Source organism: Methanococcoides burtonii DSM 6242, from assembly GCF_000013725.1.
Classification (GTDB): domain Archaea; phylum Halobacteriota; class Methanosarcinia; order Methanosarcinales; family Methanosarcinaceae; genus Methanococcoides; species Methanococcoides burtonii.
In genome coordinates this window covers 2301814-2359484 of sequence record NC_007955.1, presented here as the reverse complement: position 1 = coordinate 2359484, position 57671 = coordinate 2301814, and the positions used below count along the sequence as shown (strand labels likewise).

58 protein-coding genes, 1 tRNA gene and 2 pseudogenes (2 of these 61 only partly in view) are annotated in these 57671 nt (G+C 40.4%); 43 read left to right on the top strand and 18 right to left on the bottom strand.

Annotated elements, in window-relative coordinates; translation table 11 throughout:
- Both MBUR_RS13600 and mtxX read right to left on the bottom strand, forming a co-directional pair.
- A pseudogene (locus MBUR_RS13600) lies at positions 1-206 on the bottom strand (tetrahydromethanopterin S-methyltransferase subunit A) (its annotated part extends 259 nt beyond the left edge of the window); the annotation flags it as partial.
- Positions 207-262: 56 nt separating this feature from the next.
- The gene (gene mtxX / locus MBUR_RS11575) at positions 263-1090 is read right to left on the bottom strand and encodes a methanogenesis marker protein Mmp4/MtxX (RefSeq protein ID WP_048063675.1); all 828 of its coding nucleotides are present in this window, start codon (positions 1088-1090) and stop codon (positions 263-265) included.
- 118 nt (positions 1091-1208) lie between these two features.
- On the opposite strand from mtxX, the gene MBUR_RS11570 reads away from it, so the two are divergent.
- From MBUR_RS11570 to MBUR_RS11555, 4 genes are all read left to right on the top strand, one after another.
- Positions 1209-2702: a replication factor C large subunit gene (locus MBUR_RS11570; protein WP_011500241.1), complete on the top strand. Its 1494-nt coding sequence runs from the start codon at positions 1209-1211 to the stop codon at positions 2700-2702.
- Positions 2703-3121: 419 nt separating this feature from the next.
- Positions 3122-4159 carry a YbgA family protein gene (locus MBUR_RS11565; RefSeq protein WP_011500240.1) on the top strand — a complete coding sequence of 346 codons (1038 nt, stop codon included), beginning with the start codon at positions 3122-3124 and terminating at the stop codon, positions 4157-4159.
- 302 nt (positions 4160-4461) lie between these two features.
- Positions 4462-4728 (top strand): DUF3303 domain-containing protein, encoded by a 267-nt coding sequence (locus MBUR_RS11560; RefSeq protein ID WP_011500239.1) that lies wholly within the window; start codon positions 4462-4464, stop codon positions 4726-4728.
- Positions 4729-4890: 162 nt separating this feature from the next.
- Entirely contained in the window at positions 4891-5157 is a 267-nt protein-coding gene (locus MBUR_RS11555) for a DUF3303 domain-containing protein (RefSeq protein ID WP_011500238.1), read from the top strand.
- Positions 5158-5168: 11 nt separating this feature from the next.
- Here MBUR_RS11555 and MBUR_RS11550 read toward each other — a convergent pair whose 3' ends face one another.
- Positions 5169-5867, bottom strand: coding sequence for a hypothetical protein (locus MBUR_RS11550; protein WP_011500237.1), 699 nt, complete (start codon positions 5865-5867; stop codon positions 5169-5171).
- A 504-nt stretch (positions 5868-6371) separates the two neighbouring features.
- Between MBUR_RS11550 and MBUR_RS11545 the strand changes: the two genes are divergently transcribed.
- From MBUR_RS11545 to MBUR_RS13595, 17 genes are all read left to right on the top strand, one after another.
- On the top strand, positions 6372-7175 hold the full coding sequence (locus MBUR_RS11545; RefSeq protein WP_011500236.1) for a glycosyltransferase: 804 nt from the start codon (positions 6372-6374) through the stop codon (positions 7173-7175).
- The gene (locus MBUR_RS11540) at positions 7109-8230 is read left to right on the top strand and encodes a sugar phosphate nucleotidyltransferase (RefSeq protein ID WP_083754980.1); all 1122 of its coding nucleotides are present in this window, start codon (positions 7109-7111) and stop codon (positions 8228-8230) included. The genes MBUR_RS11545 and MBUR_RS11540 overlap by 67 nt, the downstream gene beginning before the upstream one ends.
- Positions 8231-8243: 13 nt before the next feature.
- Entirely contained in the window at positions 8244-8531 is a 288-nt protein-coding gene (locus MBUR_RS11535; protein ID WP_011500234.1) for a hypothetical protein, read from the top strand.
- 98 nt (positions 8532-8629) lie between these two features.
- Entirely contained in the window at positions 8630-9571 is a 942-nt protein-coding gene (locus tag MBUR_RS11530) for a UDP-glucuronic acid decarboxylase family protein (RefSeq protein ID WP_011500233.1), read from the top strand.
- Between the two features lie 248 nt (positions 9572-9819).
- A complete protein-coding gene (gene rfbC, locus MBUR_RS11525) occupies positions 9820-10371 on the top strand; it encodes a dTDP-4-dehydrorhamnose 3,5-epimerase (RefSeq protein WP_011500232.1) in 552 nt (183 codons plus the stop codon).
- Positions 10372-10410: 39 nt separating this feature from the next.
- Positions 10411-11367, top strand: coding sequence for a dTDP-glucose 4,6-dehydratase (gene rfbB / locus MBUR_RS11520; RefSeq protein WP_011500231.1), 957 nt, complete (start codon positions 10411-10413; stop codon positions 11365-11367).
- Entirely contained in the window at positions 11340-12149 is an 810-nt protein-coding gene (gene rfbD, locus MBUR_RS11515) for a dTDP-4-dehydrorhamnose reductase (RefSeq protein ID WP_048063401.1), read from the top strand. The genes rfbB and rfbD overlap by 28 nt, the downstream gene beginning before the upstream one ends.
- Entirely contained in the window at positions 12146-12853 is a 708-nt protein-coding gene (locus tag MBUR_RS11510) for a sugar phosphate nucleotidyltransferase (RefSeq protein WP_011500229.1), read from the top strand. Before rfbD ends, MBUR_RS11510 begins: the two co-directional genes overlap by 4 nt.
- A 6-nt stretch (positions 12854-12859) precedes the next feature.
- The gene (locus tag MBUR_RS11505; RefSeq protein ID WP_011500228.1) at positions 12860-13684 is read left to right on the top strand and encodes a glycosyltransferase family 2 protein; all 825 of its coding nucleotides are present in this window, start codon (positions 12860-12862) and stop codon (positions 13682-13684) included.
- 1 nt (position 13685) lies between these two features.
- Entirely contained in the window at positions 13686-14747 is a 1062-nt protein-coding gene (locus tag MBUR_RS11500; protein WP_011500227.1) for a CgeB family protein, read from the top strand.
- 272 nt (positions 14748-15019) lie between these two features.
- Positions 15020-17323 carry a hypothetical protein gene (locus tag MBUR_RS11495; protein WP_011500226.1) on the top strand — a complete coding sequence of 768 codons (2304 nt, stop codon included), beginning with the start codon at positions 15020-15022 and terminating at the stop codon, positions 17321-17323.
- Between the two features lie 364 nt (positions 17324-17687).
- Complete coding sequence (locus MBUR_RS11490) at positions 17688-19355, top strand: hypothetical protein (RefSeq protein ID WP_198003750.1); 1668 nt, start codon at positions 17688-17690, stop codon at positions 19353-19355.
- 50 nt (positions 19356-19405) lie between these two features.
- A complete protein-coding gene (locus tag MBUR_RS11485) occupies positions 19406-20893 on the top strand; it encodes a flippase (protein WP_011500224.1) in 1488 nt (495 codons plus the stop codon).
- An 86-nt stretch (positions 20894-20979) separates the two neighbouring features.
- A complete protein-coding gene (locus MBUR_RS11480; protein ID WP_011500223.1) occupies positions 20980-21546 on the top strand; it encodes a hypothetical protein in 567 nt (188 codons plus the stop codon).
- Positions 21547-21558: 12 nt separating this feature from the next.
- Entirely contained in the window at positions 21559-23685 is a 2127-nt protein-coding gene (locus tag MBUR_RS11475) for a hypothetical protein (RefSeq protein WP_011500222.1), read from the top strand.
- A 152-nt stretch (positions 23686-23837) separates the two neighbouring features.
- Positions 23838-24716, top strand: coding sequence for a PGF-CTERM sorting domain-containing protein (locus MBUR_RS11470; protein WP_011500221.1), 879 nt, complete (start codon positions 23838-23840; stop codon positions 24714-24716).
- A 362-nt stretch (positions 24717-25078) separates the two neighbouring features.
- Positions 25079-25258, top strand: a complete 180-nt coding sequence (locus tag MBUR_RS13595; RefSeq protein ID WP_083754978.1) for an ATP-binding protein — start codon at positions 25079-25081, stop codon at positions 25256-25258.
- A gap of 54 nt (positions 25259-25312) precedes the next feature.
- Here the strand turns inward: MBUR_RS13595 and MBUR_RS11465 are convergent, their stop codons facing one another.
- Positions 25313-25819 carry a methylated-DNA--[protein]-cysteine S-methyltransferase gene (locus MBUR_RS11465; protein WP_011500220.1) on the bottom strand — a complete coding sequence of 169 codons (507 nt, stop codon included), beginning with the start codon at positions 25817-25819 and terminating at the stop codon, positions 25313-25315.
- 72 nt (positions 25820-25891) lie between these two features.
- Complete coding sequence (locus MBUR_RS11460) at positions 25892-27046, bottom strand: MFS transporter (protein WP_011500219.1); 1155 nt, start codon at positions 27044-27046, stop codon at positions 25892-25894.
- 189 nt (positions 27047-27235) lie between these two features.
- Between MBUR_RS11460 and MBUR_RS11455 the strand changes: the two genes are divergently transcribed.
- Positions 27236-28105, top strand: coding sequence for a 4Fe-4S binding protein (locus MBUR_RS11455; RefSeq protein WP_011500218.1), 870 nt, complete (start codon positions 27236-27238; stop codon positions 28103-28105).
- On the opposite strand, the pseudogene MBUR_RS13590 reads toward MBUR_RS11455, so the two are convergent.
- A pseudogene (locus tag MBUR_RS13590) lies at positions 28079-28731 on the bottom strand (IS5 family transposase); the annotation flags it as partial. The gene MBUR_RS11455 and the pseudogene MBUR_RS13590 sit on opposite strands and share 27 nt — an antisense overlap.
- A gap of 19 nt (positions 28732-28750) precedes the next feature.
- Here MBUR_RS13590 and MBUR_RS13950 point away from each other — a divergent pair.
- The 3 genes from MBUR_RS13950 (at position 28751) to MBUR_RS11440 (ending at position 29509) form a co-directional block, all read left to right on the top strand.
- Positions 28751-28891, top strand: a complete 141-nt coding sequence (locus tag MBUR_RS13950; protein WP_157196725.1) for a hypothetical protein — start codon at positions 28751-28753, stop codon at positions 28889-28891.
- Positions 28879-29034: a DUF1328 domain-containing protein gene (locus MBUR_RS13585; RefSeq protein WP_011500216.1), complete on the top strand. Its 156-nt coding sequence runs from the start codon at positions 28879-28881 to the stop codon at positions 29032-29034. The genes MBUR_RS13950 and MBUR_RS13585 overlap by 13 nt, the downstream gene beginning before the upstream one ends.
- Before the next feature lie 295 nt (positions 29035-29329).
- Positions 29330-29509 carry a DUF3303 family protein gene (locus tag MBUR_RS11440; protein WP_011500215.1) on the top strand — a complete coding sequence of 60 codons (180 nt, stop codon included), beginning with the start codon at positions 29330-29332 and terminating at the stop codon, positions 29507-29509.
- A 12-nt stretch (positions 29510-29521) separates the two neighbouring features.
- On the opposite strand, the gene MBUR_RS11435 is transcribed toward MBUR_RS11440, so the two are convergent.
- Positions 29522-30799: a DUF2254 family protein gene (locus MBUR_RS11435; protein WP_011500214.1), complete on the bottom strand. Its 1278-nt coding sequence runs from the start codon at positions 30797-30799 to the stop codon at positions 29522-29524.
- 688 nt (positions 30800-31487) lie between these two features.
- Here MBUR_RS11435 and MBUR_RS11430 point away from each other — a divergent pair.
- Both MBUR_RS11430 and MBUR_RS11425 read left to right on the top strand, forming a co-directional pair.
- Positions 31488-31766, top strand: coding sequence for a hypothetical protein (locus MBUR_RS11430; RefSeq protein WP_157196724.1), 279 nt, complete (start codon positions 31488-31490; stop codon positions 31764-31766).
- Between the two features lie 297 nt (positions 31767-32063).
- Positions 32064-32618, top strand: a complete 555-nt coding sequence (locus MBUR_RS11425; protein ID WP_011500213.1) for a hypothetical protein — start codon at positions 32064-32066, stop codon at positions 32616-32618.
- A gap of 45 nt (positions 32619-32663) precedes the next feature.
- Here the strand turns inward: MBUR_RS11425 and MBUR_RS11420 are convergent, their stop codons facing one another.
- The 3 genes from MBUR_RS11420 to MBUR_RS11410 all read right to left on the bottom strand — a co-directional run bounded on the left by MBUR_RS11420 (position 32664) and on the right by MBUR_RS11410 (position 33985).
- Positions 32664-33260, bottom strand: a complete 597-nt coding sequence (locus MBUR_RS11420; protein ID WP_269479045.1) for a tyrosine-type recombinase/integrase — start codon at positions 33258-33260, stop codon at positions 32664-32666.
- Positions 33261-33606: 346 nt separating this feature from the next.
- On the bottom strand, positions 33607-33852 hold the full coding sequence (locus tag MBUR_RS11415) for a hypothetical protein (protein ID WP_011500212.1): 246 nt from the start codon (positions 33850-33852) through the stop codon (positions 33607-33609).
- A gap of 59 nt (positions 33853-33911) precedes the next feature.
- Positions 33912-33985: transfer RNA gene (locus MBUR_RS11410), tRNA-Thr, on the bottom strand.
- An 86-nt stretch (positions 33986-34071) separates the two neighbouring features.
- On the opposite strand from MBUR_RS11410, the gene MBUR_RS11405 reads away from it, so the two are divergent.
- The 8 genes from MBUR_RS11405 (at position 34072) to hisC (ending at position 41435) form a co-directional block, all read left to right on the top strand.
- Entirely contained in the window at positions 34072-34611 is a 540-nt protein-coding gene (locus tag MBUR_RS11405) for an aldolase (protein WP_232221906.1), read from the top strand.
- A gap of 92 nt (positions 34612-34703) precedes the next feature.
- Positions 34704-35312, top strand: a complete 609-nt coding sequence (gene pgsA, locus MBUR_RS11400; RefSeq protein ID WP_011500210.1) for an archaetidylinositol phosphate synthase — start codon at positions 34704-34706, stop codon at positions 35310-35312.
- 69 nt (positions 35313-35381) lie between these two features.
- On the top strand, positions 35382-35822 hold the full coding sequence (locus MBUR_RS11395) for an archease (RefSeq protein ID WP_011500209.1): 441 nt from the start codon (positions 35382-35384) through the stop codon (positions 35820-35822).
- Positions 35823-35879: 57 nt separating this feature from the next.
- Complete coding sequence (locus MBUR_RS11390; protein ID WP_011500208.1) at positions 35880-37340, top strand: RtcB family protein; 1461 nt, start codon at positions 35880-35882, stop codon at positions 37338-37340.
- Positions 37341-37702: 362 nt separating this feature from the next.
- The gene (locus MBUR_RS11385) at positions 37703-38173 is read left to right on the top strand and encodes a PUA domain-containing protein (RefSeq protein WP_011500207.1); all 471 of its coding nucleotides are present in this window, start codon (positions 37703-37705) and stop codon (positions 38171-38173) included.
- A 162-nt stretch (positions 38174-38335) separates the two neighbouring features.
- A complete protein-coding gene (locus MBUR_RS11380) occupies positions 38336-39166 on the top strand; it encodes a polymer-forming cytoskeletal protein (RefSeq protein WP_011500206.1) in 831 nt (276 codons plus the stop codon).
- Positions 39167-39193: 27 nt separating this feature from the next.
- The gene (locus MBUR_RS11375; protein WP_011500205.1) at positions 39194-40366 is read left to right on the top strand and encodes an acetylornithine transaminase; all 1173 of its coding nucleotides are present in this window, start codon (positions 39194-39196) and stop codon (positions 40364-40366) included.
- Positions 40353-41435: a histidinol-phosphate transaminase gene (hisC, locus tag MBUR_RS11370; protein ID WP_011500204.1), complete on the top strand. Its 1083-nt coding sequence runs from the start codon at positions 40353-40355 to the stop codon at positions 41433-41435. Before MBUR_RS11375 ends, hisC begins: the two co-directional genes overlap by 14 nt.
- Before the next feature lie 16 nt (positions 41436-41451).
- Here the strand turns inward: hisC and MBUR_RS11365 are convergent, their stop codons facing one another.
- The 3 genes from MBUR_RS11365 to MBUR_RS13150 all read right to left on the bottom strand — a co-directional run bounded on the left by MBUR_RS11365 (position 41452) and on the right by MBUR_RS13150 (position 44855).
- Complete coding sequence (locus MBUR_RS11365) at positions 41452-41820, bottom strand: dihydroneopterin aldolase family protein (protein WP_011500203.1); 369 nt, start codon at positions 41818-41820, stop codon at positions 41452-41454.
- Between the two features lie 61 nt (positions 41821-41881).
- Positions 41882-43783, bottom strand: a complete 1902-nt coding sequence (locus MBUR_RS13155; RefSeq protein WP_011500202.1) for a PAS domain S-box protein — start codon at positions 43781-43783, stop codon at positions 41882-41884.
- The gene (locus tag MBUR_RS13150) at positions 43776-44855 is read right to left on the bottom strand and encodes a PAS domain-containing protein (RefSeq protein WP_198003748.1); all 1080 of its coding nucleotides are present in this window, start codon (positions 44853-44855) and stop codon (positions 43776-43778) included. Before MBUR_RS13150 ends, MBUR_RS13155 begins: the two co-directional genes overlap by 8 nt.
- A gap of 522 nt (positions 44856-45377) precedes the next feature.
- On the opposite strand from MBUR_RS13150, the gene clpB reads away from it, so the two are divergent.
- Positions 45378-47987, top strand: coding sequence for an ATP-dependent chaperone ClpB (gene clpB / locus MBUR_RS11350; protein ID WP_011500200.1), 2610 nt, complete (start codon positions 45378-45380; stop codon positions 47985-47987).
- A 46-nt stretch (positions 47988-48033) separates the two neighbouring features.
- Here the strand turns inward: clpB and MBUR_RS11345 are convergent, their stop codons facing one another.
- From MBUR_RS11345 to artA, 3 genes are read right to left on the bottom strand one after another with little or no spacing between them, the layout of a single operon-like run.
- Complete coding sequence (locus MBUR_RS11345) at positions 48034-48717, bottom strand: archaetidylserine synthase (protein WP_011500199.1); 684 nt, start codon at positions 48715-48717, stop codon at positions 48034-48036.
- Positions 48714-49340, bottom strand: a complete 627-nt coding sequence (locus MBUR_RS11340; protein ID WP_011500198.1) for a phosphatidylserine decarboxylase — start codon at positions 49338-49340, stop codon at positions 48714-48716. The genes MBUR_RS11345 and MBUR_RS11340 overlap by 4 nt, the downstream gene beginning before the upstream one ends.
- A gap of 11 nt (positions 49341-49351) precedes the next feature.
- A complete protein-coding gene (gene artA / locus MBUR_RS11335; protein WP_011500197.1) occupies positions 49352-50164 on the bottom strand; it encodes an archaeosortase A in 813 nt (270 codons plus the stop codon).
- A 66-nt stretch (positions 50165-50230) separates the two neighbouring features.
- On the opposite strand from artA, the gene MBUR_RS11330 reads away from it, so the two are divergent.
- The 4 genes from MBUR_RS11330 to priL all read left to right on the top strand — a co-directional run bounded on the left by MBUR_RS11330 (position 50231) and on the right by priL (position 52865).
- Entirely contained in the window at positions 50231-50650 is a 420-nt protein-coding gene (locus tag MBUR_RS11330; RefSeq protein ID WP_011500196.1) for an NUDIX domain-containing protein, read from the top strand.
- The gene (locus MBUR_RS11325; RefSeq protein ID WP_011500195.1) at positions 50628-50939 is read left to right on the top strand and encodes a transcription factor S; all 312 of its coding nucleotides are present in this window, start codon (positions 50628-50630) and stop codon (positions 50937-50939) included. Before MBUR_RS11330 ends, MBUR_RS11325 begins: the two co-directional genes overlap by 23 nt.
- A 92-nt stretch (positions 50940-51031) precedes the next feature.
- Positions 51032-51769: a DNA polymerase sliding clamp gene (locus tag MBUR_RS11320; protein WP_011500194.1), complete on the top strand. Its 738-nt coding sequence runs from the start codon at positions 51032-51034 to the stop codon at positions 51767-51769.
- A gap of 1 nt (position 51770) precedes the next feature.
- On the top strand, positions 51771-52865 hold the full coding sequence (priL, locus tag MBUR_RS11315) for a DNA primase regulatory subunit PriL (RefSeq protein ID WP_011500193.1): 1095 nt from the start codon (positions 51771-51773) through the stop codon (positions 52863-52865).
- 4 nt (positions 52866-52869) lie between these two features.
- On the opposite strand, the gene MBUR_RS11310 is transcribed toward priL, so the two are convergent.
- Complete coding sequence (locus MBUR_RS11310; RefSeq protein WP_048063668.1) at positions 52870-54189, bottom strand: cobyrinate a,c-diamide synthase; 1320 nt, start codon at positions 54187-54189, stop codon at positions 52870-52872.
- Between the two features lie 77 nt (positions 54190-54266).
- On the opposite strand from MBUR_RS11310, the gene moaA reads away from it, so the two are divergent.
- The 3 genes from moaA (at position 54267) to MBUR_RS11300 (ending at position 57423) form a co-directional block, all read left to right on the top strand.
- A complete protein-coding gene (gene moaA, locus MBUR_RS11305) occupies positions 54267-55223 on the top strand; it encodes a GTP 3',8-cyclase MoaA (protein ID WP_011500191.1) in 957 nt (318 codons plus the stop codon).
- Positions 55207-55356, top strand: a complete 150-nt coding sequence (locus tag MBUR_RS14210; protein ID WP_198003747.1) for a hypothetical protein — start codon at positions 55207-55209, stop codon at positions 55354-55356. Before moaA ends, MBUR_RS14210 begins: the two co-directional genes overlap by 17 nt.
- A gap of 414 nt (positions 55357-55770) precedes the next feature.
- Positions 55771-57423, top strand: a complete 1653-nt coding sequence (locus MBUR_RS11300; protein WP_011500190.1) for a SulP family inorganic anion transporter — start codon at positions 55771-55773, stop codon at positions 57421-57423.
- A 92-nt stretch (positions 57424-57515) separates the two neighbouring features.
- Here MBUR_RS11300 and surE read toward each other — a convergent pair whose 3' ends face one another.
- Positions 57516-57671, bottom strand: partial view of a 5'/3'-nucleotidase SurE gene (gene surE / locus MBUR_RS11295; protein WP_011500189.1) — the final stretch only. It continues 630 nt past the right edge of the window; 156 of the gene's 786 nt are visible here — the last part of the coding sequence; the start codon falls outside the window, past its right edge — the gene reads right to left on this strand; the stop codon is at positions 57516-57518.

The following is a 57671-nucleotide window of genomic DNA, read 5'->3' as shown; positions in this document are numbered from 1 at the left end:
AGCGTTTGTCCGGCAAGGTGACCTTTTGATTCATTACCACATAACAGAACATACCTGATATTAGAATTTGAGATAGTGTTTATGATGATCTTTTCCGCACCAAGGTTCTCGGTCTTGCAACTACCCCACATAGCAGCTTTCTCATACGGTTCCAATGAACTCGCAAGCGTGATAACAGCAATACAGGAATCCTCTTTACCGGATATACAATCCCCTTTTACAACAGGCCAGTCACAGGCAACAGTTTCTATATAAACACCCCTTAATTCGATCCATTCCTTTCGTTTCTGATGTCCACAAGAGCACTGGCAAGCATTATAGCTTTCGTATAATGGCCACCAACTCGTGAAGTGTCCACGAATACATGATCATCCATCAATACCGGCGCACCAATGCCGTCCCCCCCTCCGAGGAAAACAAGTGTCCTGAAGATCAGGTTGCCGGTTATACCATCCGGAGCAAAGATAAAATTCGCTTCCTTGATAGCATCTTCAATAAGTATTGTATAATGCTTTGCACATATACCATTTTCCCGGAGCCGGGAAGCAAGAAAATCCCCATCTGCAAGAGTACGATCGATCTTTTCGTGTCTGCCAAGGTCCCCCATCCTACCACCGGAAAGTACACCCACCACCGGTTCGATACCGAACCTGCGTATATGTTCAACACCAAGCTTTGCAAGAGTTATCTTGTCCGAAATATCATTTCCCTCATCTATACCAACAGGAGCAAGGAAGAACGGGACACCATCCGCACTTATCAGAAAGGCCATGCGATACAACTTTTCAATACCGAGGACATCCTTAAGATGAGAAAGAGTACCGGAAGCATTAGCAGTACCTCTAACTACAGCATCTACAGAACCGGAAGCAAGTAGATCACCAAGCACCATCTCGGGTTCATGGGTATTAATTATCTCAAGAGAAGTTCCCACAGAATCTATCTCTTTTTTGTCCCCAACGAGAATAACATGAGCATAACCAGAATTATGGGCATTCTCAATACTAGATATCATCTTTGCAGAAGGGGTCCTAACACCTATAGCAACTTTTGCCATATTTAAAATAGCCCTTTTACTGACAACATCCATAAGACCTTCTGTGCTGCTTTGCCGAGCCACGATACACCTGCCGGAAATGATTAAGTAGAATCAACAAAGAAATGCAAACATTAATTACTTTTCCCTTTTATTTAAGGTATGATCACAGATGGCAGAATCTATCGAATGGGTTGAAAAATACCGACCACAGTCCCTTACGGACATTGTAGGCAACAAAAAGTCTGTTGTGGATATGCGTGAATGGGCACAGTCATGGCTATCAGGAACGCCTGAAAAAAGAGCGATCATACTGCATGGTCCTGCAGGAGTTGGAAAAACCTCCGCAGCACACGCACTTGCCAGGGACCTCGACTGGGAGACCATTGAACTTAACGCAAGTGACCAGAGAACAGCAGGTGTTATTGAAAGGGTCGCTGGATCTGCATCAAAGATGAGCTCCCTTACCGGAACCACTGCAAAGAGACTTATTATACTTGATGAAGCCGACAATATACACGGGAATGCCGACAGAGGAGGAGCCCGGGCCATCGGTGGTATCATAAAGAATACAGATCAACCAATCGTGCTTATTGCCAACGACCTATATGGACTTACACCTTCCGTGCGTTCACTCTGCATTGAGCTCAAGTTCAATTCGGTACAGGGACGTTCCATGATACCGGCAATGAAGAGGATCTGTGTCGAAGAGAAGATAATGTGCGGTGTAGGAGTTCTTGAAAAGCTGGCAGAGAGCGCCGGAGGGGACCTGCGAAGTGCCATTAAAGACCTTCAGGCTGTGGCAACAGGAAGAGATGAGATACATATAGAGGATATCGCTACTTCCGAAAGGGATACAAAAGAGTCTATCTTCAAAGTACTTGGAAAGATATTCAAGAGCACAGACCCAAAGAAAGCACTGGAAGCTACCTATGGTCTTGATGAGACCCCTGAGAACCTTATCCACTGGATAGATGAGAACCTGCCTTTACAATATGGAACTGAAGAAGGCACACAGGAAGACCTCATCACAGGGTATGAATATCTGGCCAAAGCGGACAGATACCTCGGACGCGTAAGAAAACGACAGAGCTACCGCCTCTGGAGATATGCAGGTGCGCTTATGACATGCGGAACCGTTGTTTCAAAGACCCACGTTGGTCGCGGGTTCACAAAGTACCAGCCACCATCGTTCTGGCGAAAGATGGGACAGCTAAGGGCAAAACGTGACATGAGAGATAATATCGCTTCAAAGATCGCGGACCATGCCAATAAATCCATGCGATATTCACGCACAGACCTTGCACACCTTTACGGCAGGATGCTGGAAGAAAACGAATATGCAGCAGATGTCACTTTCGATCTTGAACTGAGCATTGATGAGATGGTCTATCTCACGGGCAAAAAAAAGGTCACAAAGGACATACAGAGGATACATGACCTCGCACAGGCAAAGCGACGGAGCCTTGGACGCGATGAAGGCAAGGCATTCTTTGAGAAGAAGCCTAAAAAACAGACCCCTGACAAGAAACAGATGGATCTGACACAGATAATTAACAGTACACCTCAAGAGGACAAGGTCGAAAAGAAAGAGACCGAGAATGTACCTCCTGTTAAAAAGAGTGCATCAAAGGCTAAACCGCAAAAGACATTGTTCGATTTCTGAAAGATATGCCAGGATCATGAGATCGTCGGGTGAGAAATTTGACAAAGCCTTTTGTCAACTATTTCTAGCCTTTTTCTTTTCATTTCGTCCTTTTTAGATTGGATTTTACTCAGATAGGTCATTTAATAACGTGCCTTATATAATAACGAATTAAAAATATAAAAAAAGCAATATATAATTAGTATTTTACACCAATTATAAATATTATGTATTGCAAAAAGACTTCTGTAAATTATAATTTTGATGTTCGTCCATAGCATAATTACAAGAATGGAATACTTTCCAGTCATAATGTCGGTGGATCATATGACGTATTTCGAAATGAACAGCACGTAGTTATCGAGCCACTACCTTTTATGTTTGTATTACAAATATTAATTGGTGTTTTCATTTTATTTATAAGCTAATTGGAGGGAGAGATGGTGGATTATGAGATTCCTGAGTATCCTTACACAAAGCCTCGCATTGTGGTAAGTAAATGTCTGGAGTTTGAAAATGTGCGCTATGATGGAAGTGTCATACATTGCCAGACAGTTCGTGATATGATGCAATTTGCAGATTTTATTAAAGTGTGTCCAGAAGTGGAAATTGGACTTGGGGTTCCACGTGATTCTATGAGGATAGTACTTGTAGATGGGAAAAAAAGATTAATTCAACCAATAACACAGAATGACCTAACAGAAAAGATGGATAACTTCACCAACACATTCCTAAAAGAACTTCCCCCGGTTGATGGTTTCATATTTAAATCCGGATCCCCCACCATTGGGATGCGGGATATCAAGATCTACTCCGATAAAGTGAAAGGATTAGTGGTCGATCGTGGTAATGGTTTTTTTGCAGAGAAGATACTTCGTGACTACATTGACTACCCGATGGAAGAAGATGATCGGCTGAAGAACAATATTATAAGGCACCATTTCCTTACAAAACTTTTTGCTTTTGCAGATCTTAGGAAAGTAAAAGAATCAGGTTCAATTGAAAATTTGGAACAATTCCATCAGTATAATCACTATCTTTTCCGTCTCTACAATCATGATATCTCTTTAAAATTGGATGAGCTGGTTGAAAATAAGAATTCTTTAAAATTCGATGCGATCTTGAAAGAATACGAAAGAATAATGCCACATATTTTTTCCAGAGAACCGAAGTCAAATGAATTTATAGATGTTGCAAATGAAACATTCTTAAATATAGTCTCTTCCTTGAACATTGTTGAAGAGAAATATCTGGCTCAGATCATAAAAAAATATACTGATAATCGATTGACATACGATGCATTACTTGAGATCCTTAAGTTTTATGTTATGCGTTTTAGTGACTCGAAAAAAGAATATTCCAGATTGTTCTTCCCATATCCGGAAGAATTGAGAAGTGAATCAGAAACTGAAAGGGATCGGGATTTCTGGGCTAATTTCCCGATTGCATCCGAGCGATCCAAAGTACATTTAAACTAAAGGAATTGTCTTGGTCATATTAGCTCATGACCCTACATTAGAAGCTTCTTATTGAGTGAATTTTAAAGCTAAATATAGTTTTGTTAGAATAGATAGTAAGCTATATATGAGATAGAGATTGAACTTAACATGCATAATTTATTTGGTGGTCGGGGGATACAGATGAAAATGCTAAAAGGACGATTAGCTGTGCTTTTAGTAATTAGGAGATCTGTATAAACTGTCCATGGAAGATCAATTATTTTTGATACCAGAGATGGCTTAAAAGTAAATAATCGATAAATCAAATAGGGGAAATGAAAATGTTATACATGGAAATCAGTACTTGGGAACCAGAGAAACGTGATCTGATACTTGAACACTTTAAAGAGCTGAAGATGCCTGCAGGAGTAAAGGTCCACGATCAATGGATCGATCTCACAGGATCTCGATATTTTATCCTATATGAGTGCGATGATGCAGAGGCTATGGCAACATTCAACCTTCCATGGTCGGATGTGTGCTACATTGAAACTGTCCCTGTAATGAAATCAACCGAGTTCATATCACTAATGAGCAGAAAAAGCTGAGATCCGAGATGGTCAAAAGTAAATAATGCAAAATGTGATCCAGGAAGATATTGAAACCAGTAATGGATAAGAAACATCATTAGAACACTAGTGATACCATGAGATCCCCTTGGATCTAATTTTTTATGGTATAATTGTTAAATTAAAAGTGGGGTAATTAATATGTTATATATGGAAATCAGTACTTGGGAACCAGAAAGTCGCGATCTCATACTTGAACACTTTAAAGAAATAAAAATGCCTGCAGGAATAAAGGTCCACAACCAATGGGTCGATCTTACAGGAGGCAGATATTTTATCCTATATGAGTGCGATGATGCAGAGGCTTTGGCAACATTCAACCTCCCATGGTCAGATGTGTGCTACATTGAAACGGTCCCTGTAATGGGATCAACCGATTTCATGTCATTAATGAGCAAAAGGAACTGAATCCCCTATTTTCAGGGGATTATTTTTATTTCTTTTTCTTCCGTTCCTAAGAATAAGTTAATGGGTCCAACAGGGAATGCTTTTGTTGGATATCCGTAAGCAAAATTGCCTTCACTGTCTGAAACGATTGTTTGTGAAGCTTTGATCTTCAATAGAACATTTTCTGCACTTTCAGTTTCTCCATTTATGATTATATCATAGTTTCCTGAAGGAACATCTTTGTCAATGTATACTGCCCGTCCATTTTCAGCTTCTCTGCGCTGCTTGAAAGGTATCAGCATTCGGACCGTGAAGGTCATGTTCTTGACTTCATATGCCTCGACATGGAATTCATTTGGTATTGAATTTATTGCTACGTCATCGAACCTGTGCTCATACTTATTATCTTTAACAGGAATTGAAACCTCGAAATTAACATCCAATTTTATACTTTTATCAGGTTTAGTTTTACCTGAGATCATTAGCTCCTCCCCTTGCTTTAATTGAATAGCAGATACATCCCATTCAATTATATCCCCATGAGATATTTCAGGAACTTGCCTATAGAATAATGAATTTATTTTCTTGATGATCGTAAGGAATAGATTATAATCTTCTTTGATCGTAATGATCACCCCATATACTACAGATTCCCACAAGTACCTGAAATAATAATGTTCTGCATATATATCTAAATGAATTCGTGACTTTAGATGCTGATCTTCCTTCAATTTTCAGGAGAAGTAGCCGAAGGATATCAGAAAAGTTAAGACAAGGTTGTAATTACTTCTGGTTCCACCAAATTTCCCATTGGTCCATACAATTACATTAAAATGGATACTATTTAGATTTATTGAGAAGTTGTGATCTTGATATTCTTTGATTCGTTTAACAAAACATTGATACAATAATTCTTTTCTTGTATTTTGTTTTCTGCTTTGGAAAGTAGGTCAAATGTTCATCTTAGATTTTGAAGGGTCTACTAGAGCGAATGTCGACGCGATATTTGAGACAGCTGGACTGAATATAGAAATGGATAAACATCCAAACTAACATTGCAATATTCTTATATAATAATAGATAGTAGAGTCTAGAATAATATAAACACTCCATTATTACCATCATCCCCATCATCATTGTGGTGGGTTGAATACTTGCATTAAAATTTATAAATATAATATCAATTATTAATTCACACTCATGTAGAGTGACCAGAAAAGAGAGGGTGAAGCCACATGCTTTCAGTCATAATTCCAGCATACAACGAAGGGCATCATATACACGACAATTTATTAGAAATTAATGATGAACTGAGGACTTTTTGTGATAGCTTTGAAATAATATTTGTCAACGATGGCAGTACTGACCATACATTAGTAGAGGCAAAAAGGGCAGCTGAAAAGACAGATAATATAAAGATAATCTCCTACACCGAAAACCAAGGAAAGGGGAACGCTACCATAGAAGGTTACAAAGCTGCATCCAAAGGATTTATCAGCATTCTTGATGCTGATCTTGACATCCCACCAAAACAGATCGAACCATTGCTGAAAATGATTTCCGAAACGGGTGCCGATTTTGTGATCCAATCGAAACGACACCCCCATAGCTGTGTGAAAGGTTTTCCCATAAAAAGACGATTTTTAAGTCGGTCATACAATTTACTGATCAAACTGTTGTTCAATCTGCCTGTTTCTGATACACAGGTCGGGGTCAAACTATATCGTAAAGATGTTGTGAACACGATCATGCCAAAGTTGCTGGTTAAACGATATGCAGCAGATGTTGAACAGATCGTTCTCGCACACAAACACGGCTACAAGATCGAGGAATGTCCCGTACAAATTGATTTCGACCCAGCAGGGGACCGAATGAGATTGAAGGACATATTAAATATTGCAGTCGATACAGCTGCGATCTACTATAGGTTGAATATTTTGAGATATTACGATAGTGACGAAATTGCTGGACAATGCCATATAGAAGAGAAAGGTATTGCAGGACAAAACATAATTCCAGAGCAGGAGGGTATAATCTGAAAGTTATAATACCTGTTGCAGGGACCGGAAAACGCCTTTACCCTCATACTTTTACAAAACCCAAACCGATGGTATATATTGCAGGGAAACCTGTGATAGGGCATATTCTGGACCGGATGATCGACCTGAAACCTGAGGAGATCATTCTGGTGGTGGGCTACAGAAAAGAGCAGATCATCTCATATGTGGATAGGAATTATTCAGACATATTCAAGATCACTTATGTAGAGCAGAACCATCAGCTTGGGTTGGGACACTCTATTTATGTAGCAAAGGATGCGGTGGGCGATTCCCCCATCATGATAACCCTGGGAGATATGATATTTAAGGCAGGGTATCTTGATTTTTACCAGAAGCATTTTAACAACGGTAATTGCGCCGGTTCAATCGGTGTATGGGAAGTCGATGCACCTGAAAAATACGGAATCGTGGAACTGGATGGGGAATGCATATCCAAAATGGTGGAAAAACCCAAATACCCCATGTCGAACCTGGGGATTGCAGGCGTATATTTCCTAAAGGAACCTTCTGTATTATTTGACATACTTGAGAAGATGGTAGATGAACATACCGGAAATGAGATCCAGCTGACGGATGCATTGCAAGGTATGGTTAGTAGCGGCCATCGATTGAAACATTTCTATGTATCCAGCTGGTATGATTGCGGTCATTCGACATCCCTTTTAGAGACCAATAGGGTCTTACTGGATGAATCCCACGAGAAAAACCAATGTTTGGACCTATCAGAAGTACGAGCCATTGATCCATGTATGGTGAAAGAATTTAATGGTAACCTTAACACAAAGGAATCTGTCATCATTGAACCTGTTTCCATCGGTAATGGTGTCATCATTACAAATTCCGTAGTAGGACCGCATGTATCTATCGCTGAAAATTCCAATATAGATGGTTCGATCGTAGCGAACAGCATTATTGGCTCAGGTTCTGCCATAAAGGGTGTGAATTTGCGGTCATCTATCATAGGCGATGATGTAAATGTGAATAGCAAACATAATTCGTTGAATGTTGGGGATTCATCGTCCATCGAATTATAACGGTAGTGCAAAAATGGTGACCGTAAACCTTACAGATTTCTCCAACCATAAAAAACATGTGATCAATATGGAAATTGATAATTGTCACCATGAATGGGATCATACTCAAAACGAATACCTACCTGTAGTTGAATCGATCAAGAAACATCATGCTTGCAAAGATTGCGGTCTGATCAATCACAGTCCTCAAACTACACACCTTAAAACAGGGAAACTGATCGCCCTGATAAAAGAAATGTTCGAGAAGAATAATGCCCACGGGGGCAAATCCACGATCACATTGAGAACATCAAACAAATGAAACTAGATGGAACTGATGATCATGCTATCATTTATACAATTATGTCAAAAGTTTGTCATCGGCATAACCCCGATGCAAAATACAGTAGGTGGGATTGAATGAGAACGTTAGTCACTGGAGGAGCAGGGTTTATGCCTTCGCATATGTGCGACCTGCTACTCTCAAAAGGACACGAGGTCGTATGCGTGGACAACCTTGTCACCGGCAATATGGATAACATGGCACACCACATGGCGGACAAGGATAATTTCACATTCATCAACCATGACATATCAAAACCTCTCTTCCTTGACGAAGATATAGATTACATCTTCCACATGGCCAGCCCTGCAAGCCCCGTGGATTATCTCGAATTCCCCATACAGACCCTGAAAGTGGGTGCTCTTGGTACCTACAACATGCTTGGCCTTGCCAAGGAAAAAGGGGCACGCATTCTCCTCGCCTCCACATCAGAGGTCTACGGCGATCCACTTGTGAACCCACAGCCAGAAGAATACTGGGGCAACGTGAACACCATAGGCCCCAGGGGCGTGTACGATGAGGCTAAACGGTATGCAGAAGCGATTACCATGGCATACCACCGCTACCATAACATCGATACCCGCATTGTCCGTATCTTCAATACCTATGGTCCCAGGATGCGTGGAAATGATGGTCGGGTCGTCCCCAATTTTGTCAACCAGGCCCTTAAAGGAGAGGACATAACCGTGTATGGTGACGGATCCCAGACGAGATCGTTCTGCTACGTGTCAGATGAGGTCGAAGGAATATATCGACTTATGATGTCCGATTATTGCGACCCGGTGAACATTGGCAATCCAAATGAGATATCTGTACTGGAATTTGCAGAAACCGTGATAGAGTTGACCGGAAGCAGTTCAAATATCATATACTGTGACCTTCCCCAGGACGACCCAAAGGTAAGAAGGCCAGATATCACAAAAGCAAAGAAACTACTTGGCTGGGAGCCAAAGGTCGATCTGCAAGATGGACTTGAGAAGACGGTTGAGTATTTCAGAGCGGTGAACAGATCAGACTAATTCCAGGAGAAGCTTTGAGTTGTATATTTGATATGTCCTGTTATGGACTGTGATATACAACTTTGTATTTGCAAGCACCATGGAAAAAACATGGATTGCTTGTTGAAGCGGAAGCTATCTTTGAATGAATATATTTTCTGATAGAGAGGAGATTCCAGCATGATGCCCAAATGGCATATACTTGCATCTTCCATCCTTGCAGTATTAAGTTATATTTCCAATGAAATTCTGAAATATTGGGTTAAACTATGGAATTTATAGATACAAAGATAGAAGACCTATATATCCTTAAACCAAAGGTTTTCGGTGATGAAAGAGGATACTTTTTTGAAAGCTACAATGCGAGAGTACTCGATGAATTGGTTGGAAAAAAGTACAATTTCGTTCAGGATAATGAGTCCAGATCATCCTATGGAGTGATACGAGGTCTTCACTACCAGTTAGAACCCTACAGCCAGACCAAACTCGTCCGTGTGATTCAAGGAACCGTTTATGATGTGGTCGTAGACCTTCGAAAAGAGTCTTGTACGTTTGGTGAGTGGGTTGGTGTTGAACTCTCAGAGGATAATAAAAAACAATTTTTAATTCCAAAGGGGTTTGCACACGGTTTCTCTGTGTTGAGTGAAACTGCTATATTTGCTTACAAATGTGACGATTATTATAATCCAGAATCAGAAGGCGGCATTATGTATGATGATCCCACACTCAACATCGACTGGAAGGTCAAAAAGGAAGATGCCATAGTAGCTGACAAAGACAAAGAATTGCCCACATTTGAAAATACTAAAATTTCGTTTTGAATAAATACACGTTAACAGAAAATCAAGGAGTTAGATATATTGAAATTACTTGTCACAGGAGGTTGCGGATTCATAGGTAGTAATTTTGTCCGCATGATGCTACAAAGATATCCAGATTGCGATATCACAAATCTTGACAAATTGACCTACGCAGGAAACCCTGAGAATCTGAAGGACATACGGGACAATCCAAATTATTCATTCATAAAAGGGGATATCTGTGACCCACATGTTGTGGAAAAGGCAATGGAAAATGTAGATATAGTGATCCATTTTGCTGCCGAGAGTCACGTAGATCGTTCAATCGAGGATGGAGATGTTTTTGTCAGGACGAACGTTCTTGGAACAAATACATTGCTAAATTGTGCATTACGATCCGACATCAAGAAATTCATCCATGTTTCAACCGATGAGGTATATGGGAGCACAGAAACTGGTTCGTTCAAAGAAGAGGACAATCTTGAACCATCCAGTCCATACTCATCAAGCAAAGCAGGATCAGACCTTCTTGCAATGTCATATCACACAACATACGGCTTACCAGTGAGTATCACAAGATGTACTAACAACTTCGGCCCATACCAGTACCCCGAAAAACTCATTCCTCTTTTCATAACTAATCTTATGGAAAGTGAGAAAGTGCCTGTTTACGGAACCGGCCTGAACATAAGGGACTGGATCCATGTCGATGACCATTGCTCAGGCATTGATTTTGTACTCCAAAACGGAAACTCCGGCGAGGTTTACAATATAGGCGGGGGAAACGAACTGACAAATCTTGACATTACTCACCGAGTCCTAAAAGATCTCGGAAAGGATGAATCCATGATCAGGTATGTGGAAGATAGGAAAGGTCACGATTTCCGCTATTCCCTTGACTGCACCAAACTAAAGAAGATGGGCTGGAAGCCGGAATATGACTTTGAGTCAGCCCTTTCCAGCACCGTAAAATGGTACGTTGAAAACAGATGGTGGTGGGAACCATTAAAACAGTGATAATCGGTGCAAGTGGAATGCTGGGTTCAGACCTGTCCAGAGCATTCCCCGATGCTGTAAAATTCACACACCACGACCTGGACATCACCAACAAGCAACAGGTCCTCAAGAAAATTGAGGAAATAAAACCCTATGTTGTGATCAACGCTGCCGCTTACACAAACGTAGACGGATGCGAAGACGAGCAGGATATTGCTTTCAAGGTCAACGGACACGCACCCGGCTATATCGCACAGGCATGTTCCGATATCGGTGCAATTCTGGTCCATTTTAGTACCGATTATGTCTTTGATGGCTCAAAAAAAGAATACGTGGAATCTAATATCACCAAACCCATCAATGTCTACGGCCAGTCCAAACTGATGGGTGAGCAGGAGATCATCAAAAACACGGACAACTACAGGATCATACGCACCTCCTGGCTTTTTGGGAAAAACGGAAAGAACTTCGTAGATACGATGTTAAGGCTCTCAAAAGAGATGGAAAACGTAAAAGTCGTCAACGACCAGTTCGGCAAACCCACCCACACAGCGGATATAGCCCGCAAGACCGCCGAGATCATCAACCTTAATCCTGGCATCTACCACATAACTAATGAAGGCCCATGCACCTGGTACGAATTCGCATCCGAGATCATCAATAACACAGTTCCATGCTCCAGTGAAGAGTTTCCCACAAAAGCAAAACGTCCGACCTACTCCGTCCTCACGAACACAAAAACAACTCCCATGAGACACTGGAAGAATGCACTTAACGAATACCTGAAGGAGAATCAATCATGAAAGGAATAATCCTCGCAGGCGGTACAGGCAGCAGGCTGTACCCTCTGACCAAAGTCACGAACAAGCACCTGCTTCCAGTCTACGACAAACCCATGATCTACTATCCTCTGCAAACCCTTTTGGATGCAGGAATAAATGACATCATGATAGTCTCTGGCCGTGGCCACGCAGGCCATTTCCTGGAACTTCTTGGTTCCGGCTCCGATTTCGGGGCGAGATTCACCTACGAGATACAGGACGAAGCAGGTGGAATCGCCCAGGCCCTGAATCTGACAAGGGATTTTGCAGACGATGATGACATAACCGTAATCCTTGGAGACAACATATTCCAGGACATTATCCGTGATGCAGTACAGTCTTTCAAGACAGGTGCACAAATATTTCTGAAACAAGTTCCTGATGCTGCAAGGTTTGGTGTTGCAGAGATAGATGAAAGCAGCAGACAGGTGCTTAGTATCGAAGAGAAGCCTGAAGTGCCAAAGTCTGATTATGCTGTGACAGGACTATATGTGTATGACAGCAGTGTGTTTGAGATCATACAAACGTTAAAACCATCGGGACGGGGTGAACTGGAGATCACGGATGTGAACAACGAATATATTCGACAAGGACTGATGAAATATTCAGAAATTGAGGGTCAATGGACTGATGCCGGTACATTCGATAGTCTGCTCCGGGCAGGATTGATGGTGCAGAAAGGATAAAAAATTATGTCAGAAAAAGAAAGCGTTAAAATATCGGTGGTGATGCCGGCCTACAATGCTGAAGCATATCTTAAAGACTCAATTGAAAGTATTTTAGATCAAACATATACCGATTTTGAATTTATTATTGTTGATGATGCTTCTACCGATAATAGCCATGAAATAATCGAAGAATATTCGAAGAAAGATAAAAGGATTGTTGTTCTGAGAAACGAAATCAATTTAGGAATTGCTGAAACAAGAACAAAAGGTACCAAATATTCAAAAGGAAAGTATATTGCAGTATCTGATGCAGACGATATTTCAATATTAACAAGGCTTGAGAAGCAATACAACTATTTAGAAGAACACAAGGATTGTGGAGTTGTAGGCGGTTTCATAGAATTGTTTGATAGTGATACAAGTAAGATTATTGGAGTGCGAAAATACTATGAAGATGATGCAAACTTACGCAAAAGACTTTTTTTGTATTGTCCTGTTGCACAACCTGTCTGCATGATGCGGAAAGAGGTTTTTGAGACTCTTGGATACTATGATCCAAAATACCCTCCGGCTGAGGACTTAGATCTATGGTTTAGGATTGGTACAAAATACAAATTTGCAAACATACAAGAGATTTTACTTAAATACAGGGTACACAAAAAGTCAGCGACTATTTCAACAACCAAGAAAATGGAAGCTATGACTTTAAAAATACGAAAAAAGTACTCACATGGCTATGGTTATTCAATGACTTTATTTGATAAAGTCTATAATTTATCGATTCGAACAACAAAATTTGTACCATACAACATAAAGATATGGGTATTTAATTTTATAAGGGATGAATAATATGAATATTGCTTATCATATGCCTTCAATGGATACTATTTATGCTCAAAGAACAATTTATTATGGATACAAGGCTGCTTTTGAAGATTTAGGGCATAATTTTGTTACCTTTTCCTATGGAGACAATCTAGACAATTTTTTAGATCGAAATCATATTGATATTTTCATCACCTCAAGCCATTTTTACTACCAAAAATATATAAATTTAAATGTTTTAAAGAAATATAGAAATAAAGGAATGGTATTGTTCACGAAAATTGACTTTTGGAATTCACCCTTATCAAGTTTAAGAATTAACGAATCAAAGAGTTTGAAAGACGATACTAAAACAGTTCAGTTAATAAAAGACGGATTACTTGGCGATGTTTTTTTCCATGTGGTCGAACAATTCGACGAACGAATGGAAGGGTTTGAAAGCGAAACCGGCTACAAATATTTCACAATACCACTTGCTGCAGATAAAATGACCTTAAAAAACGAATATAGTAAAGATTTTATTGCTGATATTTCTTACATAGGTACTTATTTGCCAAGCAAAAGAATGTTTTTTAAAGATTGTGTATTCCCATTAAAACACAAATATGATCTAAAATTATATGGTCAAGATTGGACATTACGGGATAGATTAATGGGTTGGGTTCAAAAATTTGGACAATATTATAATATCAAATACTTAAAAACAATTCAAAAGCCAAAATTACAACTTGGAGATGAAGCTAAGATATACTCATCTTCAAAAATATGTATTAATGTTCATGAGGAATATCAAAAGAAATATGGCGGAGATTGCAATGAACGAACATTTAAAATCCCTCTTTGTGGCGGTTTTGAGATTACGGATGATGTAGCTTGTATTCGTAAATATTTTGAAGATGGAAAAGAAATTATCATTGCCAAAAACCGAGAGGATTGGCTTGAAAAAATTGATTATTACATGAACAATCCGGATAAAAGGTTAGCAATTATAGAAGCTGGTAGAGACAAAGTTTTAAAAGAGCACACTTATCATAACAGGGTAGAACAGATGCTTGAAATTTATGATAGTGTGAAAAAACATGATTGATACAAAAATATTACATGCATGTTGTGGAATTCAAAAAAATTAACTCGATTATAGAACCGAATATTTTTAGAACTGCTTAAATATTCTATACCTGATTCGATTAGTGCAACAATAAATTATGCAATAAATTGATCCTGATAACTAATTGAATAGGTTATGTTGCATTGGATTTTTAGCTGTAACTCGATATGCTTTCGCAGGAACGTCCGATATAGAGAAAAGTGCATGAATTAAAAATTTGGTTTTCCAATAATTTGAATAGGATATGATCTATGTCAATAAATTACAGCAAGAAAATGGCACATGACTTAATGTTACATACAGGTATAGTTATACTGTTTTTATTATTATCTTTTGTAATCAATAAGATTCCAGATGGAACCTTCATCGCAAGCGGTGATTTTTACCAACTAATTGATATTAATGATAATCTTGATCGGTATTTATTTACATGGTTCAATCAACTAGGACAAGGGCAATATAATCCCCTAATTGTAGCATTCCCATTTTATGCACTTCAATCTATTTTATACAATTTAGGATTATCTTATGCAAATATTGCTAATACAATAATGTTTATCTTTTTCATTGGTTCATTTTATAGTTTTTATTTTGCTGCAAGAATAATTGATATAAATATTACAAATCACATTAGAATATTGAGTTCAGCTATTTATGCTATAAACATTTTCACCTTCACGATTTTCACTTATTCATGGGGGTTTACGCATCACTATATTATTTATATATTTATACCAATATTGATTGCTTTATTTGAACATTTAGTAAGCAATTATTCCAGAAAAAACATTGCTTATTTTACAATACTATTTTTAATTTCAACTATGGGTTTCAATAATATAGCTTATCTAGCAGCTTTATTATTTATTCAAGTGTTAGTTTCAATTGCGTTTTTTGCAACAAAAAAAATCCCATTCACATTAAAAACAATGAAGCGAATATTCTTTATTTTAATTTTACAATTGTTATTATCTATATATTTCATTTTGCCATTCTTTGCTTCACAATTTGAATATATTTCAATGATCACCAGCGGAAAAGTATTGGGGGATATGTCAACTATATTCGCTTGGACTTCAAATCATGTATACGGCATATTTTCATTCGCAATGTATAACGATAAATATCCATTGAATAATTTATATTCTAGCTCGGATATATTTCCCGCAATTTCACTTGGCTATATAATATTTCTAATTATTGCAATATTGTGTCAAGAAAGTAAGCAAGACAAAAATTGGCTACATTATTTGATAATTCTTGTAGTACTTTTGTTATTATTAATGCGTGGAACATCTCCTTTTGATATAATTAACATATTTATATATACATTGCCTGGATTTACATTATTTCGCTCTCCAGATAAATTATTTGTATTTTATCCATTTTTTTATTTAATTTTATTGAGTTTATTATTGTGCTATAGCAAGTTTTCTAAAAAAATGATAACGACTATTTTAATTCTCATTTTAATTATACCTATTCCGTTTTATATCGGGGGTATCCCTACATATTTATCTCACGAAAATCAAGATGGGTATAAAGATACCATTCAAATTCCATCAGAATATTATGGTATCAAAGGAATAATTAATGCTGACAATCGTCAGCTATCAATTATTTCTTTACCATATAGTGTAGTTACTTCATTAAATTGGGCTAATTATCCAAAATGGCATTTTGTTGGCCACGATGTTTTACATCTACTCTATAATAAATTATATATTTCGGCTAATACGTATGATCACCCCTCATTGGAAACAAAATTGACATTTTGGGAATACAACAAAGCAAATATAGTAAACAACGATGAGTTTATTAGCATATTGCAGAAATATAGTACGCAATATATTATATTGCATAAAGATATTAATCGACAATGGGTCGATAATTCTAAAGTTGTAGACGAAACAATAAAAGAATTGGAATCAAATCACATTCTAATAAAATTGGTTGAAAATGATTATTTCACATTATATGAATTAGATGAAAATTATTTGATACCATTGATTTTATCTGATAACAATGCTGTCGATTTTCAGAAAATTAATCCTATCAAATATAGAATTAATATACACAATATAACGGAAAAGACAAACATCGAATTTCATCAATCTCATAATTCCCAATGGAAGCTCTACCTTGAATCGAATCCAAATGATTCCTGGTGTAAACCACTAACATACTACGAAAATACTAAAACGATCGAATGTGAACCCACAAATAAAATATTCGAACTCAACGAATTGACATATTTATGGAAAAAACCTATTTTTGATGATACGCATGAAATAGTAAGCGAATATGCCAATGGTTGGACTATTGATCCAGAGTACATTAAAGAAAATTATCCAAAAGAATTCTACAAAGAAAATCAGGATGGAAGTATTGAAGTAGAAATGGTACTATATTTCAAGCCTCAGTCCTATTTCTATATCGGGCTTCTTATCTCAACACTTATCTTGACATTATGTATTAGTTATTTACTATGGGATTGGAAGACAATGATCAAAATAAAAAATACTTCCAACCGCAAAATAATTGAAAAAAGTTGAAAGATTATGCCAGAAATTGAAGTTATATATAAAGGGATATATTATGATACGTAAATACATGATTCTATCGATTTTATTCTTATGTATATTTGTTGGCTTAACATCAGCCCAAGAAGATATTCATTCAGATATTTTCAATCTCGATTTATCCAGTTGGACTGCAATTACTTTAGATTCTTGGCAGATTGAGAATGGTATAGCTACCAGTACAGGCGGAAACCCTGGTTTAATTTATAATGAATGGGATGATACACAATACATCAGTGAAATCGATGTTACTGCAAATGATACACTAATAAATAAATATTCACAGATTGGTTTTTATGTTTACTACGAAGATTCTGATAATTATGTAAGAATTTTTTTGAGGGACGATGATCGAGGCAAAGATAATTATGATGGACTTGATTATGAATCAAAAGGTCCTTCCTTTGCGAATGCTCGGACCTACAACATTAATACCTCTAGCAACACTTCGGTAGAGTTCGATTCCAACGTCATGCACCACCTAAAAGTGGTCCGCCTCAACAAAAACATATACGTCTACTTCGATGACGAACTTGCTCTGACATTTGAATTCAAAGACGAAAATCCGGCAGGGAAAGTCGGCTTTTATGTATACTCATGCACAGGCTATTTCGACAACTTCTATCTCCGCCCCATCCTCATGGAGAACGCCTCTGGCTACATCAACGAACTCAACCTCACCTCCACCAACCCAACCACCCGCATCGGCTCGATTTACACACTCCACCTAGATGACATCACAAATGAAAACGTCATGTTCAGTTTGAGCAAGTTCGGCAAAACCCTGGACTCAAATGTAGCATCGGAAGGTGATACAGTATCTCTCAACTTTGAGAATGGGGATGAGGCTGTGAACTTCAAAGTAACACAAGTATTCGATGCAGAGGATAACAGCGCAGTCTGGCTTGAGGATATCATCTCAGCCAGTACTGATGACCTTAACATTGGTGTGGATGAGATATCGATCGAGCCGAGCTATTACCAGGAAGAGGATATGGAGATCCAATTCTCGGTGAAAAACCTGGACGGGGGCAGGTATACTGCCAAGCCTGAGATCACAATATCCACAGACGGGGATAGCAAGACCATTTATCAGGAACTTGATCTTTTATCAGGGGATTCGGAAGAGATCAAGGTCGTGCTGAAGGCACCTCAAAAACAGGGCAGTCAGAAGGTCACTGTGACGATCAGGACCGAGTATTCTACCATTGAGAAGTCGGTGGACTATCAGGTGCGGGTAATCAACCCGACGGTTACGACACTCTCAGCAGACCTGCAGGAAGATAACGGGATACGTGGTACTGTCAGCATAGGTTCTCCATTCTCTGCTGAACTGGTGGATTGGGATACGACGGCAGCGATCAGGGTCTACAGAGTTGTTGATAACGGGAAGAAGGAGATATATTCCAAGGATGTGCCTGTCACTGGCTCTACATTTAACATCGCTTTGGGGTACAATGAGTTCTACCGTGGGGATGGCCAGTATGTTGTTAGTGTGGACACCGGGGGAATGCAGGACAGCGATCTATTCGAGATCGTGGGAGAGGATTTTACTTATGCTCCGACTGGAGATGAAATGCCGCCTACCATCCTTACCGGTGAACTGTATCCAAAGCTCATGATGCTTCTGATAGGTATGTTTGCGGCAGTGTCTGTGAGGAACCACATGCAAAGGATGACGCGGTCGCTTCCACTTGATATACTGGCGATCGCCTGCGGGCTTGCAGTGCTTGCAGCTGCGTTTATCAGAGGGGAATCTGACATGGCTGCTGCGGGGATCGTCCTGACTGGCACTGGCATCGGTATGGCTGTGGTCAGGAGGAGTGATTCGGCTGTGGGTAAAGTGTTTATGATGGATTCACATCTGCACGACTTTGCAGGGATGCTACTGGTGTTCCTTAGTGCGGGGTATATTGTCATGCAAGTGCCGGAGTGGAGTTTTTACATCGTTGTCGGGACACTGGTCGGGTATTATAGTGCACTGAACCTGTATAGGAGAAGATGAGATATATTCTGACCCGCATACGAAATTATAATGGATCTCCGAGGTAATAAATGACCAATCCTTCAAAGAACAGCTTTGTGATGTTTGCGGCATTCTTCATAGGTGCATTCCTTAACTATGCATTCAATGTTGTAATGGGCTGGATGCTGACACCTGCACAATTCGGCATGTTAGGGGTATCAGCATCATTTCTGCTCATACTTTCGCTATTTGTGACATCTGCGTTTCCGCTTACCACTACCAAATTCATCTCAGGAAAGCATGATAGATCTACAAAACACCGTGTATTTAAGAGCGCATTAATTGCAAACATCGGCATTGCTGTGCTCTTATCCGTGTTATTCTATATTAGTTATACAACTAATATTATCGATCTTGGAGCAAGTTACAACTTATTAGTCATAGGCATCCTGCTTGCAACAATACTCACTGCCATGGCAGTCATTTATTTTAGCATACTTCAGGGAACTTTCCGCTTCAAGTCCTTTGCATTCATCGGGATCATAACTATTTTTGCAAAGCTCATATCCGGAGTCATACTGGTTAAAATGGGTTTTGGGGCACTTGGTGCAGTCCTCAGCTTCCCCATATCAGTGTTCATTGGGCTTTCCCTTGCGATCCTACTTACCAGGGACTTCACCTTCTGGAAAACAAAAGGATGGGCTGATACCAATGTCTACTTCTTCGCCCTGCCGATGTTCTTTGGCACACTGGGTACCACACTGCTCATGAACATCGATATCATAGGCGTGAAGTTCCTCACAGACGTAGCGCTTTCAGATGCGCTCTCTGGGTACTACAGAGCAGCTTTGATCCTTGCACAGTTACCCATATTCATGGTAGGTGCATTGATGAGCGTACTATTCCCGTACATCTCAAAGCACACCGAAAATGACAGGTATGCATCAAAGAGTATCAAATACGGTGCATTGTTCATCCTCCCCCTTGCACTTGTGATCGCAGCGGTCCCAGACGCTTTTATTCTGTTAATGTTCCCACCGGAATATATCGCAAGTGCACCGGCACTTGCCATAGTGGCCATAGGCATGGGTTTTTTGGTCATGACAATGGTCTTTACAAACATATTCCAGGCACGCAATGTTCCAAGAATACCAGCGATTGTCCTGCCACTGGCCGTGATAATTGAGATCATCTTACTGATCTTGTTGGTTCCCTCATACGGGATAGTCGGTGCAGCAGCATCGACCACCATAGCATGCTCAATCGGATGTACCGTAATGGCAGGTCTTTATGTGCACACATATAAACTCAAACTGGACCATCTTGCAATGGTGAAAACACTGGTGAGCTTTTGCATACTGCTACTGGTACTATACACCCTCCCGCATACGGGTTTATTCCCACTGGTGGGAAGTCTGACCCTAAGTGGCATCGTATATCTTGTGGTATTGGCAAGCTTCAGGTTGTTGACAGAAGAAGATGCATCAATATTCCTTGCTGGTATGCCGAACCATAAAGCCGTAACCCCCATCGCAGAAATGATCTCCAGGGTCATCAAAAAACTGAACCGGGTGTGATGATACGCCTGTATCATATTGACCGAACGATTAAAATTATAAGATATGACTGATAGACGAAGAATCTCTCACAGGTAAAAATTAAAATGGAAACAAGTAACTGGCCACCATCCAATTATCCGATTTTTCTTGCATTAGTCTTGCTTGCAGCCACAGCAGTGACCCTTGCAATGGGTAATGAGAGTCGGGCTGAGAACCTTGCCATCTATGCATATTATCTGTTGGTCATTGGTGTGACCATAAGGTTCCTGGAGATTTCCCTTCCAGACAACACTCCGGAAAAGCTCAGATCTGCAATGGCCCGGGTATCAGGAACCTTACGTAAATTATACGCATTGTGTAGTCGATCTGCAGGAAATATACACATATTTCAAAAGCTCAGTGGATTGAAGCCGTCCATGGAACATAAGCCAATATCCCTGCCCCGCATGGAACAAGTGATCAAACGATCCCATTTGGTGCTTATGAAGAGTATATCAAAGGATGTATCGATCAATCTAGGGGTATTGTCTGTTATACTGTATGTATATGGGTCCATGTTCGGCTGGTGGATCGTCAGGGGATATCTGGAAATGATCCTTTTGGTAGTGATTGGATTTTCTTCACTGTATCTGCTGTCGAGCATACTTCTTAGGCAGTCAAGTGAAAATTAAACCGGGTGCATAATGAGTGGAACAAAGAATAGTGCGGCCCGGCATTCAATGGATAGATATGCCCTTATTTATTATACTCTACTGACACTTGCGATCTTCCTGCCGCTATTTCGACCTGGCTATATTCTGACTTTAGATACTATCTGGGCCCCTCACCGAAATTATCTTGCAGATCATATCCTGAGCAACGCCATTGGGGGACAGACACCATTCCTTGCGCTTCTCCAGTTTCTAGAACTGATCTTACCTTCATGGGCCACACAAAAAATCATCTTGTTCTCAGCTTTTTTAATGTCAGGCATATCTGCCCACATATCTGCCCCATCTAAGTCTGTTCACGGCAAATACTTTAGCGGAACCCTGTATGCAATAAATCCGTTCATTTACACCCGATTTTTGGCCGGACATCTCTATCTACTGTTAGCATACGCTTTCGTACCCCTTGCAATTAGAAGTTTCTCGGATTTTCTAGAGGATAGAACTAAATGGAAAAGAGCATTGCTATGGACCACTATTGTAGGGATATTAGATATGCACGTTCTTCTGACCGTCTTTTTCATTCAATTGTGCATATTTGTTTTTGCCGTATATGATAAAAAAGAAGAACGAAAGAACATTATTAAAAGTACTGTTCATTTAGGTTTAGTTTATTTAGCAGTCAATATGTTCTGGATCTTACCTGTATTTTCATCTGTTTTTCAAGGATCAAGCTTCCTGGGTCAGATATCAACACCGGACCTATCCGCTTTCACCGCCAGCGGTACGATCTCAGGGAATATACTGCTCTCAAATGCTATGATGTATGGTTTCTGGCGTGGGGGGTATGAGTATCCATTTCATTTTGCACCTAAGTGGATATTTGTGCTACTCTTTACTGCAATTTTGTTCCTCGCAGTTCACGGATTTTTATATAACACAAAGAAACCCCTGCACAAAGGCCTGGTACTATCTGCCATGATCTCTTTAGTACTTGCAGGTGGTATCTCATACCCATATTTTGCACCGATCTTTGAGTACTTGTTCGATCATTTATTCATATTCAAAGGCATGAGAGATTCTCAGAAATTTGTAGGTGTTTTGGTTTTAGCATATTCATTCCTGGGCAGTTTGGGTGTTGATGAGCTATTAAATGGTTTTAGAAATAGTAAAAGAATAGAACTGGCATCAAAAAATAAACAAAAGATATGTTCAATAGCTCTGGCTGTGCTCATAATTGCAGTTCCATTAGTTTATTCGTTTACTATTTTCAATGGATTTCACGGTCAGATCGAACCAAAGGACTATCCCCCAGAATGGTATGATGTCAACGATCTTCTAAACAACGATACCGAAGATTTTGATGTCCTGTTCTTCCCCTGGCACTTATACATGAGCTTCAGTTGGAGCGACAGGAGGATCGCAAATCCCGCAGGCATCTTCTTTGAAAAACCCACAATGATCGGGGAGAATGCAGAGGTTGGGAACATACAGACACAGAGTTCAAAACCAACACAACATTATGTGGGGTATTTACTGGAACACAAAAACGAGATCAATAATTTTGGAGAACTCATAGTGCCATTGAACGTCAGATATTTAGTTCTTGCAAAGGATGTTGATTATTATCAATATGATTTCCTCTATGATCAGAGTGATCTGGAATTAGTTATGGAAAATGAAGAACTTGTCGTATTCAAGAACCTTCATAATACTTCAAGGGTGAGGGAAGTAAATTCTTTGATCGAAATAAAGAATTGGGCTGAATTGGTAGAGCTGAGCAAAACAGTCGATATTAATGAACATGGTTATTTGATAACATCTGCTGATACAGAAGGTATTGAGATGGATGCAATCGATACATCGGAAAAAGAACTCAACTATACTAAAGTATCGCCATTTAAGTATCATTTGCATGACTCAGCAGAATATATACTCTTTACCTCACCTGACCATGATCAAAATGGCTGGGTAATTGATAGTGGTAAAAGTTTGGATTCAGCAGGATTAACGTCAATATTTACAACATCCGACAATATTGCAGGTAGCAGGGATATTTACTATGAACCCTTCAACACATATATAATAGGAGCATTTATCTCTATCTTGATGACAGCGATCATTTTGTTGCACCGCTATAGAAGATCCATACTTCAATCATAACTCTCATATAAGAGTATCAGACTTTGTAACAATGAACAAATATTTCGGTGCTTTTATATAGTTTATTGCTTATAACAAATCACTTGAAGATAACGGACCAATTGTTATCATTATCATATGGGATGTGGTCTTATAAATATTAGAGGTTAAATATGCAGTCAAAATCTAGAACCAAAATGCATAGAAGATATGCCAGTATTGGAATAACGATTGCCGTTGTAATAATGATGGTCTTGTCAGGTCCTGTAAGTGCTGTTACAGTAGGAATTACCGGCCTGGATGGAACCACTCCTACAAAGGGTGATTCTGTAACATTTGATGTTACTGCGACAATCGAGGACCCTGATAAATACGTACCAATTGATAATTTCTCATTGGATATCACAGGTGCTACTACCACAGAAGTTGTCTTTTCAACAGATGGAACTGTACTATCAGGATCAGGTATAACAGTTGTAGCCGTTACAAGCCCGTTATCAGCGGAATATGGCCACGGTTATGGGTATGGCTATGACTCCAATGTGGGCTATGGGTATGACTTTGGATACGGATATGGGTATGGATACGGATATGGTGCAGGCGGAGAAGATGTTGAATATAAATATACCATCACCCTGGACACATCCATCCTCAATACCGGTGCCCACGAAGCGGTATTATCCCTGAACACAGGCAATTCAGCAAAGCCTTCATTTGACTCACCATCTGCATCCTTCACAATTGAAGCAGCCAGCAGCCCTAGTAGCGGCGGCAGCAGTGGTGGCGGCAGCGGCAGCGGTGGAGTACGTATAGTTGCTGCTGATGACACCGAGGAACCAGAGGACGATACCGGATCAGGTGACGGCACAGATGGAACTACCGATTCTGATGACGGTACAGATGGAACTACCGATTCTGATGACGGTACAAATGAGACTACTCCGGAAACAACGGAGAAGCCATCCGGACTACTACCTGGATTTGAGGCAGTGTTTGCTATCGCAGGATTACTAGCAGTCGCATATATTGTAAGAAGAAAGGATATTGAGTAATACTGAAGGGTTAAATTGACCCTTCCATTTTTATTTTTTTAACTGATTTACTACTTAAAATACATTAATTTATTTTGATTTCAAATTCAGAGAACCATGTCTCATTTTCGGATAATTGATCTTCCGATGATGAGTCCCACATCAAGACCTATTTGTGTCAACTGTAAAGGCAATATGCGTATGGGACTAAGCTAAATCGTATCCTGTGATAGAAACGAGCTTGGACAAGTTTTAATGAACCTCATTGACAATTCACTTCAAATTTACGTATAAGGATACGAAAGAATCCGGTTATGCTCAGAGAACAGGAACATGCTTGAATTTTATGTAAAGGATACTGGCATAGGAATACCTGAAAATATCTGGCAACAATATTTGAGAGGTTCCGCCAGGTGGATGGAGAACACTCAAGAAAGTATAAAGGAACAGGATTAGGACTTGCAATTTCCAGATATCTTGTAGAACTTATGGGTGGAAATATAAGAGCCGAATCTGAAGAAGGAAAAAGAACTACGTTCTATTTCACGATCCCTGTAAAATAAGATACAGAGCTCAAAAATAAAACACATCGAAGAGTTATTTTTGTCATTGGGGTTTCAATCCACAATAGCATCTTTGCCATTGCCTTTTACTTTTAGACCTTCATGTTCCAGAAGTAATATCTTAAGATCGATACCACTTGAAAAACCAGTTAACTTTCCTGAAGAACTGACAACACGATGACAAGGAATTATTGTTGATATCGGGTTTGCCCCAATTGCACTACCGACTGCACGTACAGCTTTGGGATTGCCTATTGCTTTTGCGATATCAGAATAGGAGACCGTGGTTCCGAATTGGATATTCCTAAGAGCTGACCATACCTTTTTTTGAAAATCAGTTCCATCAGGCAATAATTCAAGATCGAAGTCTTTCAGATCACCATTAAAATATTGTTGCAACTGCTCCTTAGCATTCGAGAATAGAGAACCATCATGTGTCCACTCAGATGAGATAGATAATCTTTTTTTGCCTTGCTGAAGTGCGACCATTTTCAGCTCATCAGTATCACCTACGAGAAGGATCTCACCTACAAGGTCTGTTTGCATTGTGTCATAGTACATAACAATAACTTTGTTCTTTCAAATATAAAATAGTGTTTAGTTCTTGATCCCAGATCGATCGGCCTGTTATTATCACTCAAACCGGCTTCTGACCATGAATGTAGTTACTGCTACAAGCAATCCGAAAATACCTGAAAGAATGAAAACAGCTTGCAAACCAAAATATAGTAAAATTATACCCAATGTGATCGGAGCAGCACTTTGTCCTAAATATTTCATAGTATTGTAGATAGAGAGAACGCCTCCTTTTGACCTTAAGGGTGCAATTTGAATTATTTGTGTATCGGTACTTGTTTGTGTAAGACCAAAACCTGCTCCAAATACCAGTAAAAGAAGAAATAGTACTGGAAGCTGAACACTAAATGATATTAAAAATATGGATGTTGCCATCAGGAAAAGACCTGAACCTATCAGCACTGGCAATGAGAATTTCGAAGCGATCCTTTTGATAGTGGAAGCTACTAGAATAATAGCGATACCCTGAATTGATAGTACAAGGCCTGCTTCTTTTGCTGCGAACCCGAATATATCTTTGAGCATGAAAGGAATGTAAACGATAATAGAGAAGAGCAAAAAGAAAATAGCAAAGCTTAGAAAGACAGTGTAAGCAATTCTGATATCTTTTAATGCACGTAATGCTTCACCAAGTCCTCTTGCAGTTTCGTGGTGAGAATTATTCTTAGTTTCAGGAAGCAACATCCACATCAGAAGGGAAAATGGCAGGGAGAGGACGTAGAACAGGAACGGATAGTTCCACCCCACTGTCGCCAGCCCTCCACCTATAAGAGGTGCTGTAACAGACCCAATGGCGATAGCCATACTTATCCTGCCCATGGAGTGAACACGGTCAAGCCCTTCATAGACATCCCCTATGACCAGCATTACCAGTGACATCATACCGGCTATCCCCACACCCTGAACAAACCTCAGGACAAGCAACGTTTCAAGATCGGTAGCAAAGAAGCTGAGAAGCCCCATCAGACCATTGAGCACAAGACATGGAACAAGGATGGTCTTCCTATTGACCCTATCCACGAAATGACCAATTACCAGCGAAAAGATGGCTGTGGAAATAGTATATACGGTCATCAACTGTGCAACTTCGTGGGGCATCCTGCCAAGTGGACCCACCATCTGAGGAAGGACAGGAGCAAGTATAGCACCACCTGCCATTGCAAAGAAGGCAGTTGCTGCAAGGAATGAAAGGTGATAGGGTTTGAATTGCATTTTTAGAGGTCCTGGGAGAATTTGGTCTTAGAGATGAGATGATGTTTAATTAAGTTCACTGTACGACCAGAAAAAGAGAAAAGAGAATGAATTGAGTCAGTACTAAAACGAAACTAGCATATACTAAATGTGTCAAAGCTAGGCCAGATCGAACAGATACGATCAAAACATCATATAGAGATGTGACATATGAAAAATAATCTCAACATCGTACAACTCAAAAGGAATGGTTTTCTCCCCCAAAGACAGAAAGACTTGTTCTCAATGCGCATTGGCGTCACTGGAGGTCATGTGGATGCAGGTCAATTAAAAGCCCTTGCGGATGCTGCTGAAAAGTATGGCGAAGGATATGTGCACATCACGTCCCGACAGGGCATCGAAATACCTTTTATTGACCTTAACGATACGGATGCTGTCAGATGTAACATGGATGACGCAAACATAAGAGCAGGTGTTGCTGGCAAGAGGGTGCGTGCAGTCGTAGCATGTCAGGGAGACCAGGTGTGCAATCACGGATTGATAGACTGTCAGACAATTGCGGAACGCCTTGACAATTTATATTTCGGAGCAGATGTACCATACAAGTTCAAGATCGCTATAACAGGATGTCCCTCAGCATGTCTGAAACCGCAGGAAAATGACTTAGGCATCATGGGAACAGTACATCCTAAATGGAGCAAGGACACATGCACAGAATGTGGTGTGTGTATAAAGCACTGTAAAGCCAATGCCATAACCAGATCAGGCAGCACCATTCGTATTGACAAAGATAGATGCATACTCTGTGGAGACTGTATCCTCGCCTGTAAAAAGGATGCACTACAAGCGGAAAAGATAGGGCATACAATATTTGTGGGAGGAAAGGTGGGAAAGTTCCCCCGTGAAGGTACAAAGCTTGTGGAACTTTTTGAGCTGGAGAAGGTCTATGATATTGTTGACAGAACCCTTGACCTTTATTGTAAGCACGGCAGAGAGGGTGAGAGATTGGGAGATGTTATCGATAGGATTGGCATTGAGAAGTGCAAAAAAGGGCTTTGTAAAAATCCTCATCCAAACTAAAAACACAGTCTTGATAAATCTGTCAAGATTGTGCAATATCACTTTGAACTTCACTTATTTACTTGATTTCTATACTTTCTCGCACGCAAGTTTTCTCCATATTTTCTTTTCAAAACCGAAAACATCGTTTCACTCAAATTTCGCATAGAGTATATCTTGCTATCGAATTCCCGTAACATGTTATTACGATATCTTTCTTTGATTCACTTTCGTTCACGTTTTCTTAGTGGAACAATTGCTATTGATCCAAGTTTCCCCCTTGCTAATTCGTGGATGTTTTCAAAATCATAGGCTTTATCCATCACATAATATATAGATCTCCTATTGCGATGACATTGTGATAGCAATGTCTTTGCATGTTTTGCATCATGAACAGATTTACCAGATATCTTGTAACCAGTGATTACAAATTTACTAACAACAACTGAAATGCTAGTTTTAACGTAACTTCGCCTCCACTTTTTAATTCGCCAGGAATAATAATTGCTACAATAACCACTTGTGAACCCAGTGGAATCAATTGCAGTAATGTCTATAGAGTCTCTATTTTTATATAATCGGTCAAGTGTTTTCTTAAATATGGTATCCAAAACAACAGAATATGTACGAGTAACAAATTTTTGAAGTTTGATGGAGAACAATCACATGGGACTTCTTATTATAAAAATAAGTGGCTTAGTTGAAGTTAGAAAAGAGGATGTCTACAGAGCCCAAATTATAAATTATAATAAAACAATGTCTGAATATAGTCAAATTTATAGGGGGAGGAGTAAATGGCTGATTTAATTGGACTTGCTATAGTATTTCTGATATTCGCTCTGGTTGCTTATGTACTGGGCGCAAGAGGGGTTGCTGGACTATCCATGACAATTGCAAAATGGCTTGTGATAATCTTTATTGTACTGGCTATTATTACCATTTTGCTGTAAAAATCCCTTTGCTTAATAAATATCAGTAGAGAAGGCTATATCACTAATAGAAGAGGGGATATAAATATCTGAAATTAAGGCTCTGTAGAAATCCTCAATATTCGGACAATAATCAACTTTAAAAGAATTAGTGGATGTGTTACATGATATTGGAATAGAATTCCAATTCCAGCTCATATATATTGATTTTGATAGGTTTTCTACAGAGCCGTTATTCATACATATAATTAAATGGAACCCTAAAGACAATAATGGAATAACTCGAAGATAGCATGAATGAAAATAGCCCAATAGAGTGGAATCCATCAGTGAATGGATTGACCTTTCGACTTCCAGATATATTGTTGTAGTGGATATTAAGGATTCTGAAGCTTCTGTGGCTGCGGCATTTTCCTGGAAAGACATTTGTCAGATCGATACCTTCCCTATTATGGAAACTCACAAATTGATGACAATTGTTTCTGAATATATGTAAAAGGATAGACTATTAATATAAATTACTCTTGGTAATTGACCTTGAAAAATTCTCTGATTTTAGGCATAGTTGCTGATACTCAGGAGTTTCTATAAGTTCCATGGAACCTTTTAAAGCATTCATAGAATCAAGTGACTTGGATACAGATAATTCCTGATCACTTTCTGATGCTTTTATGCCAAGTTTGCCAATACTATTGATTATCTCTTCCACAATCAAGGGATCTATTCTTTTATTCACACAGGAAACACCAACGGAACCAAGAGAATCTATAACCCTTGAAGATTCTCCATCATAATTCATATCAATTGCTTTTTGTCCTATTTCATAAAGATGATTAATGACGGTAGACAACACACTTCTTTGATTTGTGTCTGCTGCAACTGTCCCTATCTGCTCAAGGGATGAAGAAGCCTGCAGTACTGATTCACCAAGATCATTCTTCTCTAATTCCTTCCATAAAATCTCAAGGTTCCTGATAACAATAAATGTGGAATCTTCGTCACTGTGTATCAAGGTGAACTTTCCAATTTTTGCCAAGCGGGAAAAGATATAGTTGGCAATTATTTTTTGTTTGGTCGGTTCAAGGTTATTGCGTATAAATATTTCTTTGGCACGCATTCCTATGATATTTAGGCCGTTCCTTGTTGTTTCAAAATCGTGATTTAAAAGGGAGCTGCTGATAATATCAATAATAGGTTGTATAGGATCATTTTCATGAGCAGTGTAGGCATCAGAGTGGACATCTGTTGTGATACTGCCTGCGGTCAGTTTCATGGCCTGTATATTCAGCAACGTTGAAGGTTTGAGCATATGAAGTGTTCTAAATAGGTATGGGAATAATGTTAGAAACGAATAAACTCCAGTGTAGAATGAAATGGCGATCTGTAGTTGCATATCATATTTGCCCTCATTTCCTGGAATCGACTTGAGAACGAACAAACTATAGGTCATGGAGCCAATATAAATAACCATCAATATCCAGAAATCTGGATTATATGCCCTGAGAAGGTCTATCATTCTCACAGAATAGGAACTTGAAGCAAGTTCCACAGCAACAAGGCTAAATGAAACAATTATGGCCATTATAGCTGCTTCACTCTGTATGAGAGCACTTATCATATATCGTGCACTTGTCATGTCATAAGTTGAAGGGCCAAATAGTACGTTAATGTAGTGCAATATTCCAATACTAAACAAAAAGAGAAGAATATAGTAGGCAATCCGTGATATCCACAGATGCAATACATCGGTTGAAAAGGCTTCCTTTATTATTTTAACAGATATCATTTTAAGGCTCTGTAGAAATCCTCAATATTCGGACAATAATTAAATTTAAAAATATTATTGGATGTGTTGCACGATATTGGAATATAATCTCGATTCAGCCTATTGAGATTGATTTTGATATGTTTTCTACAGAGCCCATTTAAAATCAAATGATTTTTATTAGACATGTTCATACTTTAAAATTACCTTACAATGATGAGGGGCTGTAAATTGGGATTTTGTCTAATGGACATATCTCAAATACATATGAAAATTACAAGGACTCTTTATGCACTTATTAGATGGTTTGTTCTATGTTTTATGAATTTATATATTTTATGGCTCTGTAGAAACAATGATTGTGCATTTATCCATAAGTCATCACTTCCTTCACTTATACCCCATTTGAGGCTAGAAGATATCAGAGTAAGTTTCCCCCATCCTTCCAATCTCCCCCTCACATGAACATTGAGAATAAATGGTTTATCGCCCTTGGCATTCTCAGGTTGTGTCGATTCAACTCAAGAGGCAGTTGAATCTGCAGAAAACATCATTAAAACCGTGGAAGTGCTTTCCACCAGCAAAGTAAATCTACAAATTGATTGAAGCCTTGTTGACAATATCATTACTTTTTTGCTCAAATCCATCTACAAAGATAGATTACTTGCACAATATAATTATATAATTCTAAAGGTTATGAGTTTCGAACTTGAGAAATAAAATGGACATTCCAGTTCAATCTTTTAAAGTGATCGTAATGACAAATTGCATGACTTTCCAAAAGAAGATATTGGCTGTTCCAATAATGTTAATTGTATTAAGCAATAGTGGATGCGTTGCTGAGTTGAATTCACAAGAGTTGAATTACGAAGCATCTTCTAATAATATCATAATAATTTCAAGCATGGAAGACTTGCAAAAAGTCATGGATTCTGATACAAGTAGTGGTTTTAGTCAAAATCTTGTTTATTATTTGGTACTTCATTGAAAACTATGATACGTCGGTGTGTCCTTTTGTTAACCTGAATTATGAGCATCCTATGTGTGACAAAACATACGCGTTAGGAACGCGTTATGCAGGTGTGTGATGTATTTGAGCTGAATGCGCACGATGATGTAACTATAAATTATTAGTTAAGCACGATGACATAACTATCAATTACTAGTTAAGCACGATAACGCAACCACTAAATACTAGTTACGCACTAGTTCATATTAGCAAACGTGTAATAAACGAGAGCATCCTTAACAATGTGTAACTAAACAATCATACGGAGGAAAATTAATGGAAATAAAACCATGGAATGTGGAAGCAGGGAATATCAAGATTATCAAAGCTGGTGATATGTTATTGACAGTTAAATCTGAAAGTCAAGCAGAGGATCCATCTAAAGTTGTACAGATTCTTTGTGATGCTACAAAGGCGTTTGTTGACACATTCGATGTCGATGTACGTGAAATAATCAGAATGCTGAGTGAGGATGATGCCCAGCTAGCATCAAATTCGGAGATCCAGATTCAAGAGCAACAAGGACAAATTGCTGACTCAAACGATAGTATTACTGATCTAGGCACAAGTGTAGCATCAATAAATTTTGTCAGAATATATAGCAATGTCCTAAACCGAATGAAAGAGGAATTCACCGATACGTTCACAACAGGAGATGTAGTCGAACTATTAAAGGAGTTTTGGCCAAATAATGGAGATGGCACCCTCCGTAATCGTGCTCGTTCACATATTAGATATTTAAATAAGGACAAAAAGATTGAGTTAACTGGAAAGCAAGGAAGAGCTCAGATATGGCGTTTTATAGAAATTCAAAATGTAGCGGAAGAGTAAAATAAAAAAGAAAATACTACATTTGACTCAAAATGATTTAAAAAATCATTCATCGTTGAATTGCGCCTTATCCACCAAGTCTTCAAGTAAAGACCTGAGCTCAGGATTATCCTTCATCTTTTCAATCAGTTTGTTTGTTGATTCCTCGGATTTGTCTCCCAGTTCGATAGCACCTTTAATATTAAATGCAAGTCCACACTTTTTGCAGATCTTATTGGTTGCCTTATTGGTTGCCTTATTGGTTGTACCACACCGTGGACATCGCTTGAATGATATTTGGGGCTTTGATTCTTCGATTTCCAATCCGTACAACTTTAATATTGCTCCATCAAGATATTTCCCTGAAAGATAGACACATACGCCCGACATGTCTGATCCTGATACCCAATCTGCATATTTATCCAGTTGAGCTTCAGTTAGGTTCTGGGCAAGGATTGTACATCTCGAATGCCTGAACAAATGGGGATAGATCCTTTTCTTAATTCCTGCTCTTTCAGCAGTCCTCTTTAAAAGGACATTATAACCATTGTAGTTCATGGGTTTTCCATAGCTACGTGTCCCGATGTTAATCCAAACATAACTTTTGGGGTTATCACGATTTGGGTGTATGGGAAGCCAGGATGCAAGGTAAGGTGCACAAATTATAGTGCGTATCCGTCTATCCCTGTTTTTCCAGTCGAAGTCAACTGTGCACCAAGTTCATCAAAAATGTACGTGCTTGATCATGAGGTTAGACATCTCACCAATTCTCGCCGCAGATTCGTAAAGTGTTGCAATTAAGCTTTGTCGCGCAGATGGTTGAATACCTCCATCATTTTAAAAAGATCTTATTCCGTAAGTAGATTATCAGGAACTTTTGAGTTACCGATCTTTTCTCAGATTATCAACCATTCCAGAATGGAAGAATACTCCTCTGGTTTGAACCACTGATAGAATTTCCGTATGCATATCTTATAATGTTTCTTTGTTGATGCGGCAAGTTCTCCATCTATTTGGATTTTCCAACGAAATTTTTGAGATCTCTTTCAGTCGCATCTTCAAAATTAACATTGATCATATTTCGGAGTCTATTTAATTGCCCCAAATACTTTGATATACGTGAAAGACTCAGATCTTCTGTAAAAAGTTCATCCTCATAGCTGAAGAGAACATTTTTGTCATTCTCAGAATAAGACGCATTCATGATGCGTTTTTCCGCAGCTTTAAGCCGCTCATCGTAGTCGTGCAGTGACATTAGCTTCCACCTTCCTTGAACCTTTCAAGGCAGGTGAGAGCTTTACACTGTTAGTAGAAAGCCTCGGGCGTGATTTGAACACGCGACCTAGTGATTACAAATCACTCGCTCTGCCGGGCTGAGCCACCGAGGCGCTATTGAAACGTACCCATACATTGCATAATAACAGATAAATGTAATGGTTGATTCTAAGGTACTGGATATACTATGTGGCAAGAAATGGCAAAATTCGGGAAAAAGCTTGTGGACCACGGGCTTGTAGAGTCAAATTTCGGGAATATTAGTGTGCGTGTTGGAAGAAGTATGATAATAACACGAACCGGTGCGGCACTGGATGAGATCGAAGAGAAGAGTGTGGTAGAAGTGCCCATCGAAAGTACATCAGAACTTGACGTACTGGCATCTTCAGAGGCATCGGTCCATCGTGCGATCTATCAGGGAACAGATGCAAAAGCGATTGTTCATGCGCATTGTCCCTATTCCGTCACACAGACACTCATAACGGATTCTGACAGGATAATCCCTATTGACAGCGAAGGAAAGCTTTTCCTGAAAGAAATACCCATTGTAAAAGGCGGTATCGGTTCTAAGGAAGTTGGAGAAGGAGCTGTAAAGGCGTTTGAAGAACATAGAGGAATGGTGGTCTACAGCCATGGTCCGTTCACAATCGGGAAGACACTCCCGGAAGCATATATAATAATGACACAGATCGAACATTCATGCAGAATAAAGTATCTTGTAGATCTTGCCAAAAAATAAACTCTATATATCGAACTAAGAATGAACCAAAAAAACTAATAGTCAATATCGATAATAGACCCCTAAGATCATTGAACATACAAGGAAAAGCCATGACCATTGATTCATTCAGACCGGCAGCTACAAGGATACTCGACCCGATAGCAAGACGCGTAGCGAACAAAGGCATATCACCAAACGCTCTTTCAGTGGCTTCACTGGTATGCGCTGCACTTGCGGGCATCTCATTCTATTTTTCTGTGGATAACCCCTTAGGTGCACTCATCGCAATATTCTTTGTTGCCCTTAACTCATTCCTTGATGCGCTTGATGGTGCAGTTGCAAGGTACCTTCGCACAGACAGTAAAAAAGGCGATTTCCTTGACCATGTCATCGACAGATATTCCGATGTTTTCATAATATGCGGGATGTTCTTCGGCGGGCATGTCCAGTGGCAGATAGGCACCATAGCTATCGTCTGTGTACTTCTTACCAGCTATCTTGGAACTCAGGCACAGGCACTGGGTATCGGCAGGTTCTATGGCGGCATCATGGGTAGAGCCGACAGGCTTGTACTGATATTGATAGCATCCCTTGCCTACTACATTTACAGTGAAGCGATCTTCGGATACACGATCATCGGATGGTCTCTCGTAGTGATAGCCATTGGCAGCCATATTACAGCCATACAGAGAATGGGTAGCATATGGAAACGCCTCTGAGACAGGATATATTGACCCACCAGATTATTTTGGAATAGTTTAAAGTAGAGCAAAGACCATCTGAAAATTATGCGGGCCTCTGAAATAAAATATGAATATCTTGAACATACTGCAGATGCAAAGTTCAGAGCCTATGGAAAAACAAAGGAAGAAGCTTTTGCAAATGCTGCAGAAGCTATGTTCAATGTGATGATAAATACATCAAAGGTGGACTGCAAACACAAAGAAGATATCATCGTCAATGCGCCTGAGATAGATGAACTGCTTGTTGAGTGGCTCTCAGAACTTCTATTCCTTTTTGAAGTGGATTTTCTTGCATTCGGAGAGTTCAAGGTTGAAAATATAACAGAAAAGGATGGAGAATTCGAATTATCAGGTCATGCATGCGGTGAAGAGATAGACCTTGAAAGGCATGAAATAGATACAGAGGTCAAGGCAGTGACATACAATGATCTGAGAGTGGAAGAGACCGAGAACGGATTCATGGTCCAGGTCACTGTCGATACATGAAATTAACGAATATTATCGATGATACATTAAGAACAATATCATCAAGGGGTGGGATACATGGAAAGCGGAAATAAAATAACGGATCTGCTCACGAGGGTAGATGATAATATCTGGGAGATACCTGAGGACTACTCCCCAGGAATGAACGTTCCGGGAAGGATATATCTTTCAGAGAAGCTTATCCGGGACCTCGAGCCGGAAACACTTGACCAGGTGGCAAATGTGGCAAAATTGCCAGGGATACAGAAGTTCTCCATGGCAATGCCTGATGCCCATCTGGGCTACGGGTTCCCAATCGGAGGCGTTGCAGCCTTTGATGAAGAGGAAGGAGTAATCAGTCCGGGAGGTGTGGGTTTTGATATTAACTGCGGTGTAAGACTTTTACGGTCCAACCTTACGGTCGATGATGTCCGTCCGAAGATGAAAGAACTTACAGAGAAGATGTTCGAGGCAGTTCCATCGGGCGTCGGGTCAAAAAGCCGTCTGAAAGTAACAGACAGCGAACTAGATGACATATTCCTGCATGGATCGAAGTGGGCAGTGGAGAACGGTTATGGGGAAAAGACCGACCTTGAGCACTGTGAAGGCGGCGGATGTATCGAGGGCGGAGATGTTGGTAACATAAGCATCAAGGCACGAAAGAGGGGGAGACCACAAGCGGGAACTCTTGGAAGCGGAAATCATTTCCTTGAAGTGCAATATGTTGATAAGATATATGACCAGGAGGCTGCTGATGCTTTTGGACTGGAAGAAGGGCAGGTCAGTTTTATGATACATTGCGGTTCACGCGGCACAGGTCATCAGATCTGTACGGACAATATAAAGACGATGTCACAGGCTTCGAAGAAATACGGCATACAACTTCCGGATAAGCAACTCGCATGTGCTCCAGCACAGTCAGAGGAAGCACAGAACTACTTTGGGTCAATGATATGTGCCGCCAACTATGCGTGGAACAATCGTCAGATGATCACGCACTGGACAAGGGATGTTATCGCAGACACTTTCAGGTCGGATATTGACGAGCTGGGATTAGAACTTGTCTATGATGTGGCACACAACGTGGCAAAGCTCGAAGAGCATGAGGTTGACGGCAAAAAGAAGAACGTCTACGTCCACCGTAAAGGTGCTACAAGGGCATTCCCAAAAGGGCATAAAGAAGTTCCTTTAAAATATCGTGATGTAGGGCAGCCTGTGCTGATCCCCGGAAGCATGGGTACGGCATCCTATGTGCTTCACGGAGGAGATCGATCAATGGATATCTCGTTCGGAAGTGCATGTCATGGTGCCGGCAGGGTGATGAGCCGTTCACATGCTAAAAAGGAGTTTCAGGGAGAAGATATCAAGATGCAACTTGAGAAAAGAGGCATTACGGTCAGGTCTGCACATCCGGCAGTCATTGCAGAAGAAGCTCCAGGTGTTTACAAATCCAGTAGTGACGTGGTCAATGTGGTCCACGAACTGGATATCGCAAGAAAGGTAGCAAAAATGATGCCAATGGGTGTTATTAAAGGGTAATATTCGAAATTTTGCAAAGTGTGCAAGGTAGAAATTAAAAGCTGCATGATATTTAGCCTTACACCGAACAGCTTCTGCCAATCAAAAATAAGGATAACTTATCACCCGACACCACAGAATAAGATAATAAGAGAGTGAGGAAACGGCTTGTTTGAGGGGATGAATGGTTTGCTTGATTACAGTCATTTACAACACAAAAGTTTGCAAGCAATCTTCCCGTTTCCTCAATTAACAAATAGAGATAATAATATTTAAAGATGTTCTATGTCATTTAAATATAAAAGGTGTTATCCCAAAAATTCGATGTCGAAACATATTTTCGACCAATACTATTTTTAAGTGCAATACATAATCTTGCGCATATGGATAAAAATGCGAAAATGCTGAAAAAAGTTCGTGTCATGGCTGACTACCAGTTTGGGAAAGGATGCGGAGATATTCTATTCCCTGATGATGTGACATTCCAGCTGTCAAGAACAAAACGAATCCGACAGATAATGGTTAGCGGCAAACGTATTGCAACCGTACGGGCAAAGGATGGAACATTCACATTGAGCATGGATGCTGCAACAGCTATCCACGACCACATACCTGCACCGGGTTCAAGAGTTACTGTCTGTGACGATGCTGTGCCTTTCGTGTCCAAAGGCAAGACCACGTTTGCAAAACATGTGACTGCTATCGACCCTGAACTCAGAAGCGGAGATGAGGTTATTGTTGTCGATGAGAATGATACAGTGATCGCAACAGGTCAGTTGATGCTATCCCCTGAAGAGATCGAAGCTCTTGATACTGGTGCAGCGGTCGATGTCAGATGCGGATGCGAACAATGAAAATTTCTTGCAAAACGGCTAGCGTACGTCAAAATTTACATATAGCAACAGATTAAATAAGCTGATAGAGCATTTATAATCTCAAATTCATCCTCACCGGAGAGTGAAAATATCGCAGAAGAGGGACTCCTGAAGACATTTGTCATTCCTGACAATACAAAAATGGAAGAACGGAACATCGTTCTTGATGGTGATATCGTAGTAGGTAACCATTCAGACATACGCTATGGAATTATTGCCAACGCTGCCATACTCGGTGAGAGAGTAGAGGTTTCCGGAGATATAGTTGCCAGCTCAGATATAAGGATAGATATCTGGTCACACATCGGCGGAAACGTCAAGACAAAAAAGAACGCCTACATCGGAGAGTTCGTCACTATTGATGGAAGACTCGTAGTAAAAGGCGACCTTGATATTGGCAATGATGTGAAGATCAGCAGCGGTTTTGAAGCAAAGGGCTGGATAGTTGTCAGGAACCCGATTCCTGTTATAGCATACCTTTTCCTTTATCTGACAGAACTTTTGCGCATGGGTAAGGATGAAGAAGTAGAAAAGGCACTTGATGAGCTTTTCGATGAAGAAATCGAGACTATTGGGAGTGCCGCTATGATCGTCCCTAATGGTTCTAAGATATCCATAGATTCCATCAGAGTACCATCCACGGCGACCATAGGCAACAATTGTCGCCTTGTCGGTAACATCCGTGCATCCATGCTCGAGATGGGGAAAAATACCACGCTTTATGGAAGTATCCGTACCCTTACCAACGTGGACCTCGGAGAAGATAATATCATACACGGGAACATTGTATCCAGAGGTGATGTATACATCAACAAAGGGACACATGTTCTTGGAGAGATAAATGCCAATTCCATAAAGATACACGAAAGTGCACGTGTTGACGGTGTCATGAGAGCATCCGGAGGAATTGTCTTTGTACGGGAAGAAGACAGGACCTTAAATGAAAATGAGCTTATGACGCTTGATATTTGACCATTATTAACTATTTAGAGGCTTTTTATGACCAAAGAGACTACTCTATCAAAAGATTACAATTCAATTGTTGAGAAAGATTCAAAGTATGTAATGCAGACATACACTCGCCAGCCATTAGCGCTTGAAAGCGGACAGGGTTCAATTGTCCGTGATATTGAGGGCAGGGAATTCATCGACTGTGTTGCCGGGATCGCTGTGAACAATGTTGGACACTGCCATCCAAAAATAGTCGAGGCCCTCAGCAAGCAGGCAGGCAAGCTCATACACACTTCCAATCTCTATTACACAGATGTCCAGGCAAACTTTGCCGAAGAACTTGTGAACATTTCAGGCATGGGACGTGCATTTTTCTGCAATTCCGGAACAGAAGCCGTGGAAGCTGCAATGAAACTGGCAAGGGTCGCCACCGGCAAGAAGGAATTCATAGCTACTGAGAACTCCTTCCATGGAAGGACCATGGGTTCACTGACAGTCACATACAAATCCACTTACAGGAAACCTTTCGAACCGCTCATACAGGGAGAGAGATTCGTACCATACAACAGCGCACAGGCCATAAGGGATACAGTTACTGAAGATACCGCTGCCGTCATCGTAGAGCCCATACAGGGAGAAGGTGGCATAAATGTGCCTTCAGACGAATACCTGAGAGAAGTGCGCGAGATATGTGATGAGAACGAGATGCTCCTGATATTCGATGAAGTGCAGACAGGCTTTGGAAGGACAGGTAAATGGTTCTGCAAGGATCATTCAAAGGTCAAACCGGACATCATGACCATGGCAAAGGCTATAGGTGGCGGATTCCCAATGGGTGCCATTGTGGCACGCGATGGAATTTCATTTGAAAAGAGCCAGCATGCTGCAACTTTCGGCGGAGGACCCCTTGCTTGTGCCGCAGCTTTAGCATCTATCAATGTGATAAGGGATGAGAAGCTGGTGGAACGCTCGGCAGAGATGGGACAGTACTTCATGAACGAGCTAAATTCCCTTGATAACGACAGCATTGTCGAAGTTCGTGGACGCGGTCTTATGATAGGTGTCGAAATTAACAGGGCTTGTGCAGACATCGTAGACCTTGCAAGGGACAATGGCATTCTTTTGAACTGCACTTCCGAGAAGGTCATACGCATCGCACCTCCACTAATAATAACAAAGGAACAGATAGACAAGGTGGTCGAGATCATTGGCCAGATATGAACTGATAAAGGATGAGATAGGATCCATTGCCAAATATGTCCCCGGTAGATCCATAGAGGATATAGTAAAGAACTATGGACTTGAACCATCCTCTGTTATCAAGCTCGGATCGAACGAGAATCCCCTTGGACCTTCACCAAAAGCTGTTGAAGCACTCATCGCAAATGCACAAGGAATCAGTATCTATCCTTCAGCAGATGCACGCGAGCTTGTGGATGCGATATCTGAGTATACAGATATACCTGCAGCCAATATTGTTGCATCCGGTCCCGGGATGGATGGATTGCTGGACGGACTGGCAAGGCTTGTCATAGCTAACGGTGACGAAGTAGTGATTACTACCCCGACCTTCTCCTACTATGAGATAGCTGCACGTGCCAACGGTGCAACTACGGTATATGTCCAGCGTGAAAAGGACTTTTCGATCAATGTGGATAAATTACTGGCAGCCCTCACCCCGAATACGAAGATGATATTCCTATGCTCCCCGAACAACCCCACAGGAAATGTCATTCCTGAAGAAGACATACTGAAGATCGCAACAGCTACCGATGCACTTGTTTTCGTGGATGAGGCATATGTGGAATTTGCCGAGAAGAATATTGCACATCTTGTACTCCAACATGACAACATCATTGTGGGCAGGACATTTTCAAAAGCATTTGGCCTTGCCGGCATGAGAATGGGATACGGCATAATGCCGGAGTGGCTCAGAGAAGAATACATGAAGATAGCGACCCCCTTCAATGTCAGTACGGCTGCAATGGCTGCAGGCATAGCTGCACTCTCAGACACAGAACACCTGAATAAAAGTATCGAACTTACAGTTAAAGGAAAGAAGTTCCTTCAGGAAGAATTGCCTTTTAAGGTCTACGACACGCAGGCTAACTTCGTACTTGTCGATGTAGCACCGCACAAAGCACGCGATGTCACTACAGAATTGCTCAAAAAAGGTATTATTGTGCGCGACTGCACATCCTTTGCACATGCCGGTCTATCACTTATACGTGTAACCATTGGAACAAAAGAACAGAATGAGAAGGTCGTAAAAGCCTTCTCCGACATCTGACCGCTATCATAAGTGGTCAGTCTATTTTATCAATTTTCATCAAAGGATAGTCAAGTTCCTTGTTGAACTCCATTGAAACATGCACTTTTGCTGATTCGTATCTTGCATCTATCTGAACATTGAGCATACGTCCTTCAAGCTCGCAGTAACCGAACTCATCGTTGAGCTTTGAGCCTAGAATATCCCGATCTATGCTCACAGTGATGTTCTCCACACAAGGCTGCACTGAAATGCTCTGTGCAATAGCTGTCTCAAGGCTTCCCACCGTACGAAGATTCACCGGAGAACCTGTGAACTGATGATATAAAGCTCCAAGCTTTATACCCGCTTCAAAAAGCACGTTGTCCCTATCAGTAATTGTATCTTCGACCATTATATCTACCATGTTCCTGATGCAATGACATTGCCTTGCAGATATATAGCCAATTTGGTAGGAAGAACGATGATCATCCTTTTTTCAGAGTGATCCAGAAAACACATCCTTTCCCATCGGGATTATCCTCAACTCCAAAGTGACCTCCATGAAGATCGACTATCTTCCGTACGATGGCAAGACCGATGCCAGTTCCTTTAATATTAGTCTTGTTAACCCGCTTGAACCTTTCAAAAACAAAATCTTTTTCCTCATCGGAAATGCCTTCACCAAAATCAGTGAACTGTACTTTCCATTCATCGCCTGCATCTAAAATATCAATATAGATAGTACTACCTTTCGGGCTGTATTTTATAGCATTTGAAAGTAGGTTTGCGAACACTTCCTCGACCATTATATTAGCTTTTGCCGGATAATTACCACTGAATCTGCATAAAGCCCTCATATCCTTATTCTTAAACATTGCCCCTAAGTTCGTTTTTGCAATGTTTATCATGAGACCAATATCTATAACGCTAAACTCAATTTCTTCAACTGAATCAAGTTTTGAAAGTTTAGAAACCATCTCGATCGTATCGATAACCTTCAGATTGCTCATTTCGGCCTTTCTGAGCATATCAAGCATCTTGGGATCATATTCCTTTTGTATAAGAACAGAAAGAAAACCTTTTACTATCCCAACCGGGTTTAACAGATCATGCCGCAAGATATCTGCGAGCAGATCCTTTAGTTCATTAGAATATTCCAGATCATCTGCATACTTCTTAAGTTCAGCTTCTGCTTTTTTATTAATAGTTACATCACGACAATTACAGACATGTCCCTGGGCTACTCCATCTTTAATAACCGGGAACAGATTATACTCAATTATACGTCCATCTTTAAAATAAAGCAATCCACTGTCTTTTTCGTATCGGCTTGAGAATTTACGTACCTTTGATAATACAGATTCTGCATTCTCAAGATGTTGAAAACCATAATTTGTGAAAATATCGATGTAGTTCATATCAGCAACTACATCTTTAGGAATTTCCCACATATTACGGAATTGGGAATTCATTAACTTTGTATTATTGTCCATATCAAAAAAAGCAATGCCATCACTTGATGATTCAAGAACGTTACTCAGGAGAAGCTCATTCTCACTCATCAAAACTTCAATTAAATTACGCTCAAATATTTCTTCTTCAAGCTGCTCATTAGCACGAGTCAATTTTTCAGTCCTTTCTTTCACTTTATCTTCCAATTTCAAGCGATAGCATCTTAGTTCTTGCTCAGCTTCTTTTTCAACAGTAATATCCCGAACAATGCTCTGAATAACACCCTTATTTCGATCAACGAAAGAAGAACTTATTGAAACATCAATAATACTGCCATCGGCTCTTATCATACACGATTTGGAGTGAGCAAATTTTTCGGAGAGTACCTTTCTTGCAAAAACAGGAAGTCCATCATACAGCTTTTCATCATACAAAGAGTAAGCATTAATGTTGCAGAGAGTACTCCTTTCATACCCTAACATCTCACAGGCTTTTTTGTTGATATTTAAGATCGTGCCATCCTGAATATGGATCAATACCGCATCATTGCTCTCTTCAAAAAGAGAACGGAAATACATTTCATTTTCACAAAGGACATTATTATAACGTTCGTGTTGTAATGCATTTCCAATGATCATACCCACAAAAGAGAACATGTCTACTTCAATATCTGACCATCGTACTTCCTTTTCATTGTTGTTAAAACCAATAAAACCAATCAACTTGTTCTTTACGATCATTGGCACAACAACAAATGATCTTACATGACAATTATCGACCTGACATATTTCTGCACCCATATCAGAAGGGAGTTCATCAAGAGACGAAACTACAACATTTATACCAGATATTAGATCGTTAAACAGCATTGGAACTTTTGAGATCGGAAGATCGCCCATACTTTCAAGAGGTTCTTTACCCTCTTTTTCATTCATAAATAATGGAAAAAAGAGAACTTCCATAAGAATAATCATAAATATAACACTGAGTTATATCAGAAATATTGCCAATCGATTCTATAGCATCATGCATTTTTCCATCAAGCTCATCTGATGAAAAATTAATGAAACTTGATGATATATCACTAATTATTCTTTCAAATTCTACACGTTTTTTTAACGCATCCTCCAGATCCTTTCGTTCAGTCACATCTCTAATAATACCGCTAATACTCGTAACCTCACCCGATGAATTCAGCAGAGGCATCCCCATTTCTTCCATCCAGTAAATATGCCCATCTGAATCGAATATTCTGAAAACAGTCGGTTCATTAAATTCATTTTTGACCGTAGCGCGATAACTATCAATGAGCCTTCCCCTGTCATCAGGATGAACTATATCCAGCCAGTTTCCAGAAGAGATCTGTTCAGGAGTATAACCATAAAAAATAACCTGCGGACTAATGTATAACAGGTTCATATCCACATCAATAGAGTAGACCATATCCTTGATGTTCTCTACAAGAAAACGATATGACTGCTCTTTTTCAAAGGAGGAAGTATGCATATTCCGATGCATTAACATCATTTCAATGTGATTGGCAACTCTTTTGAACATCTCTTCTTCTTTTTTAGAAAACAAACGGGAATCCATATCAGCCAATTCATCCAAAATGTATACAGAAATGACCCCAACAGACTCATCATCCAAAGAAACATTATAACTAAGAGAATTATTTGTCCTTTTGAAATTTGAGGATGTGTAAAAGGAATCTTGAATATCTATGCATGCACATACATTATCAGGATGAATGAAAATAAAGGGAATCTTTTCAACTATTCGCTGTGCAACCTGTTCAAAGGATATCTTGCCATCTATAAAATCAAAGCTCAGACATAAAAGCTCCAGTTCATTTCCTTCTAAAAGGCCATCTTTTTCAGATGTATGTGATGAGCCCGAAAGCCCTTCACCGGAAGATCCAGTGACAATGTACATTCCCATACCCCACATTACTAAACACGTTGTCCCCACAAACAGTGTTACACAATTAAGTATGCTTGATACCATATATAAGTGTATACATACAAATACAAATTTAGTACCATTGTAAATTATAATACAATGAGGACGGCATTTAAGTCCAATCTCATTATCAATAACTTCCGTTATTATTTCTAACTCATCGAATATCCTCTCAGAATCCGTTCTCATCTCACATACCGCTGTTTTGAGACTACCACCACGCAAATACAGAAATCTTTTTTTTATATAGACAAGACAGGCATCTATGAAGTTTTGAAGATGATGATTGCCACTTGAAATTTTAATGCCAAGATTTTTGCAAGAGTCTCCAACGTTACCCCACCCCTCGGAAATATTTGTAAGCATGTTGAGTACTATTTTTTTAGAAATGTTTAAATGTGATATACACTAAATGAACTTGTTTGACATTAGTTGATGATCAAACAATAACAAACCATTTGAATATCTGAGATTATACGTGGAACAGGGGGGAAATGTTTCAGTTACAGATGTTAAAAAGGACAGAATCTCGAATACCATTGCATCACCATATATACGGAGGTAAAAATGGACCTTAACCGTTTTACACAGAAAGCACAGGAAGCCATACAGAAGTCTTTCTCCATTGCTGCAAGATATTATAACCAACAAACAGAATGCGAACATCTGTTGCTTGCATTGGTGGAACAAACTGGTGGGCTTGTACCTACCATTCTTGACAGAATAGGGGCTGAAAATCAGTCGATAATAAAGGAACTTGAAGACCATTTGTCAGAACTGCCACAGGTATCCGGATCAGGAAGTGGACAGACTTACGTAAGTCAGGCATACAGCAGAGTATTGGACACGGCTGAAAATGAAGCAAGTTCAATGAATGATGAATACATAAGTGTAGAACATGTGCTCATCGCACTCCTGAAAGAAAAAGAGAGCACAAGTTACCGGATACTCGAAGAAGCAGGCATCACAATAGATGCCACACTAGAAGCAATTAAAAAACTAAGGGGGAATCGGCGCATTACCAGCGAAAATCCAGAAGACACAATGGAACCGCTCAAGAAATACGGAATTGACTTCACCGAACTTGCAGCACAGGGAAAACTTGACCCGGTAATAGGTAGGGATCAGGAGATAAGGCATACCATAGAGATCCTTTCACGCCGCAGAAAGAATAATCCCGTACTCATAGGAGAAGCAGGGGTTGGCAAGACAGCTATTGTAGAAGGACTTGCTCTGCGTATTGCCAAGCATGACATCCCCGAGGATATGAAAAATAAGAAGATCATAGCATTAGACATGGGTGCACTTATCGCAGGAGCAAAATTCAGAGGAGAGTTTGAAGAACGCCTTAAAGCGGTCTTAAAAGAAGTTGCTGATTCCGAAGGACAGATCATCCTTTTCATTGATGAGCTGCACACCATTGTGGGTGCAGGAGCCACCGAAGGCGCGATGGATGCAGGGAACTTGCTAAAACCAATGCTTGCCAGAGGTGAACTGCATTGCATAGGTGCTACTACACTTGACGAATACCGCAAGTACATAGAAAAGGATGCAGCCCTTGAAAGAAGATTCCTGCCGGTCCTTGTTGACCAGCCGGATGTCGAAAATACCATATCCATCCTCAGAGGACTGAAAGAAAAATACGAGGTTCACCACGGAGTAAGAATTAAGGATACTGCACTTGTGGCAGCTGCGGTCCTCAGTAACCGCTATATTTCGGACAGGTTCCTGCCAGACAAGGCAATAGACCTTGTTGATGAAGCAGCTGCGAAGGTAAGAACGGCCATTGACAGCAAACCATCCGAGCTGGATGAGGCAGATCGTAAGATATTGCAGCTCGAGATAGAAAGAGAAGCACTGAAAAAAGAGAAGGATGCGGTTTCAAAGGAAAGAGTGGCCGACCTTGAAAAGGAACTTGCGGACATTCGTGCTGAATCCGATGCTATGCGTGCTAAGTGGCAAAGCGAGAAGGACACCATTGCAAATCTTGGATCACTGAAACAGCAAATAGAGGATATTAAGATACAACTCGAACTTGCTGAGAACAGCGGAGATTTCGAGCTGGCCTCAAAGCTGAAATACGGTAGTTTAACCCCTCTTGAACATCAGTATAAAGAAGAGGAGACAAAGTTGCAGGAGCAACAGGATGACATGCTCCTCAAGGAAGAGGTTTGGGAAGAGGACATTGCACAGGTAGTAAGCCAATGGACCAACATCCCGGTAACGAGGTTGATGGAAGGAGAACGTGAAAAGCTCACACATCTGGAAGAGAAGCTTCATGAGAGAATTGTTGGGCAGAACGAAACTGTCAAAGCGGTTTCAGATGCGATCATACGTGCTTATGCAGGTATCAAGGACCCGAAACGACCTATTGGAAGTTTCATATTCCTTGGACCAACAGGTGTTGGCAAGACCGAACTTGCAAAGGCACTTGCTGCGGAAATGTTCAATGATGAGAACAATATGATACGCATCGACATGTCAGAGTACATGGAAAAACATACTGTATCCCGCCTTATCGGAGCGCCACCAGGATATATCGGTCACGATGAAGGAGGGCAACTTACAGAAGCAGTTCGCAGACGACCTTATGCAGTCGTTCTCTTTGATGAGATAGAAAAGGCCCATCATGATGTGTTCAATGTAATGCTCCAGATACTTGATGACGGACGACTTACAGATTCGCATGGTAGAACAGTGGATTTCAAGAATACACTGATCATAATGACATCTAACATATGTGTTGATCGCACACTCTCGAAACTGGAGGAAGGTGAGGATTATGCTAAGATGCAGGAGATGGCACAGAACGAACTTGCCAAACATTTCCGCCCGGAATTCATAAATCGTATCGATGAATTGGCCATATTCCGCCCCCTGACAAAGGAACAGCTTGTGACCATCGTAGATATTAAAGCAACTGACCTTATACAAAGGCTCAAGGAAAAGAGAATGGTGCTTGAAATATCAAAGAAGGCGAAACATTACCTTGCCGAAGCAGGTTACAGTGAAACTTATGGAGCACGACCGCTCAAGCGTGTCATTCAGAACGAGGTAGAAACCGCAGTTGCAAAATTAATAGTCGGAGGACAGGCACTTGAAGGTTCCACCATAGAAGTGGATGCCGATGACCGTGGAATCGTTGTCAATGTAAGAACAGAGCCAGCAAAGCAATGATCAATGAAGGGACACTACCCTTCACTTTTTCCATTAATTTAATTGTTCATTCATCATAATACTGCCGCGGAATCTTCATAAGTGGAGATTCGAGATAAAGAAGCATTAATAAAAAAATTAATGTAGCAAAGATGAAGAGATATTCCGGCAGGACAAAATAGGACAATACTGGAAGCATGAAGATAATTGCCATAATAACCATTGCTTTAGGATGACGAAGTTTGGGATAAGGATGCTCACTTATCATAAGATAGGATAATAGAAGCATCAAAATAACAATCCCGTAAAGTATTATATATTTGTCGTCCATTAACAAGTAAGAAGCAAGAACAACCCCTGCTGCTGTAATTGGAAGTCCCTCAAAATCCGGGATCTCTTTGTGTTTCGTGTTGAATCTAGCAAGTCTGAGAACACCACAGAGAACATAGATACAAGCAGCAGTACCCACAAGATATGGCTGGAGATGACCATATATCAAAAAGATGACAACTGCAGGTGCTGTACCGAAAGAAATTACATCTGCAAGTGAATCCAGATTTTCACCTATAGCACTTGAACCCATTCTACGAGCCAGAAATCCATCTGCACCATCAGCAATGGCTGCAAAGAGAATAAAAATGAAAGCCAGATCCGCTTTCCCAGAAAATGCACTGAAAATTGAAAGTATGCCGAACATGGCATTACCAAGTGTCACAACATCTGGTATCTTAAGGATTTTTATAAAAGTCATTTCCGTACCTTAAAGTTCTTTTTTTTTGCAATTACCGTTTCACCTGCATAAACCCGGTCGCCGACCTTACAGGCAATATCAAAATCGTCTGGAATGGTCACATCTACGCGGGAACCAAAGCGGATCATCCCTATCTTTTCACCATTGACAAGCTCATCCCCTACATTGATATAAGAAACGATCCTGCGAACCATTACACCGGCTATCTGAGTCACATTCACTTCACCGTGACTGCTCTTGATCACTGTGACAGTGCGTTCGTTCCGCTCAGAATCTTTATGAAAAGCAGGTAAATAACCACCTTTTTTATGAGTTATGCTCTTTACGACACCAGATATAGGTGTGCGGTTCACATGTACATTATGGACATTCATGAATACACAGACCCGTCGTCCACTTACATCCATAACTTTGCCATCGGCTGCTGAGAACATACAATGGTCACATATCCTGGTAGTCCGATCAGGATCCCTGAAGAACCAGATGACAAAAAAAGTCAAGAAGAGAGACATATAGAACAAATACCATACAAGATCAATTCCCGTCAAGACCGCTGCGGTCAGGAAAATACCCGTCAGAGTAACTACAGTAACTACCCATGAAAGAGAATCTTTAGCTAACATTTCCGGTTCCCTTAGATCTTACGTACGAATGACCTTAACTGTTCTGTGGTCATTTCCCACAGACCATCGATCAGGTCAAGCAGTTCAGGCAGTATTCGCATTACTACATAGGCAATGACAAAAAGTGCGATTCCTGATCCGAACTTGGCAATGATATGATGAGCAATTTCAAAACTTTCAGGACCGAACCACTGATCACCATATGCAACTATTACAAAGGTATTTCTGATGAGGTTCAATGAATATATCACGGGAACTGAGACCATGAAAGCCTGAAAGAGCTTCCTTTTAGGAGCGTTTATAGAGATTATAAGACCCGTGAACAAAGCAATGCTTTCAATTGCAGTACAGGCAAGTATGATACTAACAGCATATCCATTATAAACTATTTCATTACCACTTACGAGCACATCATGCCCCAACGTCTGGAGCATCCACACTGTATTATTAGTAACTGTGGAAATGATCCACTGATTTAGCGAAGGTATGTTCGCGAAAGGGAAATAGAAAAGAGAACCAAGCGCAGTTGCACTTGTGACCATTAGCACAGTATTGAGGTGACCCTTTTCTTCAGAAACTGAAAAGCCTTTGTAACCCTTGATCATATTCTGTGCCATGAACAAACAGAAAAAAGCAATGGCTATAGTGAGTATTACATTAAAATAATCGTTTATCGCGACATAATGTAATGGCTGGTAAGCCCAGTGTAGTGAAAAGAACACCCACCCTAAACCACCAACCAGAAACTTTATCCTTTTTGTTGGAGGTAGGATAGCAGATGCCATCATTAATGCGACGGCTATCCAAAGTACGTTTTCAATCATGATATAGTATCTTTATAACAGGTATCATATATAGTATCTTGCTAAATGGATAAGGTTCTGTAAAAAATGCCAGTCCCAACAACACCCCTATTGACTGTTGATGCCGTAATCATCTTAAATGGTAAGATTGTACTCATCAAACGGAACAATTACCCGTTCAAAAACGAATTTGCACTACCAGGTGGCTTTGTGGAGGTAGGTGAGACAACTGAAGCTGCGGCAATCAGAGAATCTTTTGAAGAAACCGGATTATCTATCGATCTTGTTAAATTGATCGGAGTGTATTCAGACCCTTCGCGCGATCCTCGTGGACACACTGTGTCCGTATGCTATCTAGCAACAGGTCATGGAAATCCGGAAGCGAACACAGATGCAGCAGATGTAGCTTTGTTCGATCCCGAAAAATTGCCTGAACTGGCTTTCGACCACCGAAAAATGATAGATGATGCAGGAGATGAGATTAATGGAATTCTGTCCAAAATGTAAAAGTATGATGCACCCAATCGAAGGGACGCTTAAATGTAGAAAATGTGGATATGAGAAAGTGAAGGATGCAGCTCCAGACCTTTTGAGCACATCATCAAGGGAAGAAAGAGAGGTCACTGTCCTTGAAGGTGATACTGATATCGGACTTCCTACAACAACTGCAAGATGCGAAGAATGTGGAAACAATACTGCATACTGGTGGCTAAGACAATTAAGGTCCGCCGATGAGTCGGAAACACGGTTTTTCAAATGTATCAAGTGCAGCTACACATGGCGTGAATACGACTAATATATATGATCTACTGAAAAACGCAGTGAAAACATATATACGGGAAATGATATAAACAAATTGAAATTGAGATTATTTGGCGGAGAAACAACATGTTCAAGGCGACAATTGATGCATATCTTCTAAAGGATTCGATCGAAACACTTTCTGTGCTCGTGGACGAAGCAAGGTTCAGGATTTCACCAGAAGGAGTTGTTGTAAGGGCGGTTGACCCTGCAAACGTTGCAATGGTAAGTTTTGACCTTACCCCAGAGGCATTCGATGACTTTGAAGCAAATGACTGTGAATTAGGATTGGACCTTTCAAGGATCAATGATATACTGGGAGTTGCAGACAGGGACGATAAGGTCCAGATGGAACTCGATGAGGAATCAAAGAAACTGAAGATCCAGATAGGCGGTTTTTCATATACAATTTCACTGCTTGACCCATCTACGATCCGTGCAGAACCTAGAATTCCACAGCTTGAACTGCCAGCAGAAATAGTCCTTAACGGAAAGGACCTACAAAAAGCTGTTAAAGCTGCTGAGAAAATAAGTGACCATATGTTACTTGGTGTTGAAGGAGAATCCTTCTTCATGGAAGCAGAGGGTGACACCGACCGTGTGAAGCTCACCATGACACGTGACCAGCTTATTGACATCAAGCCATCTCAAGTGCGTTCACTGTTCTCGCTTGACTACCTGTCAGACATTATAAAACCTGCTTCAAAATCCAACGAGATCTCACTTCACCTAGGCAACGATTTTCCTATAAAGATCAATTTCAGTATTGCCAACGGAAAAGGCACCATTGGATATCTGCTTGCACCAAGAATTGAATCAGACTAAAATGGATAACAGACATCTCGCCTTATACCCCTTTGTTACCGAGGCATCCGAATATGTCGGCAGCCTCGGATTTTCACCGGACAAGCTATTATCTTCGCGTGCACTGGAATCCGCACGTATAAGGGGAAGAGAGCGCGTAATACAAGCGCTTGAAGGCGAGATAGAAAAACCATCCCCATCCAGTTCAGAAGAAGGAAAGATACTTACTGAATTGCTGTCCTACCCTTTTTCCAGGATACTCGTATCCTGCATAGATGACCCTTTTTTAACCCGAAAATATGCACTCGCTGAAGCCAAGGCTGCATACCATTTATTGAAAACACAACAACCTGAGTTCCTACAGGACCTGGCCACTGATTTCAGGATCAATGCGGAGATCTACGAGAATCCGGAAACCCATGACATATTTTTCGACCTGCATTTTACGGATTATATCAAACTTGCAAGTCCTTTGAAGGACCTTAACTGGAAACTGGTAAACCGGAAGATGAAGAAGGGTTACGTAAAGATAAGCAAGGAAGAGCTTGCCCGTCTGCTCCAGGAGGCAATACGCCTGCGGATACAGAACTCACTCCCAGTAACCGTTCCGAAAGAGATATGTGAAGCCTGCATCCCGCATACGGATACAATCAGTGAAGAACTGGAAAAGAAGAAGACCGAATTCGGAGTAGGAGAGTTCCAGAGAGTCGAAAGTGACCTGTTCCCACCATGTATCACGCAAGCGATCGCAAATGTACGTGCAGGAGTTAACCTTGCACATTCGATGAGATTTGCAATGACCTCGTTCTTAATAAATATCGGGATGTCCGTTGATGAAGTGGTAGCAATGTTCAACATCTCCCCGGATTTTGACGAGGAAAAAACACGCTACCAGATAGAACACATCGCTGGAACTTCATCCGGCACAACATATAAACCGCCATCCTGCAACACGATGAGAACCTATGGCAACTGTTCAGCTCCGGATGAGTTATGCAAAGGAGTTAAGCATCCTTTAGGATATTATAGCAGAAGAGTGTGGGTCAAGAACAGGATGCAAAACGATAACGAAAAAGGGCATGAAGAGAAAAAGGAAGGAGAAACTCCCCCTCAGTAAGCATTTATCTCTTTTTGTACTGGCGACATTGTTCCACAAAACTGTCTACAGGGAACGAGCCAGGGTGCGCATGCATATAGCTTGCAAGGGAATTATGCTCCGTGATACCATCCTTTCCGTTCATGATGCCTTTACCACGGGACATTTCGTAAGCAAGCCTTGAATCACTATCACATTCCGTCAGAGAATAATGGAATTCATGGCCTCTGACAGGTCCTTTTATGAACTTGCCTTTTGCTACACCCTCAGTGTATCCAAGTGCTTGAAGCCTTTTTGTCTGCACTGTTTCTGCAGAGAAGAGATCTGCCATCTTGTACACGACATCCTCTATCTCATAGGAACTGCACAGATACTGCAACCCTCCACACTCACCATAGATGGGCATACCATCAGCAGAAAGGTCTTTGAGCTTCTTTGTCGTGCTTGACCGTTCAAGTTCTGCGATATGGAGTTCCGGATAACCTCCACCGAAATACAGGCCATCCACATCAGGAAGTTCACCGTCCAGAGGACTGAAGAACTCAATATTCGCACCACATTTCCTGAACATATCGAACATTTCCTCATAATAGAAACAGAATGCACTGTCCCTGGCAACACCTATGTTTACCTCGGACATATTTCCGACACACCTTTCATCTTCAACTTTAGGCTTAACAGGTTCGCGTGCAAGAGATAGGATTGTGTCGATATCGACATTTTCCTCAATGAAACTTGCAAGCATATCTACATCATAATCCTGCTCAGATGCCATATGCAGACCAAGATGCCTTGAAGGTACTTTCACATCATTGTTCCTCGGAACAGTACCAACGACCGGAATATCCTGAAGGACATCCTTGATCAGCTTTGCATGGCGTGGACTTCCCACCCTGTTAAGGATAACACCTGCAATTTCAACGTCCTTGTCGAATTCAGTAAAACCTTTAACAATAGCACCGGCACTTCTGGACATACCATGTACGTTCACTACCAGTATGACAGGTATACCAAGTGACTTTGCAACATGTGCCGAGCTGGCGATCTCCGTTGAATCCATACCATCATAAAGACCCATAACCCCTTCTATAACAGAGATATCAGCATCCTTGTAACTGTTATCCACAGTTCTGCGAACGCCATCCACACCCATCATGAAAGTGTCAAGGTTCCTTGAGGACACCCCGCAGATAGCTGTATGATGAGTGGGGTCAATATAATCCGGACCAACCTTATAAGGCTGTACTTTCATGTTCCTTTTGGTAAGAGCTGCCATAATTCCCATAGCAACAGTCGTTTTACCGACACCGCTATGCGTTCCTGCAATTAGGACTGATTGTTTCATGGCACTAATTGAGTTGGTTTTATATATATCGATTACCATCTGTTCCACAACTTAAGAATCATTTTGTGTGCACGACCATGAATCCATCCAGTAATAGTTTGACAGACAGGTTCGGACGTACGGTTACAAGCCTTCGGATCTCAATTACGAACCGCTGCAACCTTGATTGCATCTATTGCCACAGCGAAGGTGATGAAGGAAGCAGGAAAGAAATGTCCGCAAAGACAATCTCTGTCATCGTCAGCGCTGCGGCAAAGTTCGGTGTCAACAAAGTCAAGTTCTCAGGTGGAGAACCCCTTGTCAGGAAAGATTTTGAGGACATACTCCGAAAACTTCCAAAACTAAAGGATGTTTCAGTTACAACGAACGGCGTATTTCTCAAAGAGCGCGCATTCAGTCTGAAAGAGGCCGGACTGGACCGCGTCAATGTTAGTCTTGATACCCTCGATCCAGAAAAGTATGCATATATAACTCATGGAAGCCCGGAAACCCTGCATAAGGTCCTTGAAGGAATAGATGCTGCCATAAGTGCCGGACTGACCCCTGTCAAACTGAACATGGTACTTCTAAAAGGTATCAATGAAGATGAGATCGGGGATATGCTGGACCTTGTCCGAAGTAAAAAAGACGATCTGATCCTACAGATAATCCAGGTGATGGATTTCAAGGATGGAAAACAATACGATCTTGATGCGGACAAGATAGAGAAAAAACTTGAAGCACATGCAAACAATATTACCATACGTAACATGCACCACCGTAAGAAATACATCATCGATGGTGCTGAGGTCGAGTTCGTAAGACCGATTGAAAATACGGAGTTCTGCGCCAACTGCAACAGGCTCAGGATAACCGCAGATGGAAAGCTTAAACCTTGCCTGCTGGTCAACAACAACCTCATAGACATCTCAGAAGCAGAACCTGATGAACTGCCGGAACTACTACGCAGATCTGTTGATCGCAGAGTACCATTCTACAGGGACATGAAAGATAAAACAATAATAGGGGAAACGAAAAATGGAAGTAGAACTTAAAGTTGATGGAAATAACATAAAGATCAATCATTTCGTTACAGAGATACTCGCAGCCATGACCGGCTCTTCTGTGGAGACATTACATGGTGTCGAAGAGGGCTGGAAAGAAATGACGATCAAAATTCAAAAATAAGAGATCAAAGACAGGAGCCATAGAGCGAAATTGAACGGACAGCAGCTCTGCAATTCAACCCGTTTTTTCGACATCGTTACATTCATTAACTTATCCCTTCCAGGTTATCCACCCATTAACTCAAATTATAACTGTTTATGACACTTTTAGCGTGGTATTGAGTGAACAATTCTTTAATTCGAACATTGAACTAGTTTAGCCCAAACAACCACGGAATGTATCCGTTCTTCAATTCAGACAACGAAGGTGTTACCCAAAGTATAGTCATGTGTTTATTTTATTAGTCAATCGTTAGGAAATATCCAAAAACTATTTACTGGAGTACTCTATTTACGATATCGTTCAGACATATTATTTAAAATTGATATAATAATACATCCATTTTTCAGACTAAAATACCACAGACTTGATCTAATGAGAACAGAACAGAAAGTTAAGAACTATTTTGAAGAATCGTTTTTGAGCGACCTGAAAGCAGGTCTTATCACTGCAGTTGTGGCACTCCCACTTGCCATCGCTTTTGCAATCGCTTCCGGAGTTGAGCCGGTAATGGGGCTTTACACTGCCATTATTGCAGGAATGCTAGTATCCACTTTTGGCGGCTCCCGCTATTCAATATCCGGACCAACAGGTGCTATGACCGTTATTGTATTATCAACTGTCAATGGCTATGGTGTTGAAGGATTATTGTTAGCAGGGGTCTTAGCAGGTGTTTTCCAGATACTTTTCGGCATTTTTCGTTTGGGAAAAGTTGTAAAATATATCCCGCTGCCAGTCATATCAGGATTTACAAGCGGTATCGGAATAATAATATTGATCGGACAGCTATCCAATGTATTCGGATTGGTATTGCCTGCCCGTGAACATGTGTGGGAAACCGTTTATGATGTTTTCACAAGCATTGACGCGATGAATATTTTGGCATTAAGCATGTTTGCAGGTACAATAATACTCATGCTACTGTTGCCAAAAGTATTGTCTAACATAAAATATCTGAAAAATATCCCTGCCTCCATCATAACTTTAGTACTTTCAGTTATCCTCACATATCATTTCGATCTGAAGATACCTATAGTAGGAGAGATCCCAAGTATCATACCCCAGATCCACATGCTGGACATCAACATAGGACTCATGTATGCAGTCCTTCCAGCAGCATTTACCATAGCTCTTCTCGGAACCATAGAATCACTCCTTTGTGCTGTGGTCTGTGATGCAATGACGAACACCAAACACAACAGCAACAAGGAACTGATAGGCCAGGGAATTGCAAATGTTATCCTTCCGTTCTTTGCAGGCATTCCTGCAACAGCAGCGATCGCAAGAAGTGCGGTCAATATAAGAGAAGGTGCCAAGACCCGTATGTCAGGGGTCATTCATGCATTGGTACTACTGGGGATATTGATATTCTTCGGACCAATAGCACAGTACATTCCAAAAGCATATCTTGCAGGTATACTAGTACTTGTCTCGATCAAAATGGTCAATGTAGATGAGATCAGGACCACGATAAATATCAGCAAGATGGATACGTTCGTCCTATTGACGACATTTGCATTGACGGTGCTAACTGACCTTGTATTTGCCATTCAGGCAGGTATGTTCCTTTCAATCATACTACTGTTCATACGCCTGACCAACATAATCGATGTCCAGTCAATGGAGGGCTACGACCCTTCCGAAGGAATAAATGCTACGATACTTTCAGACCCTTACCTGAAAGATAATGTAGCGGTCTATACGATAAATGGTCCATTCTTCTTCGGTGCAATGGCCGTATTCGAGAACAAGGTCGATGAACACATACATATGAGCAAGCCCCATATAATAATAAGAATGCGTTATGTTCCTTTTATCGATACCACAGGTATAGAGAGGTTGAAAAGCTTCATCACTACCAGAAAAGGAACAGGTGAAAAAGTATATTTGACAACGGTACAGCCGGAGGTAATGAGATCGATCAACTCTGACACGGTCCTTAGCAAGTTAATGCAGGAAAAGGATGTCATAGTATTCAAAAGCACACAGGAAGCCCTTGGATATTTACAGGAAAGGGAGGGAAATTGATGAGAACATCCCTACCTGTTCAAAATAGATTAGAGAAGCTATACTGTTGAACTGAGATATCCAGGGAGATATATGAACATCTGACCGTAAGGTCACATCAGATGTTCAATTTCTGAAAAGTTGATGGGAGATGTTGCATCCAGTGATATAGGTGTCACTGAGATGTGACCTTTTTCTATGGCATTGACATCAGTGCCTTTTTCGGCTGTGTGGATAAGGTCACCTGCTATCCAGTAATATGGCCTTCC

Bases quoted from the DNA above. Each gene is read 5' to 3' on its own strand.
- mtxX (WP_048063675.1), bottom strand. From the start codon at position 1,090: ATGGATGTTGTCAGTAAAAGGGCTATTTTAAATATGGCAAAAGTTGCT.
- MBUR_RS11570 (WP_011500241.1), top strand. From the start codon at position 1,209: ATGGCAGAATCTATCGAATGGGTTGAAAAATACCGACCACAGTCCCTT.
- MBUR_RS11565 (WP_011500240.1), top strand. From the start codon at position 3,122: ATGGTGGATTATGAGATTCCTGAGTATCCTTACACAAAGCCTCGCATT.
- MBUR_RS11560 (WP_011500239.1), top strand. From the start codon at position 4,462: ATGTTATACATGGAAATCAGTACTTGGGAACCAGAGAAACGTGATCTG.
- MBUR_RS11555 (WP_011500238.1), top strand. From the start codon at position 4,891: ATGTTATATATGGAAATCAGTACTTGGGAACCAGAAAGTCGCGATCTC.
- MBUR_RS11545 (WP_011500236.1), top strand. From the start codon at position 6,372: ATGCTTTCAGTCATAATTCCAGCATACAACGAAGGGCATCATATACAC.
- MBUR_RS11540 (WP_083754980.1), top strand. From the start codon at position 7,109: ATGCCATATAGAAGAGAAAGGTATTGCAGGACAAAACATAATTCCAGA.
- MBUR_RS11535 (WP_011500234.1), top strand. From the start codon at position 8,244: ATGGTGACCGTAAACCTTACAGATTTCTCCAACCATAAAAAACATGTG.
- MBUR_RS11530 (WP_011500233.1), top strand. From the start codon at position 8,630: ATGAGAACGTTAGTCACTGGAGGAGCAGGGTTTATGCCTTCGCATATG.
- rfbC (WP_011500232.1), top strand. From the start codon at position 9,820: ATGGAATTTATAGATACAAAGATAGAAGACCTATATATCCTTAAACCA.
- rfbD (WP_048063401.1), top strand. From the start codon at position 11,340: ATGGTGGTGGGAACCATTAAAACAGTGATAATCGGTGCAAGTGGAATG.
- MBUR_RS11510 (WP_011500229.1), top strand. From the start codon at position 12,146: ATGAAAGGAATAATCCTCGCAGGCGGTACAGGCAGCAGGCTGTACCCT.
- MBUR_RS11505 (WP_011500228.1), top strand. From the start codon at position 12,860: ATGTCAGAAAAAGAAAGCGTTAAAATATCGGTGGTGATGCCGGCCTAC.
- MBUR_RS11500 (WP_011500227.1), top strand. From the start codon at position 13,686: ATGAATATTGCTTATCATATGCCTTCAATGGATACTATTTATGCTCAA.
- MBUR_RS11495 (WP_011500226.1), top strand. From the start codon at position 15,020: ATGTCAATAAATTACAGCAAGAAAATGGCACATGACTTAATGTTACAT.
- MBUR_RS11485 (WP_011500224.1), top strand. From the start codon at position 19,406: ATGACCAATCCTTCAAAGAACAGCTTTGTGATGTTTGCGGCATTCTTC.
- MBUR_RS11480 (WP_011500223.1), top strand. From the start codon at position 20,980: ATGGAAACAAGTAACTGGCCACCATCCAATTATCCGATTTTTCTTGCA.
- MBUR_RS11475 (WP_011500222.1), top strand. From the start codon at position 21,559: ATGAGTGGAACAAAGAATAGTGCGGCCCGGCATTCAATGGATAGATAT.
- MBUR_RS11470 (WP_011500221.1), top strand. From the start codon at position 23,838: ATGCAGTCAAAATCTAGAACCAAAATGCATAGAAGATATGCCAGTATT.
- MBUR_RS11465 (WP_011500220.1), bottom strand. From the start codon at position 25,819: ATGTACTATGACACAATGCAAACAGACCTTGTAGGTGAGATCCTTCTC.
- MBUR_RS11460 (WP_011500219.1), bottom strand. From the start codon at position 27,046: ATGCAATTCAAACCCTATCACCTTTCATTCCTTGCAGCAACTGCCTTC.
- MBUR_RS11455 (WP_011500218.1), top strand. From the start codon at position 27,236: ATGAAAAATAATCTCAACATCGTACAACTCAAAAGGAATGGTTTTCTC.
- MBUR_RS13950 (WP_157196725.1), top strand. From the start codon at position 28,751: ATGGGACTTCTTATTATAAAAATAAGTGGCTTAGTTGAAGTTAGAAAA.
- MBUR_RS13585 (WP_011500216.1), top strand. From the start codon at position 28,879: ATGGCTGATTTAATTGGACTTGCTATAGTATTTCTGATATTCGCTCTG.
- MBUR_RS11435 (WP_011500214.1), bottom strand. From the start codon at position 30,799: ATGATATCTGTTAAAATAATAAAGGAAGCCTTTTCAACCGATGTATTG.
- MBUR_RS11425 (WP_011500213.1), top strand. From the start codon at position 32,064: ATGGAAATAAAACCATGGAATGTGGAAGCAGGGAATATCAAGATTATC.
- MBUR_RS11415 (WP_011500212.1), bottom strand. From the start codon at position 33,852: ATGTCACTGCACGACTACGATGAGCGGCTTAAAGCTGCGGAAAAACGC.
- MBUR_RS11405 (WP_232221906.1), top strand. From the start codon at position 34,072: ATGGCAAAATTCGGGAAAAAGCTTGTGGACCACGGGCTTGTAGAGTCA.
- pgsA (WP_011500210.1), top strand. From the start codon at position 34,704: ATGACCATTGATTCATTCAGACCGGCAGCTACAAGGATACTCGACCCG.
- MBUR_RS11395 (WP_011500209.1), top strand. From the start codon at position 35,382: ATGCGGGCCTCTGAAATAAAATATGAATATCTTGAACATACTGCAGAT.
- MBUR_RS11390 (WP_011500208.1), top strand. From the start codon at position 35,880: ATGGAAAGCGGAAATAAAATAACGGATCTGCTCACGAGGGTAGATGAT.
- MBUR_RS11385 (WP_011500207.1), top strand. From the start codon at position 37,703: ATGGATAAAAATGCGAAAATGCTGAAAAAAGTTCGTGTCATGGCTGAC.
- MBUR_RS11380 (WP_011500206.1), top strand. From the start codon at position 38,336: ATGGAAGAACGGAACATCGTTCTTGATGGTGATATCGTAGTAGGTAAC.
- MBUR_RS11375 (WP_011500205.1), top strand. From the start codon at position 39,194: ATGACCAAAGAGACTACTCTATCAAAAGATTACAATTCAATTGTTGAG.
- MBUR_RS11365 (WP_011500203.1), bottom strand. From the start codon at position 41,820: ATGGTAGATATAATGGTCGAAGATACAATTACTGATAGGGACAACGTG.
- MBUR_RS13155 (WP_011500202.1), bottom strand. From the start codon at position 43,783: ATGAATGAAAAAGAGGGTAAAGAACCTCTTGAAAGTATGGGCGATCTT.
- MBUR_RS13150 (WP_198003748.1), bottom strand. From the start codon at position 44,855: ATGGTATCAAGCATACTTAATTGTGTAACACTGTTTGTGGGGACAACG.
- clpB (WP_011500200.1), top strand. From the start codon at position 45,378: ATGGACCTTAACCGTTTTACACAGAAAGCACAGGAAGCCATACAGAAG.
- MBUR_RS11345 (WP_011500199.1), bottom strand. From the start codon at position 48,717: ATGACTTTTATAAAAATCCTTAAGATACCAGATGTTGTGACACTTGGT.
- MBUR_RS11340 (WP_011500198.1), bottom strand. From the start codon at position 49,340: ATGTTAGCTAAAGATTCTCTTTCATGGGTAGTTACTGTAGTTACTCTG.
- artA (WP_011500197.1), bottom strand. From the start codon at position 50,164: ATGATTGAAAACGTACTTTGGATAGCCGTCGCATTAATGATGGCATCT.
- MBUR_RS11330 (WP_011500196.1), top strand. From the start codon at position 50,231: ATGCCAGTCCCAACAACACCCCTATTGACTGTTGATGCCGTAATCATC.
- MBUR_RS11325 (WP_011500195.1), top strand. From the start codon at position 50,628: ATGGAATTCTGTCCAAAATGTAAAAGTATGATGCACCCAATCGAAGGG.
- MBUR_RS11320 (WP_011500194.1), top strand. From the start codon at position 51,032: ATGTTCAAGGCGACAATTGATGCATATCTTCTAAAGGATTCGATCGAA.
- priL (WP_011500193.1), top strand. From the start codon at position 51,771: ATGGATAACAGACATCTCGCCTTATACCCCTTTGTTACCGAGGCATCC.
- MBUR_RS11310 (WP_048063668.1), bottom strand. From the start codon at position 54,189: ATGAAACAATCAGTCCTAATTGCAGGAACGCATAGCGGTGTCGGTAAA.
- moaA (WP_011500191.1), top strand. From the start codon at position 54,267: ATGAATCCATCCAGTAATAGTTTGACAGACAGGTTCGGACGTACGGTT.
- MBUR_RS14210 (WP_198003747.1), top strand. From the start codon at position 55,207: ATGGAAGTAGAACTTAAAGTTGATGGAAATAACATAAAGATCAATCAT.
- MBUR_RS11300 (WP_011500190.1), top strand. From the start codon at position 55,771: ATGAGAACAGAACAGAAAGTTAAGAACTATTTTGAAGAATCGTTTTTG.